Annotated in this window: 47 protein-coding genes, 4 tRNA genes and 5 pseudogenes; 23 read left to right on the forward strand and 33 right to left on the reverse strand. The window is 68.1% G+C overall.

Annotated features, from left to right (window positions below):
• Nucleotides 1–822: 822 nt before the first annotated feature.
• The 5 genes from A3CU_RS47665 to A3CU_RS0131435 are packed head-to-tail and all read left to right on the forward strand — an operon-like array spanning nt 823 to nt 4,724.
• Entirely contained in the window at nt 823–1,482 is a 660-nt protein-coding gene (locus tag A3CU_RS47665; RefSeq protein WP_052372507.1) for a TetR/AcrR family transcriptional regulator, read from the forward strand.
• Nucleotides 1,479–2,849 carry a phenylacetate--CoA ligase family protein gene (locus tag A3CU_RS0131420; RefSeq protein ID WP_027945600.1) on the forward strand — a complete coding sequence of 457 codons (1,371 nt, stop codon included), beginning with the start codon at nt 1,479–1,481 and terminating at the stop codon, nt 2,847–2,849. Before A3CU_RS47665 ends, A3CU_RS0131420 begins: the two co-directional genes overlap by 4 nt.
• A gap of 13 nt (nt 2,850–2,862) precedes the next feature.
• Entirely contained in the window at nt 2,863–3,672 is an 810-nt protein-coding gene (locus tag A3CU_RS47670) for an SDR family NAD(P)-dependent oxidoreductase (RefSeq protein WP_063628934.1), read from the forward strand.
• A 24-nt stretch (nt 3,673–3,696) separates the two neighbouring features.
• Nucleotides 3,697–4,287 carry a hypothetical protein gene (locus A3CU_RS0131430; RefSeq protein ID WP_027945601.1) on the forward strand — a complete coding sequence of 197 codons (591 nt, stop codon included), beginning with the start codon at nt 3,697–3,699 and terminating at the stop codon, nt 4,285–4,287.
• Nucleotides 4,284–4,724 carry a nuclear transport factor 2 family protein gene (locus A3CU_RS0131435; protein ID WP_027945602.1) on the forward strand — a complete coding sequence of 147 codons (441 nt, stop codon included), beginning with the start codon at nt 4,284–4,286 and terminating at the stop codon, nt 4,722–4,724. The genes A3CU_RS0131430 and A3CU_RS0131435 overlap by 4 nt, the downstream gene beginning before the upstream one ends.
• A gap of 188 nt (nt 4,725–4,912) precedes the next feature.
• Here A3CU_RS0131435 and A3CU_RS55255 read toward each other — a convergent pair whose 3' ends face one another.
• The 5 genes and pseudogenes from A3CU_RS55255 to A3CU_RS0131450 all read right to left on the reverse strand — a co-directional run bounded on the left by A3CU_RS55255 (nt 4,913) and on the right by A3CU_RS0131450 (nt 6,558).
• Nucleotides 4,913–5,047, reverse strand: a complete 135-nt coding sequence (locus tag A3CU_RS55255; RefSeq protein ID WP_281174166.1) for a hypothetical protein — start codon at nt 5,045–5,047, stop codon at nt 4,913–4,915.
• A gap of 212 nt (nt 5,048–5,259) precedes the next feature.
• Nucleotides 5,260–5,322, reverse strand: a pseudogene (locus tag A3CU_RS55825) (hypothetical protein); the annotation flags it as partial.
• A 58-nt stretch (nt 5,323–5,380) separates the two neighbouring features.
• A pseudogene (locus tag A3CU_RS55830) lies at nt 5,381–5,434 on the reverse strand (hypothetical protein); the annotation flags it as partial.
• Between the two features lie 47 nt (nt 5,435–5,481).
• Nucleotides 5,482–5,730: pseudogene (locus A3CU_RS55835) on the reverse strand (4-hydroxy-2-oxovalerate aldolase); the annotation flags it as partial.
• Between the two features lie 423 nt (nt 5,731–6,153).
• The gene (locus A3CU_RS0131450) at nt 6,154–6,558 is read right to left on the reverse strand and encodes a VOC family protein (RefSeq protein ID WP_027945604.1); all 405 of its coding nucleotides are present in this window, start codon (nt 6,556–6,558) and stop codon (nt 6,154–6,156) included.
• Nucleotides 6,559–6,671: 113 nt separating this feature from the next.
• Between A3CU_RS0131450 and A3CU_RS0131455 the strand changes: the two genes are divergently transcribed.
• Complete coding sequence (locus A3CU_RS0131455; RefSeq protein WP_027945605.1) at nt 6,672–7,649, forward strand: helix-turn-helix transcriptional regulator; 978 nt, start codon at nt 6,672–6,674, stop codon at nt 7,647–7,649.
• Between the two features lie 642 nt (nt 7,650–8,291).
• Here A3CU_RS0131455 and A3CU_RS0131460 read toward each other — a convergent pair.
• Genes A3CU_RS0131460 through A3CU_RS47680 form a run of 3 tightly spaced genes read right to left on the reverse strand, consistent with a single transcriptional unit; the run spans nt 8,292 to nt 11,119 of the window.
• On the reverse strand, nt 8,292–8,909 hold the full coding sequence (locus A3CU_RS0131460) for a hypothetical protein (RefSeq protein WP_027945606.1): 618 nt from the start codon (nt 8,907–8,909) through the stop codon (nt 8,292–8,294).
• A gap of 6 nt (nt 8,910–8,915) precedes the next feature.
• A complete protein-coding gene (locus A3CU_RS0131465; RefSeq protein WP_027945607.1) occupies nt 8,916–9,323 on the reverse strand; it encodes a hypothetical protein in 408 nt (135 codons plus the stop codon).
• Nucleotides 9,320–11,119 carry an AfsR/SARP family transcriptional regulator gene (locus A3CU_RS47680; RefSeq protein WP_052372501.1) on the reverse strand — a complete coding sequence of 600 codons (1,800 nt, stop codon included), beginning with the start codon at nt 11,117–11,119 and terminating at the stop codon, nt 9,320–9,322. The genes A3CU_RS0131465 and A3CU_RS47680 overlap by 4 nt, the downstream gene beginning before the upstream one ends.
• 173 nt (nt 11,120–11,292) lie before the next feature.
• On the opposite strand from A3CU_RS47680, the gene A3CU_RS0131475 reads away from it, so the two are divergent.
• The 3 genes and pseudogenes from A3CU_RS0131475 (at nt 11,293) to A3CU_RS0131485 (ending at nt 14,795) form a co-directional block, all read left to right on the forward strand.
• Nucleotides 11,293–11,778, forward strand: coding sequence for a hypothetical protein (locus tag A3CU_RS0131475; protein ID WP_027945608.1), 486 nt, complete (start codon nt 11,293–11,295; stop codon nt 11,776–11,778).
• Nucleotides 11,738–12,199 (forward strand): annotated as a pseudogene (locus A3CU_RS55840) (TetR-like C-terminal domain-containing protein); the annotation flags it as partial. The gene A3CU_RS0131475 and the pseudogene A3CU_RS55840, both read left to right, overlap by 41 nt.
• A gap of 982 nt (nt 12,200–13,181) precedes the next feature.
• Nucleotides 13,182–14,795: an L-lactate permease gene (locus A3CU_RS0131485; RefSeq protein ID WP_027945610.1), complete on the forward strand. Its 1,614-nt coding sequence runs from the start codon at nt 13,182–13,184 to the stop codon at nt 14,793–14,795.
• 331 nt (nt 14,796–15,126) lie between these two features.
• Here the strand turns inward: A3CU_RS0131485 and A3CU_RS0131490 are convergent, their stop codons facing one another.
• From A3CU_RS0131490 to A3CU_RS0131500, 3 genes are all read right to left on the reverse strand, one after another.
• Complete coding sequence (locus A3CU_RS0131490) at nt 15,127–15,423, reverse strand: GYD domain-containing protein (protein WP_027945611.1); 297 nt, start codon at nt 15,421–15,423, stop codon at nt 15,127–15,129.
• 353 nt (nt 15,424–15,776) lie between these two features.
• Nucleotides 15,777–16,193 (reverse strand): hypothetical protein, encoded by a 417-nt coding sequence (locus tag A3CU_RS0131495; protein ID WP_027945612.1) that lies wholly within the window; start codon nt 16,191–16,193, stop codon nt 15,777–15,779.
• A 363-nt stretch (nt 16,194–16,556) separates the two neighbouring features.
• Nucleotides 16,557–17,135, reverse strand: a complete 579-nt coding sequence (locus A3CU_RS0131500) for a TetR/AcrR family transcriptional regulator (protein WP_027945613.1) — start codon at nt 17,133–17,135, stop codon at nt 16,557–16,559.
• 85 nt (nt 17,136–17,220) lie between these two features.
• Here A3CU_RS0131500 and A3CU_RS0131505 point away from each other — a divergent pair, with 85 nt between their 5' ends.
• Together A3CU_RS0131505 and A3CU_RS0131510 are read left to right on the forward strand one after the other, a co-directional pair.
• Nucleotides 17,221–18,102 (forward strand): SDR family oxidoreductase, encoded by an 882-nt coding sequence (locus A3CU_RS0131505; protein WP_027945614.1) that lies wholly within the window; start codon nt 17,221–17,223, stop codon nt 18,100–18,102.
• 431 nt (nt 18,103–18,533) lie between these two features.
• Complete coding sequence (locus A3CU_RS0131510; protein ID WP_027945615.1) at nt 18,534–18,776, forward strand: hypothetical protein; 243 nt, start codon at nt 18,534–18,536, stop codon at nt 18,774–18,776.
• 1,049 nt (nt 18,777–19,825) lie between these two features.
• Here the strand turns inward: A3CU_RS0131510 and A3CU_RS47690 are convergent.
• Together A3CU_RS47690 and A3CU_RS47695 are read right to left on the reverse strand one after the other, a co-directional pair.
• Nucleotides 19,826–20,335: an SMI1/KNR4 family protein gene (locus tag A3CU_RS47690; RefSeq protein ID WP_052372502.1), complete on the reverse strand. Its 510-nt coding sequence runs from the start codon at nt 20,333–20,335 to the stop codon at nt 19,826–19,828.
• Between the two features lie 2 nt (nt 20,336–20,337).
• Nucleotides 20,338–20,595 carry a transposase gene (locus tag A3CU_RS47695; RefSeq protein WP_052372504.1) on the reverse strand — a complete coding sequence of 86 codons (258 nt, stop codon included), beginning with the start codon at nt 20,593–20,595 and terminating at the stop codon, nt 20,338–20,340.
• Between the two features lie 14 nt (nt 20,596–20,609).
• Here A3CU_RS47695 and A3CU_RS55845 point away from each other — a divergent pair, with 14 nt between their 5' ends.
• On the forward strand, nt 20,610–21,026 hold the full coding sequence (locus A3CU_RS55845; RefSeq protein WP_425388292.1) for a helix-turn-helix domain-containing protein: 417 nt from the start codon (nt 20,610–20,612) through the stop codon (nt 21,024–21,026).
• A 119-nt stretch (nt 21,027–21,145) separates the two neighbouring features.
• Here A3CU_RS55845 and A3CU_RS55960 read toward each other — a convergent pair whose 3' ends face one another.
• Complete coding sequence (locus tag A3CU_RS55960) at nt 21,146–21,637, reverse strand: hypothetical protein (RefSeq protein WP_245617442.1); 492 nt, start codon at nt 21,635–21,637, stop codon at nt 21,146–21,148.
• Between A3CU_RS55960 and A3CU_RS55850 the strand changes: the two genes are divergently transcribed.
• Complete coding sequence (locus A3CU_RS55850; RefSeq protein ID WP_483756962.1) at nt 21,542–22,417, forward strand: tyrosine-type recombinase/integrase; 876 nt, start codon at nt 21,542–21,544, stop codon at nt 22,415–22,417. The genes A3CU_RS55960 and A3CU_RS55850 overlap by 96 nt on opposite strands.
• On the opposite strand, the gene A3CU_RS0131540 is transcribed toward A3CU_RS55850, so the two are convergent.
• A tRNA-Val gene (locus A3CU_RS0131540) sits at nt 22,377–22,448 on the reverse strand. The genes A3CU_RS55850 and A3CU_RS0131540 overlap by 41 nt on opposite strands.
• A gap of 387 nt (nt 22,449–22,835) precedes the next feature.
• On the opposite strand from A3CU_RS0131540, the gene A3CU_RS0131545 reads away from it, so the two are divergent.
• The 4 genes from A3CU_RS0131545 to A3CU_RS0131560 all read left to right on the forward strand — a co-directional run bounded on the left by A3CU_RS0131545 (nt 22,836) and on the right by A3CU_RS0131560 (nt 23,617).
• Nucleotides 22,836–23,261, forward strand: a complete 426-nt coding sequence (locus A3CU_RS0131545) for an SsgA family sporulation/cell division regulator (RefSeq protein ID WP_027945617.1) — start codon at nt 22,836–22,838, stop codon at nt 23,259–23,261.
• Nucleotides 23,262–23,371: 110 nt separating this feature from the next.
• Nucleotides 23,372–23,444, forward strand: a tRNA-Gly gene (locus tag A3CU_RS0131550).
• A 26-nt stretch (nt 23,445–23,470) separates the two neighbouring features.
• A tRNA-Cys gene (locus A3CU_RS0131555) sits at nt 23,471–23,541 on the forward strand.
• A gap of 1 nt (nt 23,542) precedes the next feature.
• Nucleotides 23,543–23,617 (forward strand) — tRNA-Val (locus tag A3CU_RS0131560).
• Nucleotides 23,618–23,955: 338 nt separating this feature from the next.
• On the opposite strand, the gene A3CU_RS52945 is transcribed toward A3CU_RS0131560, so the two are convergent.
• The 15 genes and pseudogenes from A3CU_RS52945 to hppD all read right to left on the reverse strand — a co-directional run bounded on the left by A3CU_RS52945 (nt 23,956) and on the right by hppD (nt 45,816).
• Nucleotides 23,956–25,497: an amino acid adenylation domain-containing protein gene (locus tag A3CU_RS52945; protein WP_043843246.1), complete on the reverse strand. Its 1,542-nt coding sequence runs from the start codon at nt 25,495–25,497 to the stop codon at nt 23,956–23,958.
• Nucleotides 25,474–26,523, reverse strand: a pseudogene (locus tag A3CU_RS54090) (HAD-IIIC family phosphatase); the annotation flags it as partial. The gene A3CU_RS52945 and the pseudogene A3CU_RS54090, both read right to left, overlap by 24 nt.
• Before the next feature lie 5 nt (nt 26,524–26,528).
• Nucleotides 26,529–27,488, reverse strand: a complete 960-nt coding sequence (locus tag A3CU_RS0131575) for a 3-oxoacyl-[acyl-carrier-protein] synthase III C-terminal domain-containing protein (RefSeq protein ID WP_027945619.1) — start codon at nt 27,486–27,488, stop codon at nt 26,529–26,531.
• Nucleotides 27,489–27,549: 61 nt separating this feature from the next.
• On the reverse strand, nt 27,550–28,644 hold the full coding sequence (locus A3CU_RS0131580; RefSeq protein ID WP_027945620.1) for an acyl-CoA dehydrogenase family protein: 1,095 nt from the start codon (nt 28,642–28,644) through the stop codon (nt 27,550–27,552).
• A complete protein-coding gene (locus A3CU_RS0131585) occupies nt 28,637–28,891 on the reverse strand; it encodes a phosphopantetheine-binding protein (protein ID WP_027945621.1) in 255 nt (84 codons plus the stop codon). The genes A3CU_RS0131580 and A3CU_RS0131585 overlap by 8 nt, the downstream gene beginning before the upstream one ends.
• Nucleotides 28,888–29,739: a 3-hydroxyacyl-CoA dehydrogenase family protein gene (locus A3CU_RS0131590; protein ID WP_027945622.1), complete on the reverse strand. Its 852-nt coding sequence runs from the start codon at nt 29,737–29,739 to the stop codon at nt 28,888–28,890. Before A3CU_RS0131590 ends, A3CU_RS0131585 begins: the two co-directional genes overlap by 4 nt.
• The gene (locus tag A3CU_RS0131595) at nt 29,736–32,969 is read right to left on the reverse strand and encodes a thioester reductase domain-containing protein (protein WP_027945623.1); all 3,234 of its coding nucleotides are present in this window, start codon (nt 32,967–32,969) and stop codon (nt 29,736–29,738) included. The genes A3CU_RS0131590 and A3CU_RS0131595 overlap by 4 nt, the downstream gene beginning before the upstream one ends.
• Nucleotides 32,970–33,260: a phosphopantetheine-binding protein gene (locus A3CU_RS47705; protein WP_063628935.1), complete on the reverse strand. Its 291-nt coding sequence runs from the start codon at nt 33,258–33,260 to the stop codon at nt 32,970–32,972.
• A gap of 10 nt (nt 33,261–33,270) precedes the next feature.
• A complete protein-coding gene (locus A3CU_RS0131605; protein WP_027945624.1) occupies nt 33,271–37,707 on the reverse strand; it encodes a non-ribosomal peptide synthetase in 4,437 nt (1,478 codons plus the stop codon).
• Nucleotides 37,708–37,716: 9 nt separating this feature from the next.
• On the reverse strand, nt 37,717–38,973 hold the full coding sequence (locus A3CU_RS0131610) for a pyridoxal phosphate-dependent aminotransferase (RefSeq protein WP_027945625.1): 1,257 nt from the start codon (nt 38,971–38,973) through the stop codon (nt 37,717–37,719).
• A 14-nt stretch (nt 38,974–38,987) separates the two neighbouring features.
• Nucleotides 38,988–40,274 carry a KamA family radical SAM protein gene (locus A3CU_RS0131615; protein ID WP_027945626.1) on the reverse strand — a complete coding sequence of 429 codons (1,287 nt, stop codon included), beginning with the start codon at nt 40,272–40,274 and terminating at the stop codon, nt 38,988–38,990.
• Nucleotides 40,271–41,485, reverse strand: coding sequence for an MFS transporter (locus tag A3CU_RS0131620; protein WP_043843226.1), 1,215 nt, complete (start codon nt 41,483–41,485; stop codon nt 40,271–40,273). The genes A3CU_RS0131615 and A3CU_RS0131620 overlap by 4 nt, the downstream gene beginning before the upstream one ends.
• Nucleotides 41,475–43,202: a non-ribosomal peptide synthetase gene (locus A3CU_RS47710; protein ID WP_084144033.1), complete on the reverse strand. Its 1,728-nt coding sequence runs from the start codon at nt 43,200–43,202 to the stop codon at nt 41,475–41,477. Before A3CU_RS47710 ends, A3CU_RS0131620 begins: the two co-directional genes overlap by 11 nt.
• Nucleotides 43,203–43,368: 166 nt before the next feature.
• Nucleotides 43,369–44,634, reverse strand: coding sequence for an aminotransferase-like domain-containing protein (locus A3CU_RS0131635; protein WP_043843229.1), 1,266 nt, complete (start codon nt 44,632–44,634; stop codon nt 43,369–43,371).
• A gap of 108 nt (nt 44,635–44,742) precedes the next feature.
• Nucleotides 44,743–45,816: a 4-hydroxyphenylpyruvate dioxygenase gene (gene hppD / locus A3CU_RS0131645; protein ID WP_027945629.1), complete on the reverse strand. Its 1,074-nt coding sequence runs from the start codon at nt 45,814–45,816 to the stop codon at nt 44,743–44,745.
• A gap of 287 nt (nt 45,817–46,103) precedes the next feature.
• Here hppD and A3CU_RS50210 point away from each other — a divergent pair, with 287 nt between their 5' ends.
• Entirely contained in the window at nt 46,104–46,349 is a 246-nt protein-coding gene (locus A3CU_RS50210; RefSeq protein ID WP_027945630.1) for a hypothetical protein, read from the forward strand.
• A 268-nt stretch (nt 46,350–46,617) separates the two neighbouring features.
• On the opposite strand, the gene A3CU_RS0131660 is transcribed toward A3CU_RS50210, so the two are convergent.
• Nucleotides 46,618–47,352, reverse strand: a complete 735-nt coding sequence (locus tag A3CU_RS0131660) for a DUF2786 domain-containing protein (RefSeq protein ID WP_027945631.1) — start codon at nt 47,350–47,352, stop codon at nt 46,618–46,620.
• Nucleotides 47,353–47,605: 253 nt separating this feature from the next.
• Here A3CU_RS0131660 and A3CU_RS0131665 point away from each other — a divergent pair, with 253 nt between their 5' ends.
• Nucleotides 47,606–48,307: an ArsR/SmtB family transcription factor gene (locus A3CU_RS0131665; RefSeq protein ID WP_052372505.1), complete on the forward strand. Its 702-nt coding sequence runs from the start codon at nt 47,606–47,608 to the stop codon at nt 48,305–48,307.
• A 196-nt stretch (nt 48,308–48,503) separates the two neighbouring features.
• Nucleotides 48,504–49,772: an MFS transporter gene (locus A3CU_RS0131670; RefSeq protein WP_027945633.1), complete on the forward strand. Its 1,269-nt coding sequence runs from the start codon at nt 48,504–48,506 to the stop codon at nt 49,770–49,772.
• A 9-nt stretch (nt 49,773–49,781) separates the two neighbouring features.
• On the opposite strand, the gene A3CU_RS0131675 is transcribed toward A3CU_RS0131670, so the two are convergent.
• Together A3CU_RS0131675 and A3CU_RS0131680 are read right to left on the reverse strand one after the other, a co-directional pair.
• Complete coding sequence (locus A3CU_RS0131675; protein WP_027945634.1) at nt 49,782–50,249, reverse strand: DUF2871 domain-containing protein; 468 nt, start codon at nt 50,247–50,249, stop codon at nt 49,782–49,784.
• 70 nt (nt 50,250–50,319) lie between these two features.
• Complete coding sequence (locus A3CU_RS0131680; RefSeq protein ID WP_027945635.1) at nt 50,320–50,535, reverse strand: WHG domain-containing protein; 216 nt, start codon at nt 50,533–50,535, stop codon at nt 50,320–50,322.
• Between the two features lie 296 nt (nt 50,536–50,831).
• Between A3CU_RS0131680 and A3CU_RS0131685 the strand changes: the two genes are divergently transcribed.
• The 3 genes from A3CU_RS0131685 to A3CU_RS0131690 form a co-directional block, all read left to right on the forward strand.
• Nucleotides 50,832–51,449, forward strand: coding sequence for a hemerythrin domain-containing protein (locus A3CU_RS0131685; protein WP_245617443.1), 618 nt, complete (start codon nt 50,832–50,834; stop codon nt 51,447–51,449).
• 91 nt (nt 51,450–51,540) lie between these two features.
• Nucleotides 51,541–51,861 (forward strand): DUF6907 domain-containing protein, encoded by a 321-nt coding sequence (locus A3CU_RS55855; protein WP_425388293.1) that lies wholly within the window; start codon nt 51,541–51,543, stop codon nt 51,859–51,861.
• A 146-nt stretch (nt 51,862–52,007) separates the two neighbouring features.
• Nucleotides 52,008–52,939, forward strand: a 932-nt coding sequence (locus tag A3CU_RS0131690; protein WP_027945637.1) for a DUF222 domain-containing protein, incomplete at its 3' end; no start/stop codon positions are given.

Raw genomic sequence — 52,939 nt, forward strand, 5'->3', positions numbered from 1 at the left:
ACATCGACGTCCTGACGGAACCAGCGCAACCCCAGCACTGCCTGGCGAAAGCAGGTCAACGCCCTGCTGTTCTTGCGGGTACCACGCTGACGGCGTTCAGCGTGGAGAAGTCGGCTGATGTACTGGGCGAGTTCACGCGGCACGTCGAGCATGGCACGATAGGCAATCACGGGGAGCCCCTGTCCTTGGACTTGATCTTCGCAAATCCAGTCCTATCAGGAGCTCCCCGCCCACACCTCACCGGTACCACCAGCCAACCGGTGCATCACCCCATACCATCACCGCCCAGCCCCCCACCACCAAGCTGATCTTGCTGAGATCACCTCAGTGGCTTGAGACGGCACTGGAAGGAGTCGAAGCAATGCAGATCAGCCCGAGCACCACCGGCCCCGGCCTTGATGAACTGCGGAACCTCGCCGTCAAACAAGGCGTACGTCCGAGCCGCCACCTCTCCGTTCCACGAAACCGACCTCGCCGCAGTCGCCGCGCAGCCCTCCGCAGCAGCATCCCGACGGAGTCGGTGTACAACTGACCGGTCCGCAGTCCCTGGACCAATACGAGAAGGTGCGGCTCATCGGCGCCGCCATCGACCGGACGCTGTCTTTCCAGGAACTTCCACCCGAGCAAGTACGGCACGGCCTGCTCGCGCAAGGACTACCCGAAGAGGCCCTCGCCACCCGACGCCCAGTTCGTGTTCACCGGGACAGGCGGCGGGCTGCACCGGCGGTCCAACTTCCGCCGCCAAGTGTGGTTGCCCACTCTGGCCGGGGTTCATGAAAATTCCAGTTGATGGAAGTTTCCATCAACTGTACGTTTGACCTCGTGCAGGAGTCACGACGCGAGCGGAAGAAGCAGCTGACCAGACAGCGGATCGTCATGACCGCTGTCAGGTTGTTCGAGGAGCAGGGGTACGAGCAGACCACGGTGGCGCAGATCGCGGCCGCGGCGGATGTCGATCCCAAGACGTTCTTCAACTACTTCCGCAGCAAGGACGAAGTGCTGTTCAACGACGTCGAACCCGACTTCGACGTGCTGCTCGGGGTGATCGCGGAACGCCGGCCGGAGGAGGGCCCGGGCGAGGTACTGGTGCGGGCGATCCAGACGTATGCCGCGCACCGCCGGCCGAAGGTTCCGGCCAGAGAGCCCGCAGAGCTGTCGGCGGCGACCCGGTTGGCGCTGACCACGCCGGCGCTCCAGGCCAAGGGCCTGTACCTGCTGCTGGATCTGCAGCAGCGGATCGCCGGTGAGCTGCTGAAGGCGTTCCCCGGCCGGCTTGACCCGATCACCGCGGCGGCGATGACCGGCGCCGTGATCGGCGCCATCCAGCAGGCAGGCATGGCGAGCGTCCAGCTGGACCGGTCACAGGAAGAGCTGTGGGAAGCCGCTCAGCACGGCGTCGACGTCGCCCTGCACGGCCTGCTTTCGGTGCGGCCGTCCGCCGGAAGCCCGAATCCCACCGGAGAAAGGACCAGCTCATCATGACCGACAGCGTCCGGCGCCTCGCACGCGTCGCACGACGAGACATGCGACAGGGCGCCGAGGCGATCGCGCGAAGGCAGCGCGCCCGCCTGGCCGAGATGGTGGCTTACGCCCGCGCGCACTCGCCGTACTACCGCGAGCTGTATCGCGACCTGCCAGACAAGGTCGACGATCCGGCACTGCTCCCGGTCACCGACAAGAAGACGCTGATGGGCCACTTCGACGATTGGGTCACCGACCGCCAGGTGACCCGGGAGCGGGTCGAGGCGTTCGTGGCCGATCCCGACCTCATCGGCGCTCCGTTCCTGGACCGGTACCTGGTGGCTACCACCTCCGGCACCAGCGGTGTCCGCGGCCTCTTCGTCCTGGACGAGCAGAACCTGGCCGTGCCCAATGCCCTGGGGTCACGCGCCCGTGGCCTGCTGGGGATCCGTGACCTCGGCCGGATGGTCGCTCACGGGGCTCGCGTAGCCGTCGTCAGCGCACCCGCCGGCCACTTCTACACCGTCGCCTCGACGGAGCGGTTCCGCCGGGAGAGCCCGCGGCTGAGCCGGATCATGCGGGTCTTCCCGACAGACCGGCCGCTGCCGGCGCTGGTCGACGAGCTCAACCGGTACAACCCCGCCAGCCTCGCCGGCTTCCTGAGCATGCTCACGCAACTGGCCGGGGAGCAGGAAGCCGGCCGCCTGCGCATCCGCCCGGCGATCCTCATTCCCGGCGGTGAGACGTTGACCGACGACGTCCGGCAACGGCTCGAGACCGCGTTCCACGCGAAGGTCAATGCCGCCTACGCCGCCACCGAGTGCGGCTTCCTGAGCGTGGGCTGCGCGCACGGCTGGTACCACGTCAACAGCGACTGGGCGGTGGCCGAGCCGGTCGACGCCGACTACCGGCCGGTCCCGCCGGGGCAGCCGTCGCACACCGTCCTGATCAGCAATCTCGCCAACCGGGTCCAACCATTCCTGCGCTACGACCTCGGCGACAGCGTCCTGGTCCGCCCCGACCCTTGCCCGTGCGGCAACCCGCTGCCGGCCCTCCGAGTGGCGGGCCGCGCCGCCGACATGCTCACCTTCCCCACCGATCGCGGCGAGCACGTCAGCATCTCCCCCATGCTCTTCGGCACGCTGCTGGACCGTACTCCCGGCATCGACCGGTTCCAGCTCGTCCAGACGTCGCCCTCCGCACTGCGCGTACGCCTACAGACCAGGCAGGGCACCGACACCGACCTCGTATGGCTGAACGTGCGCGACGAGATCACTCGTCTGCTCACCGAGCACAAGGCCGACCACGTCACGCTCGAACGTGCCGACGAGCCACCACAACAGTCGCCCGGTGGCAAGTTCCGCCGGATTATCCCACTCAGCGCGTAATAAGGAGTCGCCAATGACTACAGCACCTCAAGGATTTGCCTCGCTCAGCGGGAAAGTGGCGATCGTGACCGGGGCCGGCTCCGGCATCGGGGCGGCGTCCGCGGCGACGATGGCCGCCCAGGGAGCACGGGTGTGTTGCGCCGACATCAACCCCGAAACCGCCGAGCGGACCGCCAAGGACATCGTCGCCGCCGGCGGCGAGGCGTTCGCGCTGCGGGTCGACGTCGCCGCACCCGAGGACAACGACTCGATGGTCAGCACGACGGTCGCCCGCTACGGCGCCGTGCACATCGCGCATCTCAACGCCGCGGCCATGGACCCGGATTCCGCGCAGCCCGCCACGGTTCTCGATTTCTCGCTGAAGGCATGGGACAGCACGATGGCGGTGAATCTGCGCGGTGTCATGCTCGGCATGCGGGCGGCGGGCCGGGCTATGCGTGACGCGGGCGGCGGGTCCATTGTGGTCACTTCGTCGGCCGCTGGGCTCATCGGCGTCCGGATGGCGTCGGCGTACTCGGCGTCGAAACACGGAGTCCTCGGCCTGGTCAAAACGGCCGCGCTGGAGTTGGGGCCGGTCGGTATCCGGGTCAACGCCATCTGCCCCGGGTACATCGCAAGCAACGACTTCATGCGCAAGATGGGCGAGGAACGCAACGTGGGCAGCCGCTTTCCGCTCGGCCGGGTGGGACGCGCCGAGGACGTCGCGAATCTGGCCGCGTTCCTGGCCAGTGACAGCGCGTCGTTCATCTCTGGCAGCGTCCACATCATCGACGGCGGCTGGCTGGCGGGTCCCGCGGGCCAGAAAACCGCCGCCGCTTCCTGAACCGAATTCCGAAGAAAGGCAACAATGGATCAGCAGATCGACCCCTGCCCGGCCATCGGCGTCCAGCAGCTGCTGGCGTTACCGCAGCACGAGATTTTCGAGCTGTGGAAGAGCCTGCCCGCTCCCGGGATGGGGGAACTCGACGGGGAGTACGCGTCCTACCTGCCCATTCTCCACATCTCCAAGGACGAGATCAGGAACGCCGCGACCCAGTTCTATCGGGACGATTCGGCGCGTGGCTACTGGTTGGGCAAGGCGTACAAGGCAAACGGCGATTCCAGCGGCGAGGGCTACAACATCTTCCGCAAGCTTGGAGAAGACGGGGACGGCTACCGGTACACCCGGAAGGGCCGGTTCGCCACCGATATCGGCGAGTCGTTCGTAGACGACAGGCCGTCGTTGATGATGCGGTACTCGGCGTTCAACAAACAGGTGGCCGGTATCACCGACCTCGTGGACGAGGTGCGCCGCTATGCGAAGGGGCTCTATCTCGCCACGGCGACCGCGCCCTCGCCGGACAACGGCACGCGCGCGATGCCGGACAGCTGCTTCCTGCTCGTTGGCCCCGTCAACCCGTGGATCGGTCCCGATGACACGGAAGCCGGACAGCCGTGACGGATCTCGATGTGGACGATCGCTTCGCGATCCAGCAGACGACCGGCCGCTACGCCCACGCCTACGACACCGGGGACGTCGAGGGCTTCGTCGGAGTGTTCACAGAGGACGGGATCTTCGAGGTCGTTCTCGTCGACCAGCATGATCAACTGGCGTTGTTCCGAGGCGCGGCCGAGCTTCGCGACTTCGCCGAGTCGGGAATGCCGAGGGTCAATCCCGTCCTGCACCACGTGTGCGGGTTCGTGTTCGACGAGACCGACGCGGACGCACCCCGCACCCGCGCCACGGTGGTCGTCACCAAGCAGTACCCGGACGGCCCCACCGTCGTGACCCACGGCACCTACTTCGACCGCTGGCGCAAGACGGAAGCCGGATGGCGCATCGCGCATCGGCGCTATGTCGCCCTCGGATACCGAACCTCTCCTGAGACACAGTAGGCATCGCCACAGTAAGCATCACAGAGAACAACCCGGGAACCACAGCGCAGCAAGACATCGTCCCGCCCAAACAAAACGTCCGGCCCCGCTGCCCCGACAGTCCGGGCTGCTGCCGAACCGCGGACGTGAATGTGGTTGCGTCCCAGCGGTGATTCCGTTGGGGCGCAACCGCTTCGGCCATTCGAGAATCAAGCCGGCATCGAGGACGCGTGCATCAACTCGGGCAGCGGCCAGTGGGTGGCGCCGACCTTGTCTCGAATTCCCAGATCAGTCCACGGCTCCTTGATCCAATGTCCATCGAGATAGCCGGGGCGGATGACCACCGGGTCAGAGTTGCTGCGATCGGCGAACCTGCGGCAGAAGCACTTCGGTGTGAACCATGCACCGCCACCCGTTCTACTCGCGGAAACACAAGTCCCGCAGGTAGAACGGGTCCGTTCAGAGACATTGAGGCCGGTTGAGGCATGTTCAGCCCGGGATCGTGCTCCTCATCTGCTCCCCACCGTGCTCCCCGCGCTGTGGTCGCGGCCTTCCGGAGTTCGGCGGCCACTTCGATGATCATGTCCTCCTGGCCGCCGATGACGCCGCGCCTGCCCAGCGGTGTCGATCAGTGTGAACAGGTCGACGCCGGTCTCGTATCCGGCCCGTTCCAGCGCCGCTGCCAGCACCTCGGTCTGCGCGTTGCCCGCCCTGGCGCCGAGTCCGCGCAACGAGCCATCGATGTAGTGCGCTCCGTTCTCGCCTCCGCGAGCGCGTTGCCGATCCCGACCCCCAGGTTGTTGTGGGCGTGGAAACCGAGGTCGGCGCTGACCGCCTCCCGCAGCGCAGCGACACGCTCGGCCGCGCCACAGGGCACCAGGAAAACGGCGGAGTCCACGACATAGACCACCTGCGCACCATAGGAATCGAGTTTCCGCGCCTGCTCGGCCAACTCCGCGGGGGCCAGTTTGTGGCTCATCGTCAGGAAGCTCATGACCCGCATGCCATGATCGCGAGCCCAGGCGATCGACTGCTCGGCACAGTCGGGGGACGCTCAGGCCTCGCGATCGGCACCAGTGGAAGACGGGCCGAGATTCGTCGGCTACGGCGTGTCGATCAGCGAGATCGCTCGCCGACTCGCCGATCACTCGGAACACTGTCGCGGCGGCGGTGAAGTCGGACCGACCACCTGAATACCAGCGTAAGCCGGCCGGGTCGGTAGTCGACACGTACGACTCCGCCATCCGGGCGTTGCTGGTGGATCGGCCACGAATGTCCGCGACGACATGGACGTCCTTCGCCAATGAGTCCTGTGGGGTCTCACCGCGCGTGACATGTCGATCTTGTGCGACCTGCGGTGTCTCCGTTGTCTCACGTCGATGTCATCAAGATCGGTCTCAGACATGGGGCATTTCCTCAGCGTCGATCGTCCGGCAGCCGGTAGTACCGGTCAGCGGGCGAGCCTCGCGCGGGCCTCGTCGGTAAGCGGTGCGAAGAAGTTGACCAGGTTGCCGTCGGGGTCGCGGAACAGCAGGGAGCGGTTTCCCCACGGCATCGTGGTCGGTTTCTGCAGGATCTCGGGGGTGGCAGCCAGGCTCGCCAGCCGTTCGTACTCCCGGTCGACGTCTTCGACGAGGAACTCGAGGATCGCGGTCCGGTTCGACTCAGGTACGGCCGCCCCGGCGCTGAACAGCGCCATCGTCTCGGCACTGCCGATAGCCAACGTGCATGACGGGCTCACGAGCTCAGCGAACTGCTCGGCGGGCCGCCGCGCATCGAGGCCGGTCACCTGCTCGTAGAACTCGACAAGGCGGGCGACGTCGTTGGTGATGACCCGGACAGAGACAAGCTGCACGGTGGATCCTTTCTGTACTGGAGGGGCGGTTTCTGCCCCGCCCTCCGGGGGACACCGGACACGCTAGAGGCAATAGTGGACAGGATCCGCCCGGTATTGGGAGGATCCTGTGCGTGACCCGGCCGATCGCCCGTGTACTGGCCTTGCTGGAAATCCTCCAGAGCGGAGGCACCCGGACCGTCGCCGAGTTGGCCGGTCGGCTCGACGTGGACGAGCGCACGGTCCGCCGCTACGTCGACCACCTCCTCGATCTGGACATCCCGGTCCGCTCGGTGCGCGGACGGCACGGCGGGTACCGCCTGTCCCCGGGCTACCGGATGCCCCCGCTGATGCTCAGCGGCGAGGAAGCACTCGCTGTCGTGCTCGGTCTGGTCGCGGGCCGGCGCGCCGGGTTGATCAGCACCTCGGTCGCGGCTGCCGAGAGCGCGGTCGCGAAGGTTCGGCGAGTGCTGCCCGAAGCTCTTGGCCGTCGGCTCGACGCGCTGCTGGAGGTCGCCGACTTCACCGCACCCGCACGATCGGCACTCACGGCGGAGGCCGAGGTCCTGCTCACCGTCGCGGAGGCGGCGCGGGATCGTCGCCCGGTCGATCTTGGTTACACCGCCGGCCACGGCGGGGCCAGCGAACGCGTCGTCTATCCGTACGGGGTCGTGGCGCACTCCGGGCGGTGGTACCTGACCGGCTTCGACTCCGTCAGCGGGCAGGTGCGCACGTTCCGCGTCGACCGGATCACGACCGTCGAGATGCGCGTCGGAACGTTCGACGTACCAATCGGATTCGACCCCGCCCAGCGGGTGCTGACCGCGATCGCCGAGGCGCCGTACCGGCACGAAGTGTCCGTGCGGATTCGATCGACGCCCGAACAGATCCGGTCCGTCTTCCCGCCGTCCGTCGCCACACTGGAGGAGATCGACCCCGGCACTTCCTGGCTACGGGCCCGGATACGGGCACAACGGCTCGAATGGATACCACCCCTGCTCGCCGCGCTCGATCAGCCGTTCGTCGTCGAACAACCCGACGCCCTCCGCGGCCTGGTGCGAGCACTGGCCAGCCGGCTCGCCGACCACGCCGACGCGCGACAGGGACACTGATTACCCAGCGGCGCAGCAGCGCCAGCGCCTCGGTGTTGCCCGGTTCCAGCTGCAACACCCGCGAACAGTGCTCAAGCGCCCATAACTCCCCATCATTCCGCCTGATCAAGCCGTTCGATCATCGACGGCCACCGGACGGAAACCAAGCGAATTACCCGATCCGTGACCAGAAACAAAACGAAACCTGGCAGAGGAAACACGGTTACCGCGTCAGACCCGCAACAAACGTCCCGGCGATCCCGTCAACTCCAGCTCAGCACCACGTCCACGATGACATCGAGCACGCGCGGGCCGACAATCTTGTCCCGGGGGACCACCCCTTCCGCCGCTATCGCTGAAATCCTGGGTCATCAGCACGACGGCCACACCCACGAGGAAGTGTTCGACCTTCCGCCACCACCGCGATCACGCTTATGCCACCGCACCACCCATCGTGCACGCCCGGCTCAGCTCCGGGAATCCGCCTGGAATCAGGCGAACTGACCCCGGCGTCACACCTGAGGTGCAAGCACACGGCGTCGATGGCAAACCCGGCGTTCTACGAACGCCAGCGACTCTCAATGTCCACTTGGGACACACCAAGGTTGCTGCGCAGCTGCGACGAAACTCTCGACGGCGGACTCATCCTGCCCCCTGGATCGGTCACTGTGCCAGGGCGAGGATTCCGTCGGTATCGCAGGCGAGGAAGCCGTCGAAGGGAACCAGTGACCGCAGTTCGGGGTGTCGACGTGCGATCTCGGGCTGCAGCACCAGCAGTTCCGGTACCACGGTCATCGCTGTGGGCCCGCCGGTCACGATGTCGTCCAGGTCAATCGCCTTCGACTCCCCCCATCGGTCGACGATCAGGCCGACCGCGGCCGGCCCGGTCGCCCGGAACTCAGCCAGTATCCGGCGGATCACCGTATTCTGCCCGATCCGGTAGACCGGACCACCGAAACCATCGAGGCCGTAGTCCTCAACGACCACGTCGGCGCCGACCCGGCCCAGCGTGCATATGACGCTGGCCTCCTCCTCGGTGTCAGTCAGCCAGTACTGGAAGGTGAACCGCTTCTCCCCCAACCCGGCCATAGCAGCGAGCAACGCCTCTCGGGTCATCTCGATCTGCTCTCCGGCGGTCTCCCACTCCCCGCTGAGCGCCGTGATCCGGCCGGTACGGGGATAGCCCAGCACCATCCCCGTCGCCGCCAACGAATCCACCCGCCGCAACACCTGCTCCGGCGTCCAATCCCGCCGATACAACCGCACAAACCCGTATGTCATCCCTACCTACTTCGGAAAAAGAAACACATTGCCATCGCCCAGCCACTTCCTGGCGAGGTCGTTGCCGAGTTGTTCGACGCCCTTGGCGTACAGTTCGGTCACCCGGCGTTCGGCGGCGTCGTGCCGGGTGTCCGCCGCGGCCAGTTCGGTTGCCCGTTGCCGGCGAAAAGCCAGCTGAAGCGGGAAGGCCGCACCGGCTCCCCCGGTCGCGGTCAGCCCCGTCCGAAGCGCCTCCGTGCGCGCCTGTACCCGCTCGTTTCCGGTCACGTCACCACTCGGCCAAGCCCACGCCCCGATGCCGAATCCGGCGGCCAGTGCCACCATGACGCAACCCGCAACCAGCCACCACGACAGCCTTTTCACGCTGAAGACCATCCCCTCGCTCCGACCGAACGGCTGCGGGTCTTTCGTCACGTGCCCCATTCCTCGTCGGCGAGTTGGGTGACGTAGGTGGCCACAAGCTCGTGCAGGGTATAGCGGCGGTAAGCGGGCTGGTCGGTGAGGCTGGCGGCGTGCAGCTCGTCGAGCAGGCGCTGGGCATGATCCGGAGTGGTGTCGGCCAGCGCGGCGAGCGCATGCGGGTCGATGTCCGCGCCGGGATGCAGGCCGAGCAGCCGGAACGCGTGCTGCTGCGGCGCGGTGAGGTGGCGGTAGGACACGGCTAGGGCCGCGAGGACGCTCCGGTCGCCGTCGGAGAACCAGCTCAGTCGCCGGTGCGCACCGAGCTCGTCGGCCAGTTCGGCAAGCAGCTTCGCCGGATTGGTGGCGTGGCCGAGCCGGAGCCGGGCCGCGGTGATGCGGATCGCCAACGGCAGGTGCCCGCACAGCGCGACGATTCGTTCCACGCTGTCCCGGTCCGCCGCCGTGGCGCGGTCTCCGGCGAGGGCACGGAACAGCGCGGCCGCCTCGGCCCTGGGAAGCACGCGCAGAGCCAGATGGGTCGCGTCGTCGAGACCGGCCAGGTGCCGGCGGCTGGTGATCAGGACCAGGCACCCGGGCGCCGACGGGATCAGCGGCCGCACCTGCGCCTCGTCGGCGGCGTTGTCCAGCACGATCAACACCCGCCGGCCGGCGAGCACGGTCCGGTACAACGTGGCCCTGGCATCGAGGCCGGGCGGGATCTGTGGCCCGGGCACGCCCAGCCCGCGCAGCAGGTGATCCAGCGCGCCGGTGGGTGGGACGGGGTCGGCGTCGGGGGTGAATCCGCGCAGGTCGGCGAACAACACGCCGTCGGCGAAGCGAGGGGCGAGCCGGTGTGCGGCGTGGACGGCCAGTGCGGTCTTGCCGATCCCGGCCATTCCCCGCACCACCGAGACCACCACCGTGCCCGGCGCCGGCTCACCATCCCCGGCGGGCCACAGCGCCAGCATCCGGGCGAGGTCGTGGGCACGGCCGGTGAAGTGGATGGTGTCGGCCGGCAGCTGGAACGGCACCACTCCGGGCACCCCCACCGCCACGCACGCCGGCGGGTGAAACCGCGGGCCGCCGGACACGACACGCCGCGCGTGCGCCAGCGCGGGGTGCGCCCCGTCGCGGCCGGCGGCGTGCTCGGCCTCGGCCAGCGCACGCCGCGCCTGGTCGAGCCGTCCGGTGGCGTGCAACGCCCGGATCAGGGCCGCGGCGAGGCGGGGACGCTCGGGGTGTGTCACGGCCAGGGTGCGCAACCGGTCGAGCACCAGTTCGGGATGCCCGCGGCCCAGTTCGAGGTCGGCGAGATCTTCCTCGGCGTCCAGCCGGCGGACGTCCAGGGCGTCGGCGATGCGGCGGATGCCGCGCTGGTTGAGGTTGTCAAGAGCACTGGTCCCCCGCCACAACTGAAGCGCCGCGCGCAGCCGGCGCGCGGCCTGGTCTGGATCGGTATCGCGCAAGGCCTGTGCACTGCGCAACAGCTCCTCGAAACGCACGGCGTCGACCTGCGCGGCCGACACCGGCAGGCGGTAGCCCGGGCGGTGCCCGACGATTCTCAACCCGGCCGGCGCGAGCGCCCGCCGCAACCGCGACACGAAGTGATACAGGTTGTCCACGGTCACCGCGTCCCGGTTCCCCCACACCATGGCGATCAGACGGCCGGGTAGCACCTTGGTGTCGGGGGCGTAGGACAGGGCGGCGAGGATCGCTTGCGCGACCGGGCCGCCCACCGGCACCGGCCGTCCCTGGTGAACGAGCTCGAACGGCCCCAGCAGACGAAGGTAGGGCTCCAGCACGATCACGGCCGACTCCTCACTGAGTACGGGCCCGCCTGCCGGGCCGCCGGCAGGCCGGGTGCGCCCGCCGTCCACGACTCAATCCCCAGGTCACCTTCCAGATCCGTCCGTCACCCTAGCGCGAGGGCTTGCGCGCGGCGCGAGCGTCGGGGAAGTACCAAGCAAGGAGAGGAACCCTGATGAGACATTACGGCATAGCACGCTGGGCACTGACCGTCGCGACGGTCGCCGTCGCCTTCGCCGGTTCGCTGCTGCCCACGGGCACGGCCGCCGCGTCGATCAACGACAACAATCTCGCGCTCACCACCGACTACGAGGCCCAATGCGGGTACGAGCCCGCTGGTGAACTGCTGTTCGTCGACTACGGCGAGGGTTCGCCCAGCGACCCCGCCAAGAACGACGACTACCTCGAGGTGCGGGACTTCTGCCTCGACGGCGACGGGGTCAAGGGATGGGTCTGGCTCAACGGCGTCTGCCTGGAGCAGTGCCAGGGAAAGTACAACGGCAACGGCGGCGGGACCTCGGTGATCTGGGACCCCTTCAAGCAGTTCCCGGGCAACGTGAACGCGGGCGACAAGATCGGTCTGAAGATCTGCCGGGTCAACGGGCCCAACGGCACGCCGTATGACTGCGGCACCAAGAACTTCACCAGCCAGGACGGCTGATCCGCACCGCGTCGGACGTGAGCGGCGCCCGCGCTCACGTCCGACGGCGGGCGCCGCTCGCCGAGTATCGGTGTTCGTCTACCTGGAGGCGTCCCGGCGGTTCGGGCAGCAGCTGGCCACTGTCGAGCGCACCGACGACCCGGTTGACGACCTGTACCGGCTGGGGCTGGCCTACCGGGAGTTCGCCGTGGGCGACCCACACCTGTACGCCGTACTGTTCTCGGGGCCGATTCCCGGGTGCGAGCCCGACGACGCGGCCAGACAGGAGTCCCTGGACAACTTCACACCGCTGGCCAACCCGGTGCACGCGGCGATCGCCGCCGGCAAAATCGTGGACGAGCCGGCGACCGTCGCAATGGGACTGTGGGCGATCGTGCACGGTCTGGTGTCCCTGGAACTGGGCGGCAACCTGCCGGAAGGACTGGATCCGGCCGCGCAGCAGCGGCTCAGGATTCCGCTTCTCGTGCCTCCGGCTACGCAGCCGCAGCACAAGCCTCAGGCCCGAACAGACGCAGTCGCGGCCGGAAAAGCCGGACCTACAGCCATGTCGCCCCCGAAGTCGAGCACCAACTCCTCACCGCCCTCGAAGACCGCTGGCACGCCGTGCCCGACCCCGCCGCCCCGAACGACCAACCGCTGGCACCGGTTGTCCCCTCTTCGCCGGTACTCGGGACACCACCACCCGGCATTGGAAACCCCAACGCCCGCAACGAAAAATATACCCACAACCCAACGGGACGCGGCACAATCGTGCTCCAGAAACGCTCCACCTGCGGCAACCGAACCGGGGCGTCAGCGATCACACGAGATCGACTCAAGAAACGAGAAAACCCCTCCGGCCAGGACAAACGGCTCGATCGAAGGGGATCACTACGGAGTGGAGCTAAGGGAACTCGAACCCCCGGCCCCTCACTGCCAGCCTCGCTGGCCTGCAAAAACCGAGAAGCCGCAGGAAAAACGGGCGCGATTCGCTGCCGCTGGATGTCGTTGCGCAAGCAGGTGTGCTCCAGAATTGCTCCAGCGAAAACAGTGTGAAGGACAATCATCCGAGCACCCACGCAGTTGGGCACCACGATGGACTCCCCGCGTGGGCCTTGCTGCCAACGGCGCAGCGAGGCGCCGGCCGCATCGCCTTCGTCTTCGGCGAGCTCGACCGGTGATGGTGCAAGACGCGGTGACCGTCGGTGTGCGCCCATCGGCACCGGTCTCGAGCAGCGCGTATTTCACGAGGCTCAAAAGCGAGATGGTTGCGCGGTCCGGCCCCACCGCACGCAGTGACGCCTGCAGGCGGGAGGCACCGGCACGAGCTTGTGAAGTCCTGCCGCTCAGATGGGTGATGCGGTGGTGTGAAGCGTGGCGTTTGCGGGTAATTTCCAGCGGCTTTTGCTGTGAGGCGATTTGTGATGTTCACCCAGATCCTCGATCCGGTACACAGCGTCCTGGGCAGCACCCTGCTGGCTCTGGTGCCCGTCGCGGTCCTCCTGTTGCTCCTGGCCGTCGTGCGGCTGTCCGCGTGGCAGGCGGTGATCGGCGGTGCGATCGTGACCCTGCTCGGGGCCATCTTTATCTGGCACACACCGACGGGAACCGCGTTCACCGCCTACGGGTTGGGCGCCGCGACCGGATTCTGGTCCATCGACTGGATCGTGTTCTGGGGGGTGATCATCTATCACACGCTCGTGGTCACGGGATCCTTCGACGGGTTCAAACGATGGCTGGTAAGCCATGCGACCGCCGACATCCGAGTGCAGACGATCCTCATCGCCTGGGCCTTCGGCGCACTGCTGGAAGGCCTCGTCGGATTCGGCTACCCGTGGGCGGTTGTCGCACCACTGCTGATCGGATTCGGCATGATGGACCTGGAAGCGGTGAGAGTCGCCGCGCTCGCCAACAACGCCCCCGTTTCCTACGGCGCCCTCGGCGCGCCCGTGATCGGGCTGGCCGCAGTGACCAGCCTGCCGCTGCTCGACCTGTCCGCCTCCATCGGCAAGATCGTCGCAGTGCTCGCGCTCGCCCCGCCATGGCTGCTGATCTACCTGGTCAGCGGCCGACGCGGCTTCCGCGCCGGCTGGCCGCTGGCGCTCGCGGGCTCGTTCGGCTACATCGCCGGCCAGTACCCGACATCGCAATGGCTGGGCCCATACCTGCCCGACGTCATCGGCTCCCTGGTGTGTTTCGGAGTGCTACTTGTCCTGCTGCGCTTCTGGCGGCCCGCGGTACAACTCGGCTTCGGAGGCCACGAACTCGCCCCGCACGAGGTCGAAGCGTGGCGAACCGGTCCCAGCGCATCGTCCTCGTCGGGTGCGGGTCGCGGGCTGCTGCCGTTCGTGATCCTGGTCGCGGTCGTCGTCGCGTGGACAGGCCCGTGGTCACCGCTGCCGAACTACACACCGTTCGAACCGAAAGTCTCCGCGATCTCCTCGGTGACCGGCAAACCGGTGAGCATCACGTGGTCCTTCTCGCCGTTCATCGCCGGCACCGCGATCCTGGTCAGCTGGCTGCTGATCAACCTCTACCTGCGGCCCCGCCGCGACCAGTTGCGCGAGGTGTTCCGCCGCGCGTTCGGCCAGATGTGGGGCGCCCTGCTGGTCGGGCCGCTGATCTTCGGGCTGGCCCAGGTCTTCAACTTCTCCGGCATGGCCAACTCGATGGCCACCGGCTTCGCCAAGGTCGGTACAGCATTCGTGGTGCTCTCCCCCGTCCTCGGCTGGATCGCCGTGGCACTGTCTGGAAGCAACACATCTGCCAACGCGGTGTTCGGCCAGTTCCAGGCAACCGTCGGCAAGCTGCTCGGCGCACCACCGCTGCTGTTCCCGTCACTGAACTCGGTCGGCTCCGAGGTCGGAAAACCGGTCGCTGCCCAGACGGCGAGCGTCGGCGTCGCCACAACCACCCTCGTCCGTCAGGAAGGACACGTGATCCGCCACAACCTCGGCTGGACACTAATAATCCTGGCGTACCTGATCGGCGTAGGCGCACTGTTCTACTTCCTACTGCCCAGCTCCATGCGACTCTAGTCACCGCGCGTCGAGATTTCGTCCTCAATGGACCGTTGAGCAGCCGACCCACTGCTTGCGGCGTCGGGAATTGGGTGATTGGAGCACCGGTCGGCGCCGCTGCATCCTTGGATCGTGCGCAGGGTCGGCGTACATGGGCGGGCAACCGTGATCGATGGTCTCGGGGCGCAATTCGTGGTGCCAGGGTTCGTTGCTGTAGATCTGGCACAACCCGTAATCGGCGCCGTGCTCTGATCGGCCCCATGGCGAACTGGTCGTCACCCATGCCGCGAGCCACTGTGCTGAAGCGACCGAACGCAGCGCCATAGTGGTGAGTCAGGGACGCTTGTTCTCACGCGGAGGTCTTCGCAATGATGCGTTCAACCTCATCTCGGCCGAAGGCCCGCAGGGTCGTGCTACGGACGTTGCCCAGCCCGCCGAGTTGCAGGAGGGCAGCGGTGGCAGTTTCGTCGTCGGGTGCCTCGACGACGCCCACGAGGTCGTACGGACCGATAGTCCAGTAAATGTTCACAAGCTTCGCTCCGAGCTTCTGTAACGCAGCGGCGAAGGCATCAGCACGCTCCGCAGTTTCCTTGCAGGCGCGGATCCCCTGGTCAGTCCAGCTCAATAGCGTGATGTAGGTCGGCACGCGCGCTCACCTCCATGAAATAGGTAGGTCCTAAATAAATAGCCTAATTGCCCACATGGAGGGCCGCATGTCAAGTGAGCAATCCACAAGACACGCAACGCATTCAGCGATGCCAGCACGCAACGTCCTCCCAGTCGCTGGACGCTTCACCACTGGCCAGTGGCCGCAGTTCGCGACACGGGCGGAGGGCGACGCTTGGCGGGACCAACCGTAACGACGCCACAGGCTTCGCTTCCGCTACGACCGCTCAGTTGCTTCCCCAACAGGGCTTCCGACACTGGGCTCCGACCCCACAGGTTTCCTCACGAAGCCGCCAGCCTGCAACCGGGCCTCTGAGCGCACCACCTGCAGTACTACCGGCGAACGAAAACGCCCCAGGCTTCTATCGCAAAGACGGTTTCACCGTCCTCTTCCTCGAGATCGACGACCATGACGCCGGTCCAGTTCCTAGTGGCTGCGACGAAACCGTTGCCGTCCACACGTGCCAGTGGAATCAGGTTGGCTGCGACGAACGACCATTCACACGTCATGAGGCCAGCCGTTTTGTACTCCTGGAAAAGCACGAACACCGGCTTCGTGACGGGAGCGAGCCAGGAGGGCCGGACACCAGGCAGCAGCGTATCGCGCACCGCTCCCGACTCGGGCGCGACCGCGACGAGAGTCTCGTAACGCTCGGCTCCGAACTCCTCCTTCCACCGACTGACGACGACCTCGCTTTCAGCAGCGGGCAGCCAGGTCACCGTGTCGGCATCGATCTGTTCCCGCTCCATCGCCCGAAGCAGGGCCGATCTGGTGCGGGATCCCTCTTTGGATAGCGCACCGGCCTCATTCGGCGAACCACTCGTCACGAAATATTTTTACCAGTCGCAGTTGTCAGCACCGACCTATGGGGGAATAGTCCACTTTCACCTTCTGGGTGACCACTCGCCAACGGCCGTTCTTGTCCAACCGGAGTGGGTCTTTCGCCAGGCCCGCCTCCCAGTGCGGCTGCCCCGATGCGAACGGTCGAAAATATTGTCCGTGACCAACATGTACTTTCCGTCGATCTCGTACACGTACTGCAGGCCCGACTCGGTGCTGATCACGTCCATCGGCACGGCGTCTTGTCGCTTCAAGCGGGTGAGGTTGTCCGGTCAACCCAGCGATGCGCTCGCGGCGCGCAGCTCGTCGAGGGCCTTCAGGAGGTAGGCGGCGAACCCGTCCTCGGCGGCACGGTCGCCGTCGGACCATTCGGCGTATCCGCGTTTGAAGGCGAGGACGCCGAGCTCACTGGCGAGGGCGGCGGTCGGATCGGGCACGCCGCGGGCGACCAGGGCAGCGGTCATGGCGGCCGCGAGGCTGACGCTCTTGAGGGCGTCGCGCTCCTGAAGTTCGGCGCTGGCGGCGACGGCCGCCTTCAGACGCGGGGCGATCTCCCGGCTCATCGGGCCCATCGCGGTCGATGCGCGTACGAGACCGGCGGCGACCGCCTCGAGTGGGCTGGCGTCGGCGGGCGCCTCGGCGATGCCCTCGGTCAGCAGCCGGCTCAGCGTCTCCTGCCCGGCGACCAGCAGCTCGCGTTTGTCGGGGAAGTGTCGGAAGAAGGTGCTCTTGGTGACCCCAGCGCGCGCGGCGATCTGCGCGACGGTCGTGGCGTCGTAGCCCTGCTCGGTGAACAGGTCGACGGCCGCCATGACGAGGCGTTCGCGCGCACCCGGCTCCCATCGACCCATAGGGCCATCATATGCGATGGGACTCTTGTCCCATCACTCTGATATGTTGATGGGACAAGAGTCCCATCACTCGCGGGAGCGTTCCATGCACGTGTTCATCACCGGCGGCACCGGTCTGATCGGGTCCGCCGTCGTCGCCGAACTCCTCGGCAACGGCCATACCGTCCTCGCACTCGCCCGCTCGGACGCCTCCGCGCAGGCCGCCTCGGTGGCCGGCGCCGAGCCGATCCGGGGAGGTCTGGCCGATCTGGACGTCCTGCGCGCCGGCGCCGCTCAGGCCGACGGTGTGATCCACCTGGCCTTCGCCAACGATTTCAGCAGCCCCGAAGCCTTGGCGAACGCGGTCGCCGAGGAAAGCGCCGCCCTCGCCACCCTCGGCGAGGCACTCGTCGGCAGCGGCCGTCCCTTCGTCACCTGCTCAGGCACGCCCGCCGTGCCGGGCCGCGCCTCCACCGAGGCCGACTCGATTCCGACCGAGGGACCGGTCGGTGGCCGCGGTCGTGCGGTCATGGGAGTCCTGGGCTTGGCTTCGCGCGGGGTTCGGAGTTCAGCCGTCCGCCTGCCGCGGACCGTCCACAATGAGGGCACCGGCGGGTTCGCCGGCGTGTTGACCGGGATCGCGCGTCAGAGCGGAGTGTCCGGATATCCGGGCGACGGAACCCAGCGCTGGCCGGCTGTGCACGCGCTCGACGCCGCAGTCCTGTTCCGGCTCGCCCTGGAGCAGGCGGAAGCCGGCACCTCCTGGCATGCCGTGGGCGACGAGGGCGACCAGGTGCGTGATATCGCCGCGGTCATCGGCCGGCGGCTGGGTCTACCTGTTGAGTCCGTGCCGGTGGAGACCTACGGTCCCCTCGGCGTCATCTTCGCGGCCGACCAGCCCTCGTCCAGCACCCACACTCGGCAGGCACTCGGCTGGGAGCCGAAACACCCGAGCCTGCTGGACGATCTGGAGAACATCCAGCCCTGACCGGCAGCCAGGAACATGGGGTGGGCCCGCTGCCGCCGGATCGCCAGCCGCGTGGCGATGGTCCGGCACCGTCGACATCCCCGCGCCGAAGCGGAACCGTCTACGGGGCCGAGTCCCTGACTCTGCAACACCAGGTCAGGCACATCGGCGAGACCATCAATCGCCCCATCCCGATCGAACACATCTCCGACGAGCTGGCTCGCGCGGAAGTCGGCACGACAAGGCCTCCGGTCGTGGCCGAGGCGATCGTCCCGCCAGTGCATCCAGTCCAAACTGCTCGTCCACCACATCCTTACTATAAAAGCCAGATCGATAACGTTAGGTGACAAGGGATTTCAAGCAGTGCGCAGCTGCTCGGTGATGGGCGGTGCAGCCGAGCGACGCAACCGGCGGCACCGATCGGTCAGGTCAGCGCTATTGCGCGAGCATGCGTGCAGTCGGGCAGCCTCGCGCTGTGCCAACTGGTAGAGCGGCTCGCTCTGGTCCGCCCAGACCAGCAGTTCGGCGACTTGAACAGCTGCGCGCGCGGCCTGGTGCCGAAGGGTGTGGTCTTGGCCCTGACCGGTCACCTGTGGCTCGGCCAGTACCGGTCAGACTGGGTGGGCAGGTGGACCACGGATGCCACGGTCGTGACCTTCAATCTGCCCTTCCAAACCCAGAGTCTGCTCCCATAAGGCTAAGAGTTCACCCGGTCCAGAGACTCGTGACAAGGCTGTTCGCAGCTGTTGACCTGCGGTTTGAGCTGTTGAGCTCACTTGGAAGAGCCCATAGGTGTGAACCAAGGACGACATATTGCGCCGACCTGCGGAAATGCGATTTCCGCAGGTCGGCGCGGGTCCATTCAGAGTCGTTGAGTGCAGTTGAGGACTTTTGTGCGCATGTGTTTGCTCCCAATTTGCTCCCCACACTGCTCCCCTGCCGCGTATGTCGACGACACGCGAAAACTGAGCAGGTATCGACGGCTGACTATTAAGCAGGTGGCCCGAGTATTGGGTGGCGATGTCCGTGGAAGAACAGGCCGAGATCCGTCGGCTACGGCGTGTCGATCACCGAATCGCTCGCCGACTCGCCGATCGCTCGGAACACTGTCGCGGCGGCAGTGAAGTCGAACCAACCACCGGAGTACCAGCGCAAACCGGCCCGCGACGGGCTGTCACTGCTTCTCCAAGGTCGCCTCCCCTTTGCCCCGGAGGACAACTTCCCCTTTCAACGGACTCGTGGGGAAATCACCCCGCAATATCCGGGTGAGGAACTCCACCATCCCGCAGCCGTAGCGGCTGAACCCGTCGCCGCGGTCGTACACGAGTACCGGCCAACCGGCCGGGTCCTCCGCCGTAGCGTCCCAATAGAACAGGTCGGCGTCGCTGGAGCCCCCAAGTGATCAGGTAGGGCGACGTCCCTTCCAACTCGGGGGACTTGAATGTGGTGTCCTCCCGCGCGTCCTCCGCATTACCCGTTTCCAGGACCATGCCGTTCCAGCCGGCGTCCTCGAACGGCACCTTCGGCTGCGGCCCGAGGACCCCCAGGAAGTCCTGGATGGTCCCGGCACCGTACACCTCGATGAACCGCCGATAGTCATGTGGGAACCACCGGCCCCACGACCGGCCAATTGGATCCCAATCGACCGGCGTCCCGCGTTCCTGCGGCGGCGACATCAACCCCGTCAGGATATCCACGTCGGTTGTCGAGCTCAGCCTTTTCTCCCAGGTCGCCCCCCTGTGTCCTAGAGGAAGACATCCCCTTTCAACGGATCCTCGGGGAAATCGCCCCGCAGTGTCCGGGTGAGGAACTCGACCATCCCACAGTCATAGCGACTGAACATGCTGTCGCCGCGGTCGAACACGAGCACCGGCCAACTGGACGGGTCCTCCCCGGTAGCGTCCCAGCAGAAGATATTGGCGTTGCTGGAGACGCCCCAGGCGATCAGATAGGGAGAAGCCCCTTCCAACTCGGGAGACTTGCGCGTGCCCTCCCACGTGCCCTCCGCGGTGCCCGTCTCCTGAACCATGCCGTCCCAGCCCGCGTCCTCGAACGGCACCTTCGGCTGCGGTCCAACAACCACCAGGAAATCCTCGATGGCCCCAGCACCGTACACCTCGATAAACCGCCGATAATCAAGCGGAAACGGCCGGCCCCACGACCGGGCAATCGAGTCCCAATCAACCGGCGTCCCACCGTAACGCGGCGGCGGCATCAACCCCATCAAGACATCGACGTCAGCTGCCGAACTCATCCTTACTCCTTCGTCCCAGCACGGGCAATCTGGCCGGGCCCGGTGCGCTCCAATTCCTTCAACCGGGCACGTTCCGGAACTGACAGTTCCGGCTCATTGGACGGATGATTCTCGCGGTATTTCTTCACCCAATTATTCAGAGTCTGCTCCACTACGCCCAACTCGCGGGCNACCTCAGCGATCGTGCGAGACCGCTCGACCACCTCCTTTGCCGCCGCTTCCCGAAACTCGGGCGAATACCGCGAATTCTTCCGTGCCACAACAACTCCTGTCAGTGAACCCCAATCCTACGTTGGGGCCGCTGTCCGAGAACCTTCCGGCACCTCAGTCTTCTGCTTTGCCACCGCCGCATCCGGACCACGATTCGGGCGGGACGGGTTCGGCTGGCGGAAACAGCGCGGATACGCCCCAAGGGGCGGGCGATCCGGCACAACTGCTGTTCACCCCGGCGCAAGCCGCGGCGATGCTGCAGGTCCGCGAGTCCTGGCTACGGCGACGCGCCGCACGCCGCCAAGTGCCGTGCACCTTCCTCGGAAAACACCTCCGCTTCTCCCCCGCAGACCTCAAACAGATCACAGCCGACGCCGCACGCCCCGCAACCACCACGCGGCCCACCGGCCCCAGGCCAGGCACACGCCCAGGGCGGGCCCGCAGCCAGAGCCGGACACCTCCTCGCCGGCCCGATCTCTGAAACATCGATTCTTTCCGCAGGTGACCACATTTATAGGTTGCATTTTTGCCGCAACGGAGCGTGGATCTGGCTGTGCCCCGATTCCGGGCACAGCCACATCTCTCTTATGAAAGGGCGCATCAATGGCCTGGGTCGAAAAACGCGGAGACGGTTTCCGCGTCCGCTACCGTCTCCCCGACGGAACGCTCCACACCGAGAACGGATTCACCACCCAGAACGACGCCGAAAACAGGGCCGCCGACATCGAGTCCGACCAGCGACGAAACCAGTTCGTCGACCCACGCCTGGCGCAAACCACCATCGACGAATGGATCCGCGCCTGGTCCGACGCCCATCACGTCAGCAACATCACCTGGGCAACCTACGACTCCCACATCCGCAACCACATCCTGCCCCACTGGAGCGGCACCGCCATCGGCGACATCCAACGGATAATGGTGAAAGGCTGGGCCAACAGAACACTCCGCACCAAACTCGCCGACAAAAGCGTCAAAGACATTATCGTGCTGTTCTCCATGATTCTCAGCGAAGCCGTCGACGAAGGACTCATCGGCTCCAACCCCTGCCGGAAACTCCGCCTCGGCCTCGCCGATCGCCCCGAACGCCCGCACGCCACCCCGGACGAGATCGACGCCATCGCCGCACGAGTAGCACCCGACGACGGGCTAATGATCATCACTGCCGCCTACACCGGCATGAGGTGGGGCGAACTCGCCGGACTCCAATGGAGCAGGACCTACCTCGACGACAACCCCCGCATCGAGATCGACCCCGACGTCGGCGCCCTGCACGAGGTTCGCGGACGACTCGAACTCGGCCCACCCAAAACCCCGGCCAGCGCCCGACCCGTCTACCTACCCCCGTTCCTCACACAACTGCTCACCGAACACCACGACCGCAACCCCCACACGCGATTCGTATTCACCGGACCCGAGGAAGGCATGCACCGCCGCTCCAACTTCCGCCGACGCGTCTGGCTCCCCGCCCTCACCGGCAACACCGAACTCGGATGGGGACCCATCCAACCCACCATGCACTTCCATGACCTACGCCACACGCACAAGACCTGGCTCATCGAAGACAGCGTGCCCCGCGTCGTCCAACTCCAAAGGCTGGGCCACAAACCCCAGGACACCTCAGACCTCTACTCCCACGTCACCCCGCAGATGATCGAGACCCTGCGCGCAGCCCTACAAGCCCGATGGGACACCTACGGCACCTGGACCTGGGCCGACCACTTAGGTAACGCAAAGGTGATCAGAACCCGTGCTCCCAAACTGCTCCCACAACACACAAACGGCCCATCGACGAAGATCATCGACAGGCCGCTTGAACTGCGAAAACGTACCGTGGGCGATACTGGGATCGAACCAGTGACCTCTTCGGTGTGAACGAAGCGCTCTCCCGCTGAGCTAATCGCCCCCGTTCGGTACGAGTAGGAACTCTAGCGGACGGGTTTCCGGCTCTGACAAACGGGTGGTCTTTTCGGGGCACGCTGCGCACACGGGTCAGCACGCAGCGAACAAACGCGTGCTAGCCAGGGTTGTTTTTCCCGATTAAGCGAGACACGTCACCTGCCGCGTCCGCGGACGGTGCTGTCGCGGAGAGGTTGAAGCGGCCACTATGTAGGAGGCCGACCAGCGGGTAGGAACGTCAGGCCATACGGACACCGGCGACTATGGTGTCCGTGGTGGCCCGGTAAGCCCATCCGGGTGATCCCAGGTGGTCACGGGACCGAAACGGCAGACCGATCCGTCACACCGGGAAACTCGGCCGAGCGGGCCGTGGAGGGAGACGAAGGGTAAGACGATGCGTAACGATCACGTGACGCTCCGCTCGACAGCGGTGTTCGACCTGCTGGCACCCCGCACGCCGGCCGTGCCCGTCAAGGTCGAGCTGCGCTATGACACTCGCGACCCGTACGCCGTGGTGGCCGCGTTCCGGACCGGACGGGCCGGCTGGGTCGAGTGGGTGTACGCACGAGACCTGCTCGCCGACGGCCTGCTGGCCGAGGCCGGCGACGGTGACGTGCGCATCCGCCCGTCCGTCGAGGACCCCGAGTCGGTGCTCATCGAGCTGAACTCCCCCTCCGGCCACGCCATGTTCGAGGCATCCGCACAGGAACTCGCCGACTTCCTCGACCGCACCTACGACGTCGTACTGCCCGGCAACGAGCACCTGTGGGTCGACGTGGACGACGCGCTGACCCACCTGATCCCGAACGACCTGGGCTGATGACGGCGAGCGATCGAAAAGGGCACCCCCCTGTGATCGCGACCCGGCCCATCGGATATGGTTTTGCCACACTACGACGGAGGGCCGAGCCGGCCGGAAGTCGATGGTAGGCGGACGTAGCGCAGCTGGTAGCGCATCACCTTGCCAAGGTGAGGGTCGCGGGTTCGAATCCCGTCGTCCGCTCGGAAGGCCCGGCAGGGCCTGAACGCGGTGGAGTGGCCGAGAGGCGAGGCAACGGCCTGCAAAGCCGTGTACACGGGTTCGAATCCCGTCTCCACCTCGCGCGATTAGCTCAGCGGGAGAGCGCTACCTTGACACGGTAGAGGTCACTGGTTCAATCCCAGTATCGCGCACCACCTGTTTTACTAGGTCAGCGGCACTATAGCTGATCATGCGGAAGACGGTTCAACGCTCAACACGCGATAAACAGGCGATGGCTCGTGTGGGCGCCTGGTCAGGAAGCTCGTTGAGCGTGGCCCGCGAGTACGGGAACCATTCGGCAAGCCGAGCCTCTTCCAGGAACACTGTCGGATCGTTTCCGGTGGCCGCGCGCAGCCGCGGAGAACTCAAGCCGAACCCGCCAGTCAGGCCGCGACATCGCACCAAATCACAGAACGACTCCCCACGAACAAGCCGTTCCCGTTGATTCTGACCTGGTAGTGGACCGACTCGCACAAGGTTGGAGGTCGGTCTGTCACCGGGAACCCGGCGTGACCTCGGCCGCCGCCAGTGCGCGTAGTGCCAGCCGGTCGGTCTTCCCGTTGACGTTCAACGGCCACGCGTCGAGATGGTGGAAGCGGCGGGGCACCATGTACAACGGTATCCGTCTGCGTAGCCACAGCATGAAATCGTTCGGTGACAAGCGTTCCCCGGTGTGGAAACCCACGAGCTCCGTCTCGTCGCCCCGGGTCACCGTGACCGCGACCGCCTCGTCAACGGCGGGATGGCGCGACATGGCCGCCTCGACCTCGCCGAGCTCGATCCGGTAGCCGCGGACCTTCACCTGGTTGTCCAGCCGCCCCAGGTGCAGCAGGTAACCCGACTCGCGCCGCACCCGGTCGCCGGTGCGGTAGAAGTGGGCATCGGTCAGTTCGCCGTCGTAGGAGACGAAACGGTCCGTGTTGTCCGCCGGGTCGAGGTAGCCGTCGAAGCGCTGGGGTCCGCGCACGCACAGTTCACCCTCGTCGGCTGGACGGCCGTCCTCGCCGAGGACGACGTACTCGAGCGTGTCGTGAATCGTGCCGATCGGGACCGTGTCGTTGGACGTCCTGGGCCAGTCGTCGGGGCTCGCCGGCAGCCGGTAGGCGCTACACGTGACGGTGAGCTCCGTCGGGCCGTAGATGTTGTCGATGACCGTGTCGGGGGCGACCGCCCGCCACGCCTCGCAGTGCCGCAGGGTCAATGGCTCACCGACGAAGATGCAGTAGCGGAGCGCGGTGACCGCCCCGTCCGGAACATTGCCGAGCGCGGCACTGATCGAGAGCACGGACGGCACCGAGAACCAGTGTGTGAGCCGGCGGTTCACGATGTGGTCGATCGGGGTGAGCAGCTCGCCGCGGGCCGGCACGACCAGCGTCGCCCCGCCTCCCCAGGTGACGAACATGTCGAAGACCGTGCCGTCGAAGGTCAGCTCGTAGGTGTTCGACATCCGGCAACCGGGGCCGACCTCGTAGCGGTCGATCATCATGTCCACATAGGACGACACGTTCCGGTGCCGTGCCGGCACTCCCTTGGGGCGCCCCGTAGAGCCGGACGTGAAGACGATATAGGCGACGTCCCCGGCAGCCGGGCGGTAGGGCGGCAGCTCACCACCGGACGGCGAGATGTCGTCGGCGAGCGTGACCACGGTGGACTCGGCGCCGGACGGCAGTCGAGCCGCGCCCGACTCGTCGGTGAGCAGCACCTCCGGCTCGGTCATCGCGTGGATCGTGGCGATGCGCTCGACCGGGAACCCCGGGTTGAGCGGGATCACCGTGGCGCCAAGCCGTTGCCCGGCGAGATAACCGGCGTACGCGATCACGCTGTGCGCGGCGAGCAGACCCATGCGGGCCGGCACGCCACCGTGTTCGTCGATGATCCGGGCGGCGATCACGAGCGCCAGGTCGTGCAGTTCCCGGTACGTCAGAGTTCGGTCGGCCACCTCCAGGGCGGGCTCGCCGGGAAAACGCTCGACGGAGGNGGCGAACCACTCCCACAACGTCCGGTCGGTACGCAGCACCGGCGCCTCGACCCGCATGGTGCACGGCGGATCCTGGTGGGTCGGGACGAGGTGGAGTCGGCCGACGTCGTCCGCCCCGGTGGGCACGCCGGTGCGGCACCGGCACGGGTCGTCGCCGAAGCCGGCGAACCGGTAGGCGATCTCCATCATCCGGTTCCGGTCGGTCCTGCGGAAGTCCGCGACAAGGTGCACGCCTGCCTGGGCGGCCTGGTCCGTGAGCCAGCGCAGTAGTACCGAACCGGCGCCGAAGGACACGACCCGGCAGGAGGTCGCGAGCAGTTTCAGGTGCCACACCGAGGTGTGCTTCTCCAGCAGCAACACGCCGACCGTGCCGTGCGGGCCGAACCGGTCGGTCATCGACACGACGAGAACCTCGTGACGCGGGTCCCCGGCCAGGGCCCGCAGGTCCGCGGCGGAGTAGTGCACCCCGGTCGCGTTCATCTGGCTGGTGCGCAGGGTCAGTTCCTCGAGCCGGGCGATGTCGTCTCCCGCCGCCCTGCTGATGCGTAGTTCCAGGTTCAGGGTGCGGAGAAACTCCTCGTCCGGGCCGGTGAAGTCGGCGCGCTCCGCTTCCCGCCGGGCACCGGCCTGGTACATCTTCCTGCGGTTACGGGCATCGCTGGTGACGACGGCCGGCGTGAACTCCGGAAGCGCGGTCAGCAAGGCGGCTTGCTCGGCCGCGTAGCAGCGGACATCGGGCAGGTGGTGGGCGACCTCCGCGCGTTCGACGAGCTGGTCGTCGATGAACGCGATCGTGTGGTGCGCGAACTTCAGTTCCTCGGCGATCTCGCGGACGGCGTCGGACTTGCGGCCCCAGCCGATCTTCGGCGCCACGAAGTACTCCGCGATGCCGAGTTTCTCCAGCCGCGCCCACGCGTGGTCGTGGTCGTTGCGGCTGGCCACCGACTGCAGGACACCGCGATCGTCGAGTTCGACGATCACCGCTCGGATCGCCTCGGGCAGCGTGACCTCGTCGTCCTCGAGCAGAACTCCCCGCCACAGCGTCTGGTCGAGATCCCAGACGAGACATTTCACCTTCTCCATCGGCCTTACACCTCCCACAGCGTCGCGGCCCAGGCGGCGACCGGACTGTTGTTCAGCACGAGCACCAGGTCACCGGTGGCCAGCTCACCGCTGGCCAGCAGCCGGTCCAGGTTCAGCACGACGTCCATCGCACCGAGATGTCCATAATCGGCAAGGCTTTCCCCGCACACCGGGTGGATCGGCAGCCCCAGCAGGCCCGCGTAGAACTCGTACGCACTCGCCGTGACGTTCTGCATCACGGTGGCCGCGATATCCTTTTTGGACACATTGGCGTCGGCAAGCACACCGTCGACCAGCTCACCGAAGCGCAACCGGCTGTTCATGGCCAGTTCGAAGCGGTACCGGTCGGGCGAGGCGCACTCCTCGCGCCACTCGTACCACGGGACCTGCTTGTAGTCCACGGAGAACAGGTCGTGGAACGTGCCGTCGGTGACCATCCGGTGGGCACGCAGGATCGGCCGGGCATCGCGGGTGATCGTCATCGCGCAGGCGCCGTCGCCGATGACCGTCACGGGAAACCGCACCCGGTCGGCTCCGGTCGGCCGGCTGGCATGCGCGATGAGCACACCGCGGCGGGACGGGTCGGCCACGAGCAGATCCCGTGCCAGCGCCCAGGCGGCACTCGAGCCCGTGCAACCGAGCCCGTCGACGGTGAACGCGAAGGTGTTGGGCAGCTTGGCGTCCACCTGCACGCGGCAGGCATCCGAGCCGAGCAGCACGTCCGGTGCACGGGGTGCCACGAGGATCAGCACGTCCGGTTCGGTGGGGTGGGTGGCGAGCAGTTCCCGGCACGCCTGCGCGGCGAGCTCGCCGCAGTCGAGTTCGCCGAACACCCCGACCGTCCGCACACCACTGCCGGCGGCGAACGCGGCCGCTTCCCGGTCGAGTTCGGAGAACTCGGGCAGATCGCCGACGGCGGTCATGGTTTCCGGGAGCACACAATGGATTCCCCCGACCCCGATCATGACATCTCCTCACCCGCTCGGCGGCGTCGGAAATCTCGCCGGTTCGCTCCGCAAGATCCGCTCATGACCAGTTCGCCAATGCCTGTTCGGCGAGGGCGAGCTGGCAGATCTCGCTGCTGCCCTCGATGATCTCCATGAGCTTGGCATCCCGGTACGCGCGCGCGACCACGCCGCCGTCGCGGGCGCCTGCCGAGCCGAGCACCTGCACCGCGGCCGCGGCGCTGGATGCGGCGTTCCCCGCGGCGAGGTGCTTGGCCAGTATCGCGGCGCTGACCAGCTCCGGGGTGTTCGCGTCCCAGCACCGGCTCGCGTGCTCGCACACCCGGGTGGCCGCCTGCTCCGCGACCAGTAGCTCGGCAAGATGTCGCGCCACGAGCTGATGATCTGCCAGACGCCGGCCGAACTGCTCGCGTGTGCTCGCATGCCGGGCGGTCGCGGCCAGGCAGGCACGCAGGATCCCGACACAGCCCCACGCGACGGAAAGCCGGCCATGGGAGAGCACCGAGGTGACCACAAAGGACAGTGGCAGCCCGGCGCCGAGCAGGCTGTCCGCCGGCAGGCGCACGGACTCCAGCCACACGTCGGCGTGTCCGGCGGCCCGGCAGCCGAGCGGGTCGGGCACCCGCTCCACCCGTACTCCCGGCGCGTTCGCCGGAACCAGGACCGCGGCGGCGCCACCGGCATACCGGCCGAACACGACCAGCAGGTCGGCGTAGGCCGCGCCGGTCACCCACACCTTGTGGCCGTCGACGACGACAGTGTCGCGGTCGGTCTCGATCCGCGTGGTCATCGCGGCCAGGTCGCTGCCGGCGGCGGGTTCGCTGAACGCCACGCCGGCGGTCTCGCCCGAGGTGAGCCGGGACAGGTAGGCCGCGCGCTGTTCCTCGTTCCCGAACCGCTGCACGGTCCAGGCCGCCATGCCCTGCGAGGTCATCAGGCTACGCAGCGATCCGCACAGGCTGCCGACGTGAGCGGTGAACTCGCCGGCCGCGGCGGCGGTGAACGCCAGGCCGCCGTAGTCGGTCGGGACCTGCGGGCAGAGCAAACCCTTTCCCGCCAGCTCCGCGACGACCTCACGCGGCAGCAGGCCGGTGCGGTCCCACTCCCCCGCCTGGTCGGAGACCAGGCCGGTGACCAGTTCGTGCCACTCACTCATCGCGCAGCCTGAGCACGAGGTCGGTCATCACGTCCACCGTGCGGAAGTTCGCGAGCTTCAGGTCCTCGCCGCCGATGCTGATCGCGAACGTGCTCTCCACATACACGACCAGCTCCATCGCGAACATCGAGGAGACCAACCCCGAGGCGAACAGGTCCTCCTCGGGCGTCCAGCTCCGCTTGGTCCGCCGCTCGAGAAAGCCGAGCAGGTTCTCGCGCACCGACTCGCCGGTGAGGGAAATCGTCACCGCAACCCTCCGTGTTCGAAGAATCCCCGGCCGCTCTTGCGGCCGTGCTCGCCGTCGCGCACCTTCGTCTCCAGCAGGGCGCACGGGCGGTAGCCGTCGTCGCCGGTGCGTTCGTGGAGGACACGGAGCGAGTCGACGACGTTGTCCAGCCCGATGAGGTCGGCGGTGGCCAGCGGTCCGGTCCGGTGCCCGAGGCAGCCGGTGAACAGGGCGTCGACCGCTTCGGGTGTGGCCAGGCCGTCCTCGACGATCCGCGCCGCCTCGTTGATCATCCGTTGCAGCACGCGGTTGATCACGAAGCCGGGGCCGTCGCCGACGACCACCGGTGCACGCCCGAGTGCGGTCAGCAGCCCGGCCGTCGCCGCCATGGCCTCGTCGGACGAGCGCGGGCCGCGGATGACCTCGACGGCCTTGATGAGATACGGCGGGTTCATGAAGTGGATGCCGACCAGGTCGGCCGGCTCGGCCACGGCACCGGCCAACTCGTCGATGGGGATGGCCGAGGTGTTCGACGCGATCAGCGTGCCCCGGCCGACCACTGTGGACACGTCGGCGAGCACCTTGGCCTTCAGCTCGGCCAGTTCGGTGACCGACTCGACGACTGCGGTCGCATTCCGGATGTCCGCGATGGACTCGGTGGTGGTCAGCTCGCCTTCGGTCACCGTTCTCGGCAGGTGTCCCATCAGTTTCGCCATCCGCAGCTGCTGGGCGACGTTCGCCCGGGCCGCGCCGCGCCGGCCCGGGTCGACCTCGACCAGGGTCACCGGAACCCCGTGCCCCACGGCCAACGTGGCGATGGCCGTGCCCATGACACCCGCGCCCAGCACCGCGAGTCGATGTTCCGTCACCTGACCTCCAACGCGTCGACACTGATCTCCGGCAGCAGTTCGGCGAACTTGGGCTCCGCCCCGGCCAGATGCGACAGGCACTTGCGCAGCAGTGCGCCGGTCGGGGCCGGGTCGAGTTCGTGACTGGTCAGCCACGGACGCCACGCGTCAGCCTGCATGTCGTGCTCACCCCTGCGGAACTCGTCCAGCTCGTACAGCGCCGTGCTCGACAGGACCTCGCTGCCGGTCTCGAGGGCCCGCGCCGCGACGGCGTGCTGCCAGTCCCGCACGGGACTGCCGGTGGTCGGCATTCCGGCGTCGGCGAGCAGGCCGAACAGCGACCGCAGACTCAGTGCCCGCTCGGCCATGAGGTGGTAGGCACGGCCGACCGCGCCGGGCGCGGTGCACAGTTCGGCGATCGCGCGGGCGACGATGTCCACCGGGGCCACGGGAAGCGCGCGGTCGTCCAGTGGATGGGCGCCGACCGCGAGGCCGCCGGCGAGCAGGTGCCAGAGCACGTCCTTCGGGTTGCACGCGCCCGTGACGGTCGAGCCCAGCACGAAACCGGGCCGGAACACCCGCACCCGCATGCCGTCGCGCTCGGCCCGTTCCAGGATGCGCTCCGCGGCCCACTTGCTGACTCCGTAGCCGCCCTGCCGGGGATCGAGTGGCTGGTCCCTGGTCTCCAGGACCGGCTGCCCGCCGCCGATCGCCTCGCCGGTGGCCGCGACACTGGAGACGAACGCGAAGTCACCGATTCCGTTGCCCCGCATCCACTTCAACAGGTCGATGACCGGGAGCACGTTGTCGTGCCGGAGAACCCGGTACGGCTCGGTGAACACCACCCTGGCCGCACAGTGCAGCACCTGCCCGATCCGGCCGGCGAGACCGTCGCAGGCCGTGCCGATATCGTGCAGGTCGCCGGGCACCGGATGGACCTGCTCAGGGTCGGGTGCCGGCAGTTCGTAGCGTGCGGCGGCCGCACGGAGTCGGTGCCATGCCTCACCCTCGTTCTCCGCCCGGATCAGGCAGTGGACCTCGCGGCCGGTCTTCACCAGCTCTGCCAGCAGGAACGCGCCGAGGAACCCGGTTGCACCGGTCAGCAGCACACCGCGACCGGTACTCCCGTGCGGGGCGAGCTCGCCGAGTGGCAGCTGGAGATCGGCGTCGACGAGGGCGCCGTCGCCGTCCGCGGCCTGGTCGGCGTCGGGCACATTCCGGCGGACGAGGTCGGCGACGCGGCGGACCGTGGCCCTGCTCCCGCCGGCCCGGTGCAGGTTGATCTGAACGCCGTACCGTTGCTGGACTTCGAGTGACATCCGCACCGACAGCAGTGACGTCCCACCGAGCGTGCCGAACTCGTCGTCGACGCCGATCGCGTTCGTGCCGAACAGAGCACGCCAGATGGCCAGCAGGCCACTCTCCACGTCGTCCGATGTGGACGCTTCCGATGTGGACACTTCGGCGTGGGTCACGGCCGCCGGCTCTGGTGCACCGACCGGAGGAAGGTCGTCCAGCGCCCAATAACGCCGCCGCCGGAACGGGTAGGTCGGCAGCGTGAGCCGCCGGCCGTACCCGCCGGACAGGGCGGCCCAGTCGACCTCCGCACCACGCAGCCACGCCTCGCACGCGGCGGCCTCGACCTCGTCGTGCCCGTCCGGGACGAACCGGTCACCGGTCGGGTTCACCACCCGCATGGTGCGTACGGCAGGCGGGCGGGGCAACCGCAGCGCCCGCGTGATCGTCTCCGCCGACCCGGTCACCACCCGTCGCTCGGCGAACGCACGCCGGCCGACTCGGAGGGTGTGGGCCACGTCGGCGACGGGCAGCTCACCGGAGTCGATCTCGTCGGCCAACGCCCGGCACAGCGCGTCCAGCTCGGCCCGGGTGCGGGCGGAGACCACCAGCCGCACCCGCTCGCCCGCGACGGCCGGAGGCCGGGTCGGCGCGGGTGGCGGGGCGAGCACCGCGGTAGCGATGCTGCCGCCCAGGCCCATCGAGTTCACCAGCACGTGCCGGTTCTCGTCCGGACAGACGCCCTGCTCGGTGGACACGAAGAACGGGCTCTCCGCGAGGATTCCGGGATCGCGTGGCCGCTCGAACGCCGGATGCGGCGGCAGCGCGCCGGTACGCACCACGTGCACCGCGTTGATGAACCCGGCGATCCCCGCTGCCGGTCCGCAGTGGCCGATGTTCGCCTTCACCGAGCCGAGTCCACAGTAGCCGGTGCCGGTCGCGCCGAGCCCGCGGCACGCGTCGATCAGGCCACGCAGCTCGATCTGGTCGCCGAGCGCCGTGCCCGAACCGTGCGCCTCGACGTACCGCAGGTCGCCAGGACTCACGTCGGCCACCCGCAGCGCCGAGGACACCACGCCGGTGAGCCCGCCGGGGCTGGGCGCGGTGAAGCCGGAGCGCTCCGCACCGTCGTTGCCGATCGCGCTGCCCAGCACCACCGCGAGCACGGGATCGCCGTCGCTGAGTGCGTCCGTGAGGCGGCGCAACGCGACAACCCCGACACCGGAGCTGAACGACGTGCCGGTGGACGCGGCGTCGAACGGGCGACAGAAGCCGTCCCGCGAGGAGATACCGCCGGGCTGGTGACGCCAGCCGGCGAGGGGTTCGTTCACCGCCGCCGCACCGGCCAACGCGATGTCGCACTCGCCGGACAGCAGGCTCAGCACCGCCTGGTGCACCGCGGTCAACCCGGAGGAGCAGGCCGTCTGCACGGTCACCGACGGGCCGCGCAGGTCCAGCTTGTAGGCCACGCGTGCGCTGAGAAAGTCAGGCAGGCCACCGAGAACGATGTCGGGGTCGTCGCCGACGGCGGCCACTCCCCTGGCCCGCGCCCGCGCCACCTGGATCGCGAGGACGTAGGTGCTGGGCCCGGCACCGGCGAAGAGCCCGGTGATCGGGCCACCCGTGCCGGGCGGATGACCGGCCGCCTCCAGTGCTTCCCAGCAGGCTTCGAGGAACAGGCGCTGCGCCGGGTCGATCAGCTCGGCCTCGCGTGGCGAGTAGCCGAAGAACTCGCCGGCGAACTCGGCGGTCCCGTCCAGGGTCGCCGCCACCCGCACGAAGTCGGGGGCACGCAACGTCTCCTCCGGCACGCCGGCGGCACGCAGCTGCTCCTCGGGCAGCTCACGCATCGACACGAGGCCTTCGCCGATGTTGCGCCAGTACTGCCCGGGCCCTGGCGCGTCCGGGAACCGGCAGCCGACCCCGACGACGGCGATGTCCGTGGCGCGTGCCATCTAGTTGCCTCGCCGCGCACGATCGAGCAGGGCGCTGCGGTCGTTGCCATCCGGTGCCGGTGTTGGCGCGCCCACCCTCCCCGCGAGCAGGTCGGCCTGCGCGCGAACCGTGGTGTGCCGGAAGAGGTCTGGTGGCTCCAGCCCGCGGCCGGTCAGCGCGTTCAGCTTCTCCAGCAGGATGATGAGCAGGATCGAGTCTCCGCCGGCTTCGAAGAAGTTGACGTCGACGCCGACCTCCCGCACGTCGAGCACCTCGGTCCAGACCTGACGCACCCGGTCCAGCATGTCCATTCCAGTCTCCTCACAGTACGGCCGTGTCGGGGTTCGCGGCCAGGTCCTCGGCCGCGGCCACGACACCGCCCAGCAGGTCCGCCACAGTGGCGGCGTCGAGCAACCCGGCGGCGTAGGTGGCGGCGAGTTCGAGATCGTCGTCAAGATCGGTCACGGTCAGCTCCAGCTCGTACTTGACCGGGAACCGCGTTAGCGGCAGCAGCCGCGAGGTGATGCCCTCACCGAGATCCGGCGCCGTGGCGCGACCCGCGAAGTCCCCGAGGTACACCGGGGTCAGCGGCGGGCGGCTCAGGTCCCGGTCGGGGTGCAGTGCCTCGGCCAGCTTCTCGAACGGCACGTCGGCGTTGCGGTAGCAGGCTTTCGCCTCCTCACGCACCCGGACGAGGGCGTCCCGCCACGTCGGGTTGTCCCGCAGGTCGGTGCGCAGCACGAGCGTGTTGACGAACATGCCCACCGCGTGCGCGCTGCCCGCACGGTCCCGGCCGGACCACGGGAAGGCGAACAGGAAGTCGCGTTGGGTCACCCGGCGAGCCAGGGCCGCGGCGACCAGCGTCGCCGCCGTCACGAACGCCGAGCAGCCCAACTCGGCGGTCACCGCACGCAGGCGCGCGGTCAATCCGGCACCGAGTGTGATCACGTGTGCCGCGCCGGTGTAGGCCTGGACCGCGGGCCGGGCCCGGCGTCCTGGCAGCTCCACATCGGTCGGTGCGCCACGCAGCCGCTCGATCATCTCCCCGGCATCGGTTTCGTTCGTCCCGACCAGCTCCGCGGGGTGCACCGCGTCGGGCAGGTCGTCCACCGTCGACGAGTACGCGACGGTCAGCTCGCGGAACACCACGTCACGGGACCAGCCGTCGAACACCAGGTGGTGGGACACCAGGACGAGCAGGACACGGCCGGAGTCGGCGATGATCTCTGCCCGGGTGGGCAGTTCGGCGTCCAGGTCGAAGGGCGTCCAGCATCGTTCGTCCAGATAGGACGCCAGCTCGTCGGCGCTCAGCCCCTTCGCCGTGGCGTCCAACAGCCCTACCGGTGGCGGCGGGCCGTCAGTGCGGTAGAAGACCCGCCGCTGTTCATGGTCCAGCTCGAACCGGGAGCGCAACGCAGGGTGGCGAGCCAACACCTGTGCGGTGGCGAGCCGCAGCCGCTCGGCATCCACTCCTCCGGTGAACTCGATGACCGTGGGCACGAGGTAGGACGTGCGCAGGGCACGCGTTCGGTCCAGGAACCACAGCCGCTGCTGGACGGAGGTCGCGGGACAACGCCCGAGCTCCTCGACCCGTGTGTCCGGTATGGACGGTGCGCCCGCAAGCAGCCGGCCCAGCCCGGCGAGGGTCGGGTCCGCGAGGAACTCCCGCAGTCGCAGTGACACGCCCCACCGGCGTTCTGCTTCGGCGATCAACCGCACGGCGAGCAGGGAGTGCCCGCCGACGGCGAAGAAGTTCGAGTCAGCACGTAGGTCCTCGGGCGCGACACCGGAGAGCACACCGGCCACCAGGTCCGCCGCCCGGCGGGTGTCCTCGTCCAGACCTGGCGCGCCGGCGTCGTCGTCCGCGTGTGGCAACGGGATGGCCGGCAGCTCAAGGAGCGCGCGGATGTCGACCTTGTCATGTGCGTTACGTGGCACGGACTCCACCACGTACACCTCGGCCGGCAGCACCGGCGGCGGCAGCCAGCCGAGCAGCGGCTTCAGCAGTTCCTCCCTCGTCGGCATCCGGTCCACATCGGACAGGACGACGTGGGCGATCAGCCGGGTCGGGGTTCCCCGCGGGTGCACCACCGCGGCACGGACCGAGGGTTGTTCCTCCAGCAGGGTGCGGACGTCGTTGGGATCGATGCGGTTGCCCATGATCTTGACGTATCCGTCGAACCGGCCGAGGAAGTCCAGTTGCCCGTCCTCGCGGATCCGGACCCGGTCGCCGGTGCGGTACATCTTGTCGCCCGGCCGGTCCGGCAGGATGTCCGGTACGAACACGCGGTCGGTGTGTTCGGAGTCGGCGAGATAGCCGAGCCCGACGCCGTCGCCGGCCAGGTACAGCTCGCCCGGCGCACCGGAGGGCAGTTCCTCGCCGTGGCGGCCCAGCACGTACGCCCGCATGTTCGGGATGGGGGGACCGATCGGCGGGCGCTCCTCCTCGGGGTCGATCCACGCACCCGTGCTGAGGCAGGAGATCTCGGTGGGACCGTAGATGTTGTGCACCGGCGCGCCCCAGCGCCGCTTGCATTCCACGACGAGTCGTTGGGTCAGCGCCTCGCCGCCGACGGAGATGGCACGGACCCCGGTGGGGTCCTGCGACGGGTCCACATCGAGCATCGCCCGCAGCAGCGCGGGGGTCGTCGAGGTCACGTTCGGTGCGCCGGGACCGCGGAGCAGACGGAGCAGCGCGCGCGGGTCCCGCCGGGCCACGTCGTCGGCGAGGACCAGCTCGGCGCCGGCGGCGAGGGTGCGGAAGATGTCGAACGACGCGGCGTCGAACTGTGTCGTCCACGAGCACAGGACCCGGTCCGAAGGCGTGAGATCGACCTCGCCGGCCCACCACAGCACGGTGTTGAGCAGACCGCGGTGCTTGAGCACGGCGCCCTTCGGCCGGCCGGTGGTGCCGGAGGTGTACAGCACGGTGACGGGTGCGTCGGCGTCGACGGGCACGGGCTCGGCCGGCACCCGGACGTCCCGCAGCTCGTCGATCCGCAGCACCTCGTACCTGCCGCCGAAGCCGGCGAGTATCTCGGCGCCGACGCCGTCGGCGAGGACAGTGGTGGCGCCGACCTCGTCGAGGATGTACTCCATGCGGTGTGGCGGGGTGTCCAGGCTGAGCGGGACGTATGCGGCGCCGGCCCGCAGGACGCCGATCCACCCGGCGAGGAAGGCGCCGCCCCGGGCGGCGAGTACCGGGATGAAAGTGGCGTCGAGTTCCCGCGCCCTGGCGGCGATCGCCCATGACCAGCCGTCGAGCTCCGCCCAGGATGTCCGGTCGGCACCGCAGGACACCGCGCAGGCGCCCGGCTCGGCCTGCGCGATCCGTTCGGCCAGCACGTCGAGAATCGTGGTGGCGGCATGGGGTTTTCGAGGCCCGACGAGCACGTTGTTCGGTGGCGCACCGCCGGTCCGCCGGGTAAGTGGGAGCGCTGCCACCGGCAGGTCCGGCTCGGCGACCGCCGCGGCAAGCACGGTGGCGACGCCGTCCCCGATCTGGCGCGCGATCTCGGCCGAGTAGCGGTCCACGTCGTACTCGACGACGCCGCGCAGGCCGGCCGAGCCCTGCTCGAACAGCATCAGCAGGTCCGACTTGGCGGTCGCGGTCGGCAGGACCTCCGGCATCGTCCACCGAGGAGTGTCCGGGTAGTCAGGCTCCGGCATGTTCTGCAGTGCGAAGGTCACGTTCGCCAGCGCACCAGCGCCACGCTCGCGGGCGGCCGCGGTCAGCCGGTCGAACGGTATCCGCTGGTGGGTCAGGGCACTGAAGGCCTCGGCACGCACACCCGTGCACAGCTCACGGAAGCTGCCCAACGGGTTTACCGAGCAGCGCAACGGAACCGTGTTGACGAAGAAGCCGACCAGCTCGTCGACGGAGGACGCGGAGCGGTTGGCCATGATCGTGCCGAGCGAGAAGTCCTCGCGCTCGGACCAGCGCTGCATGACCACCTGGAACGCCGCCAGCAGGACCACGAACGGGGTGGCCCGAAGCGCTGTGGCGAGGGCGCCGATCCGTCGCAGGAGCTCGTCAGGGACTTCGAAGACGTAGCGGTCACCCCGCCGCTCCCCCTCGATACGAGTGGGGCCGCGCCGCCCGAAGAGCACGAGTTCCGGTGGTGTGACGAGCAGTTCCCCGACTCGGGTGGCCAGCCGGGTGGCCATCTCGGGGCTGTCGAAGGACTCCCGGTCCCGGACGGCGAAGTCCGAGTACTGGAGCGGAAGTTCGGCGAAGCCGGGTTCGCGGCCGGCCAGGGCCGCCCGGTAGGCACGGTCGAGGTCGGACAGCAGCGGCCCGGAGGACCAGCCGTCCATGGCGATGTGGTGGACGCACAACAGCATCGCGTCCCCACCCGGCACGCCCCGCCACACCACACACCGCAGAGCCGGTTCGGTGCTGAGGTCGAACGGCAGACGGCCGCGCCGCACCGCGTCCGCGCGCACCCGCTCCCCTGTGTCGCCGGCGTCGTCGAGCCACACTTCTGTCACGGGTACGAGGCCGGGTTCGTTGACGACCTGCACCGGTGCGCCGTCCTCGAGGCGGTAGGTGGTGCGCAGCACCTCGTGCCGTCGCACGACGGCGGTCAGCGCGGCGGCGAGTGCCTCGGTGTCCACCGGTTCGGTCCACCGCAGGAACAAGGGCACGTTGTAGGTCGCCGATCCAGGTGACGCCGCGTCGATGAACCACAGCCGTTCCTGCGCGAACGACAGTGGGGCGACACGGGCTTCCCGTGGGACCAGAGCAGGCTTGGTCACGACTTCCCCTCAGGAGCAGAGTTTGGTGAAGGAGGTTTCGATCGCGTCGAGCGCCGCTGCGATGTGTGGCAGGCGGAGCGGGTCGTCGGTTTCCTGAGCCGCGGCCTGCTGCTCCTCGGTGTCGCCGTAGAGCATGCTCGTCGCGGCACGGAACCGTGGTGCGTGGGGGTCGTCGCCGAAGTGGGCGCCGGCGAGCACGGCGACACCGAACTCGTCGAGCAACCGCGCCTGCAGAGTGATCGCGTCGGTGATCGATTTCCTCCGCAACGACTCACCCACCGGCGAGAGGTCCGGATATACGTAGAATCCCGCGTTCGGACGCCGGCACGCGGCACCCGCACCGCGCATGATCTCGTACACCGCACCAGCCACCGCGCCGTGCAGCCGTGCGTCGGTGGCCAGTCGTGCCCGGATCTCGGGAGGCTCGTCGAACGCGTAGGCGGCGACCTCCTGCATCGGGCCGGCCAGCGTGGACCAGACTTCGCTGGCGTAGGAGGCAACCCCTTCCCTGATCCGGGTTCCCCACGCCCCCATCGGGAACCGGGCCGTGCCGATGCGCCAGCCGCCAAGCGCGAGGCTCTTGCTCAGCCCGGTGACGACCACGGTGCGGTCGGGCACGACCTCGGCCGGGCTGAGGAACGGCGTGTCCGGGTCATGCACGAGGTCGCGGTAGATCTCGTCGGAGACGACGAGCAGGTCCTCTTCCTCCGCGACAGCACAGACCTCCCGGACCAGCGTGGGCGGCGCCACCGTACCGGTCGGGTTGTCCGGCGAGTTCAATATGACGATTTTCGGGTCGCGGCCGTGCTTTCGCGCCGCACGGACCGTCTCCCGCAGCGCGTCCGGCGCGGGCACGCCGCCGCAGTCGTCGGGAATCGGTACACCGAAGACGTGCTTGCCGGCCCATTCAGCCTGCGGCCCGTAGGTGACCCAGCAGGGCCGAGGCAACACCACGTCGCCCGGCACGACCATCTGCAGTGCCATCAGCAACGGTTTGCTGCCCGGGGCCATGATCACCTGCTCGGGGTGGGTCGGCATGCGGCGGCGGGTGAAGTAGCCGGACACCGCCTGCCGCACCGCGAGATCCCCGACCACCGGCCCGTAGGCGTTCCTCGACGCACCGAGCCGCAACCGTTGCGCCAGCGGCGCGAACACCGGCAACCGGGACTCACCGAATCCCAGGTGGACAATCGACTCACCGCGCACGCGGCGCAGTGCCACGAGCTGGTCGAGTGCGAGGTTCGGCGAGACCTGTTGACCGGGCACGCCAACTCCTTTCGTCATCCCTGGATGGCCGCCGCGATGTCCGCCGGGGTCGACGGGTCGAGAGCGAGTTCGTCGAGCCATGCGGCACCGGCCGGGTACCGGGCCAGAAAGGGCCGGCCGACCAGCGCCGGGTCTCGTGCCTGGAGAAAGCGCAGTTGGAGAAACTCGCCCGCCGCACCGTCCACGACGACCTTGCCCGGCTTCGCCGACATGACCGGACCACGCACGGTGCGTGCCAGCCCGGGCAGGTCCCGGTACGCGGCCTGGAAGATCTCGACAGCTCTGGCCAGCGGCACCTTGAAGTAGTCGTGCGGTCCGGTGTCCCGCTCGACGAACAGGTAGTAAGGCACCGCGCCGAGGCCGAGTTCCGCGCGCCACAACCGGGTCCAGATTTCCGCCTGATCGTTGACCCGCGCGATCAGCGGCGCCTGGCAGTACACCACGGCGCCGGTCGCACGGATGCGTGCCACCGCGTGCTGCGCCACCTCCGGGTCCAGCTCGCGCGGATGGCTGAAGTGCGCCATCACGGCAACGGTCCGGCCGGTGGTGACGATCTGCTCGAAGAGCCGCAGCAGGTCGTCGGCGTCCCGGTCGGCGGTGAACCGGTACGGCCAGTAGGCGACGGACTTGGTGCCGAGCCTGATCGTCCGCACCGACTCGACGGCCAGGATCGGCTCGAGGTGGGCACGCAACCGGTCGGTGGACATCACCAGCGGATCGCCTCCGGTCACCAGCACGTCGCTGACCTCGGGATGCCGGCCGAGATAGCCGACCAGCCGGCACGGGTCCGGTGCGGCGAACTGGAGATCAGGGTCACCGACGAACTGCGCCCAACGGAAGCAGTAGGTGCAGTAGGCGTGGCAGGTTTGGCCGTGCCCGGGGAAGTACAGCACCGTCTCCCGGTACTTGTGTTGCATGCCGGGAAGTTCGGCGCCGTCCAACGTCGGCACGTTCAGCTCTCGCTGCCCGGACGGGTGCGGGTTGAGCCGGGCACGGATGTCCCGCACTGCCGAAGACAGCTCCGCACCCGTCAACCCGGCCAACCGCTTTGTGTCCTTTATGGACAGCATGGTGGGTTGCGGGAACACCATCTGGTAGATGGGGTCGTCCGGCACCTGCCGCCAGTCGATGAGGTTTGTCAGCACGTACTCGTTGACCCGGAACGGAAACACCTGGGACAGCAGCCGCGCCGTCTCCCGTACCGGCGCGGGTATCCCGAACCGGGCCGAGATCTCGTTGAGCTGACGTGGCCCGTAGGCGCGATACCGCGCCGCCGTGGCCACCGCGAGTGGTTGGGTCATGTGCTCGGCTCCGTGGCCACCCGACGGGACGCCCACCTAGCCACGGTCGGGGCGGTGAGGCCGGCACCCAGCATCACGACCGCGAGGACCACCCACCCCGGCCAGCCGGTGCCCATGACGACCGCGGTGCCCAGCACCGGGCCGATCACACCGCCGAGTTGGATGGACATGTTGAGCACACCCTGGTACTGCCCGTGTGCATGCTCCGGCGCCAGGTCGAACGCGAGCGCCCACGAGCCCGCGCCGTGCAGCAGTTCCCCGAAGACATGCATCGCGGCGCCGACAAGCAGGATCACGGCGGCCAGCCACGACGGCTGACCGGCGGCCAGCGCGTACACGGCACAACCGACCGCGAGCAGCACTCCGCTGGTGCGCAACGCCCGCACGCCACCGGCCACGTTGTCGGTGCCGCGGCTCGCCCGTACCTGGAACAGCACCACGAGCGCGGTGTTGAGCAGCAGGATGCCCGCGTACACCGACACCGGGGCGTTCGTTCGCTCGGCGATCCACAGTGGCAGCACCACGGTCAGGACGCTGTCGTGCATGACCAGCAACACGTTCAGCGCGATGAACAGCGTGAAAGGCCGGTCCCGCAACACCTCCCACCGCGACCCGTCCGCCGGGCGCGGTACCGGCTCCGGCCGGGGCAGGCGCAGGTAGACGAGGCCGGAGCCGGCGAACAACACACCGCAGCCGATGAGCATGCCGACGTACACCGACCGGGTGTCGACCTGCAGTGCCACCCCGCCGGCAAGCGCGCCGAGGGACAGGCCCACGTTGGTGACCGAGTGCAGCAGCGCGCGTGTCTTCACCCGCCTGTCCGGCTCGACGATGCCGGCGACGAGCGCACCACGAGCCGACTCCGCCGAGGAGTGGCAGCTGATCACGATGCTGACCGCGATCATGAACGGCACGAACCCGCCGACGAACCCGTAACAGGCCACCGCGAGGCCCTGGATGGTTACGAGCACGATCGCCGAGTCCCGCGCGCCGAACCGGTCCGCGAGGTTCCCGGCGAACGGGCTCGCCACCGCACCGCACAGGGCCGCGATGGTCATGCCGAGCCCGACCCGCTCCGGCGGAATGTCCGCGACCCGGGTGAAGTAGAGGACGGCGACGGCCACCATCGTGCCGAACCCGGTCGTTCTGGCCAGTCCACTCACCGCCAGGATCCGCACCGGCCCCGGCGGGGGAACGAGGTCACGCAACATCGACGTGCTCCTTCGCTTGCCGCAACTGGTCGACCAAGCCCACGAACGTGTCCGCGAGCAGTACGTCGGCCGGCTCCACCTCGACGGCCAGCCGCTCGGAGAGCCGCACCGCCACCTGCACGGCGAGCAGCGAGTTCCCACCCAGGTCAAGGAAGTTGTCGCCGGCCCCCACCGAAGGGACAGCCAGCACCTCCCGCCACACCGCACCCACCTCCCCGGCGAGCCCCTCCGCCGGATCGTCACCGGTGGCGACGTCCTCGGCGAGGCGCACCAGCCGCGTCCGGTCGACCTTTCCGGTGGGCTGCAACGGCAGCTCCGCCAGCGGAACCCAGCGCGCCGGCACCATGTACGCCGGCAGCCGCTCCGCCAGCCGGGCCGCGAGCACGCCGGTGTCGGCACTCGCCGGAACCACGAACCCGGCCAGGACCGCGGCCGGCCCGTCCCCGACCTTCTCCACCACCGCGGTGTCCACCAGGCCGGTCGCCCTGATTGCCAGCTCCACCTCGTCCAGCTCGACCCGGAACCCGCGCACCTTCACCTGCCGGTCCCGCCGCCCGATCACCTCGAGCGCACCGCCGGCACCCGCCCGGACGAGATCGCCGGTCCGGTACACCACACCCCGGCCACCGGCCGGGTCCGGCACGAACCGCTCCGCGGTCAGCTCCGGCATGCCGAGATAGCCGAGTGCGACCCCGGGGCCGCCGATGAGCAGCTCGCCCACCTCGCCCGGCGGCACCGCACGTAACGTCTCGTCCACAATGGACAACGTGGTGTCCTGGATCGGGAAGCCGATCGGCACCCGTGCGCCCTCCGGCACGCGGCCGGGGGTGCATTCGAACCAGCTCGCGAGCATGGTCGTCTCGGTCGGGCCGTAGAGGTTCACCATCCGGCCGGGCGGCGCCTGCGCAAGCACCCGCCGCACCATCGCCGGGTCGGCCTGCTCGCCACCGAACAGCAATGTCCTCAGTGGACCGAACACGGCCGGCCGTTCCTTGGCCACCAGGTTGAACACCGACGTCGTCAGGTGCAGCGCGTGCAGCCGTTGTGCTGAGACCAGCGCCACCCAGGCGTCGAGCCCCAGGTCGGCGACGTCTGGAAACATGACGACCGTCGCACCCCGCGCGAGGCCGCCCCACACCTCGAACGTGATCGCGTCGAACGCCGGGTTCGCCGTGCACGCCAGCCGGTCTCCGGGGTTGAGTGTGCAGAACACCGGCTCCCGCACGAGCCGGACGACCCCGCGGTGCGGGATCAGCACGCCCTTCGGCCGCCCGGTCGACCCGGACGTGTAGACCACGTAACACGGATCGTCCATGCTGACCGCGACATCGGCCGACGCGTCACCGGTCGTGGGCACCCGCATCCCGCGCACCGATTCGGGCACCGCGCGCCGCGGACCGGTGAGTACACAGTGGACGTCCGTGAGCAGCTCCGCGACGCGGCTTTCCGGTGCCTCCGCGTCGAGCGACAGGTAGACCGCGCCGGCGCGGACCACGCCGAGCATGGCAACCACCAGCTCCACCGACCGGTCCAGCGCGATCCCGACGACCTCGCCCGGCCGCACTCCGGCGGCCATCAGCTCCGCCGCCAGCCGGCCGGAGCGCGCCCACAGCTCCCGGTAGGTCACCGATTCCCCGGTAGCGGCAACGGAAACCGCTTGGGCGTCCGGTGTCTTCGCACACCACTGGGACACCAGCGCGGCAACCCCGTAGGTCATGGCGTGTCCTCCGCGAGTCTGCGCGCGACCGCGATCGTGTCGACAGGGCGCTCCTGACAAACCTGGGTCACGTCGTCTTCACTGGCGCCCTGCCGCCCCGATAGCGGGACCTGGCGGAGGCGCGCTCTGTGGTCGGCCTGCGAGCCGCGGGTTGACACAGAGGGTGTCATGAGATCTCCTCGAAGAACTTGGCAAGCCGGTCGAGTCCCACCTCGATCGCCTCGTGCGTCAGCACACTGCAGGACAACCGCAGTTCGTGGAATCCACCCGTGCCGCCGTAGAAGTGGTGCATCGGCGTCCACAGCACGCCGTGCACGCGTGCTGAGTGGGCGAGCATCCCGTCGTCGGCACGGAACGGGACCGTCAGCGTGACGAAGAAGCCACCGGTCGGTGTGTTCCAGCTGACGTCGCCGCTGAACCGACGCGCCAGTCCGTCGAGAACCTGACGCAGGTTCGCCCGGTACACCGCGATCTCTCGTTCGTTCGCGGCCACCAGGCTGCCGCCGCCCGCGAGCAGCCGGCCACCGATGACCGCCTGCGCCACCGGTGGCGTGTTCACCGTCAGCATGCTCTTGATCTTCGACAGCTCGTCGGCGAAGATGCCGCCGCCAGTCACCTTCTGGTCGGCGATCGCGAAGCCGACACGCGCGCCGGGCAGGCCGGTCTTGGCGAACGAGCCGAGGTAGACCACCCGGGCATGCCGGTCGAGTGACTTCAGCGTCGGCAGCCGATCGTCGGCGAGCAGGCCGTACGCGTTGTCCTCCAGCAGCAACACGTCTTCGCGGTCGGCGATGTCGAGCAGCCGGTGACGGTCAGCGACCGTCATGCTCACGCCGGTGGGGTTGGCGAAGTCGGGCGTGACGTAGATCGCGCGCGGTCGTCGCCCGGCCGCACGCAACGCGTACAGTCCGGCGACGAGATCATCGAGGTCGAGGCCGGCACCCGTGGTACGCACCGGGTGCACGGGCAGGTCCGCCAGCCGAGCCGCGCCGGTCAGGCCGACGTAGGTCGGGACCGGCGCGAGCACGACGTCGTCCGCCGTGGCCCGCAACGCTCGCAGCACCAGGAACAGCGCCTCCTGGCACCCCACCGTCACCACTATCGACTCGGGGTCGGCGATGATTTGCTCGTCGGTGGCCAGCTGCCGCGCGACAAGATCGTTGATGATCCCCTTGGTGCGGCCGTACTGGAACAGGGTGCGGGTCACCTCGCGCTCGTCGTAGCCGAGGTCGTGTTCGAGGTGTGCGCGAAACAGCCGCAGATAGTGGTGCAGGTGCTCGGGATCGTAGAAACCCTCGTACGGGCGGCCCGCGGCGAAGGAGATCGCGTCCGGGTACTCGCTCGCGATCTGGTTCAGGAAGTTCATCGAGGACAGCGCCCGGTCGCCGAGCGAACCGTGCAGCGTCGCGATGTCCAAGTCGACGTCAGTCATCCGTGCTCCCCGTTGCCGGCGACCGTGCTGATGACGAACGGACCCGCCGCCCGCCGTGCGGTCTCTGCCGCCGCGAGCTCGCCGTCCGGGTGGTGAGACGTCACCCCGCTACTCCGCCACCTTGGCGTCCTGCAACTCCACGGCTTCGTAGAGCGCTCTGATGTTCCCGCTGCCGAACGTGGTGGCCCCGCAGCGCTCGATGATCTCGAAGAAGAACGTGCGGCGCGGATGGGTCGACCGCGCGAAGATCTGGAACAACTGACCGTCGTGATCCTCGTCCACCAGAATACTCAGCCGCCGTAGTTCGGCGACCGAATGTTTGGACAACTCAATTCTTCTGGCGACCAGGTCGTAATAGGAATCCGGAGTGGCCAGCAGCTCGATGCCGCGGTCACGCAGCGCGTCGACCGAGGCGACAATGTTTTCCGAGGTGAAGGCGATATGTTGTACCCCGGGACCGCCGTGGCTTTTCAGGAAATCGTCGATCTGACCGGGGCTTGCACTCGGGTCCGGCTCCAGGATAGTGAGTGTGACCGTGCCGCCGGCACTCTGCACCACCTTGGAGTCCATGGCCTGCGCGCCGACCGTGATGCGCTCGGTGAAGATCATCTCGAAGCCGAGCGCCCGCTCGTAGTAGGCCACCGTGTCGTCGAGCCGACCTGCCTCGACACACACCGCGAAGTGGTCCATCTCGTGCAGCCCGACCCCGGGCGGACCGGGGCGGTCGAGCATCGCGAACCCCGGCAGCACGCGCGGGTCCACTTCGGCCGGTCGCTGGACCAGCGTGTGCACCACGTCTCCGAAACCGCCGATCGTCGCGGTCACCATGCCGTCCACGGCCACCGGTTCGGCCACCGGGCGCGCCCCGCGCCGCACGGCCTCCGCGAACGTGGCCGCCACGTCGTCGACCCGCATCGCGATGTCACAGACACCGTCGCCATGCGCCCGCACATAGGCACGGCCCGGGTGGTCGTCGGTCTGCGCCGCGCGGAGCACCAGCCGGATCCGGTCCGTACCGAGTGCGACGGAGTAGGAGTCGGACACCCGCCCGTCCGGGAATCCGGAGGCGGCGTAGGTGCCGAACCCGTAGGCGTCCGACAGTGCGGCCGCCGTACCGGTCACGTCGTCCACATAGAGTCCAACGTGGTCCAATGTGAGATCCCGGAAATCATAGCCCGGCATTAATCTCCTCCTTGCCATGGCCAAAAACCGGCACCGATACACCTTTGGAAATCACCGGGTGTGACCTGGTTAAACTTCCGCCGGCTCACGTCACTGGCAACCATAGAGAAAGATCGACACGTTTCACAGCTCCATTTGGCGTATATCAATGCTGACGCGGATGGTCGAACGGACTCGCGCGAGCCGCCCAACCCTCCCTCTGCGTCAAGATCAATTGAGGCGAAGATGGATCTTGAAATTTACGACGCCATCACCGAGTTGGCCCCGCTGGCCGGGGTCCGCAAGACTTGCGCGGCGACCGGGCGGCCGCAGGCCTCCTACTACCGCCGTCACCGCCAGCCCCCGGCCCCGCCGCGGCCGGCGGCTTCATCCGCTACGTGGTCGGCTGGCACCATCCCATCCATGTCCACTATGGACGATCCCAGAACGTCCGCGCGGCCCGAGCCGAGGTGCTCACCGAGGGCTACACCCGCAACCCGGAGCGGTTCGTGCGCAAACACCCCGAACCACCGGCGCCACCAACCGTCGCCTGAATCAACAAGCCCGACGAACCGAAACCGCCGGCCAACAACGAATCCCTGACCAACCTGCCTCAAAATCCTGACACGCACCGCAATTCCACCTCAACGGCTGAGGTACTGGCCGGCCACCACGCGCACCGCCGCAGTTCGCGCGCCGCGGGCCTGGCCGAAGAAGACCGCCGGCACCAGCATGTCGTCGATGTTGGTCACCGCGAACATGCCTGGTCAATGACCGGCGCGGCCCAGGATTGGCGTGGCGTGCGGCGAAAGCCGTACCCGATCATCGCACCGGCAATGCCGCCCGGCTCCTTCCCAGCGCCGCCGGATCCAACCTCGCTCTGGTCCCCGCCCGGTGGCCGTCCTGGTACCCCGACCCCGAAAGCCGCCGTGGCCCCGCAATCCGCGCGTCCCCGTACTCGCGGTCGAACGCCTGCTGCACCAACGCCGTCCGGTCGCGGATCACCAGTTCCGCGGACGGCGTGGCGGCGGAAGTCGGGCGGTAGTCGTGGACGGCGTTGGCCTCGGCTCGAACCAGCCGTTCGTGCACCGCACGTGCGAAACCGTGCAGCCACGTGCGGCGGTAGGCGGCCAGCGATTCCCGGAACATTCGCTCCTCCGGGCGGACTCGCACCAGTTGCGTGTTCGCCTGCAGCAGCAGGCTGGTGAACAGCAACTCCACGCGCGTCAGGTCAGACCGGAAGCCGAGTACGGTCACCGCCTCGACGCTTTGCCCGACGCAGTGCAGCAGGGTGCGGCAGCGCAGCGGGTACGCGATGTTCGCGAGCAGGCTCGCCTTGTCGCGGCTGTACGGGTTGTCGATCGGCAGCTTGAGCACGGTCAGCTCGTCGGCGGCCTGGCCGGACGCGGCCAGCATCGCGTTGTCGATCCCGTACCGGGCGATCAGCTCCGCGGCCTTCGTGTTGTACAGCTCGGCTTCTTCCGGCGTGACCGCGGAGTCCTCGGCCTTGGCCAGCAGCTTGCGCACGCGCTCGAGCAGCATGTCGTGATTGGGCATGATCCCCTCTCCTGTCGGTGCGGCCCGGGCCGGGCCGCGTGGGGTTCACGGTAGGCGCAGGGTACGACCATATTCGATCAGACGTGCGAATCCAGGTGGACGCCAGGCGGCTCGCCGACGAGCGGAATCAGGTGGTCGGCGGCGAAACCCACGACGTCCTCCCGGCACGGGACCCGGGTTTCGGAGGGCCGGCGACCTGCCGGACGGCCTCGAACTCTGATATACCCTATTCCATGGATTTTTGGAGGAGCTGATGGCGAAGCGGGACACGATCGACTCGCCGAGCCAGGCCAGGGCGCAGGCGAAGGCCCGGCTGTACGAGGCGTTCGCGGCCAGCGGGAAGGCACTGGCCAACGGCAAACGGCTGGAGCTGCTGGATCTGCTCACGCAGGGCGAGCGGACGGTCGAGGCACTCGCCGTGGCGGCCGGGCTGAACCTGACAACCGCATCGGCACACCTGCAGACGCTCAAGCACGCCGGGTTCGTCGAGACGCGCCGGGACGGGGTGCGGGTGCACTACCGGCTGGCCGGCGAGGACATCGCGCAACTGTTCGCGTTGCTGTGCAAGGTTGCCGGCGCCCACCAGGCCGCGGTCCCCGCCGCCCGCGATGCCTATCTCGGCGCCGGTGGTGATTCCGGCATCACGCGCGAGCAGTTGCGGAAGCAGGCCGCGGCCGGGCACGTGGTGGTGCTGGACGTGCGGCCGGTGCACGAGTACGAGGCAGGGCACATCCCCGGCGCGGTGAGCATCCCGGTGGAGGAACTGGCCGAGCGGATCAACGAACTGCCCGACGGCGCGGAGATCGTGGTGTACTGCCGCGGCGAACACTGCGCGCTGGCTTATGACGCGGTGCGGCTGTTGACCGACCGCGGGCGCCGCGCGGTCCGCCTCAACGACGGCATGCTCGAGTGGCGGCTGGCCGAGATGCCGGTCGACACCGGCGACCTGGCATGAGACACCTTGGCCCGCATGCGGCGGATTCTTTGACGCACCAACACGTTTCAGCTGCCGAACAGAACCTCTCCCCGGCGCTCGACGCCACCTGATCCTGCCCCGGAACCCACCCGGGCGGTGGGTCCTGACCGCGCCCTGATCCCCCGCGGGGCGCGGCCAGGCTGGGGGTGTCCACCTCTCATCGATGGGAAAACTCGTGAACAGCACTACACCACCCTCCACAGGGGACTCTCCGGCGGCCGACATCGCCGTGGTTCAGCGACGCATCCTGACCGTGCTGGTGATCTCCCAGATCTTCAGCGGCGCCGGACTGGCCGCGGGGATCACCGTGGGTGCGCTCCTGGCCCAGGACATGCTCGGCTCGACCGGACTGTCCGGGCTCCCGAGCGGCCTGTTCACCGCCGGGTCCGCACTCGCCGCGATCGCCGTCGGCCGACTGTCCGGGGCCCGCGGCCGGCGCGTCGGGCTCGCCGCCGGCTACCTCACCGGCGCCCTCGGCAGTGCAGGAGTCGTCCTCGCCGCCGTCACCACGCAACCGGTGTTGCTGTTCGTCTCGCTCGTTATCTACGGGGCAGGTACCGCCACCAACCTGCAAGCCCGCTATGCGGGGGCCGACCTCGCCAAACCGGCCCGCCGTGCCCGTGCGGTGTCCACCGTGCTGGTGGCCACCACCCTCGGCGGTGTCCTCGGCCCCAACCTCGCCGCCCCCACCGGCGCCGTTGCCGAACACCTGGGTATCCCCCACCTGGCCGGCCCGTTCCTGCTTTCCGGCACCGCATACGCACTCGCCGCGCTCGTGCTTTCCGTTTGGCTGCGCCCCGATCCACTGCTGGTCGCCACCCGCCGGCACGCCACCGACACCGCCACACCCGACACGGCGGTGCGCCCCCGCGACTACCGCGGTGGGGTACTGGCGGGCAGCCTCGTGATGGTCCTCACCCAGCTCGTCATGGTCGCGATCATGACCATGACCCCCGTCCACATGCACGACCACGGCCACAGCACCGCCGCGGCCGGGATGGTGATCGCCATCCACGTCGCCGCGATGTACCTGCCCTCCCCCATCACCGGGCTACTCACCGACCGCTACGGCCCCAGCCGGATCTCCGCCGCATCCGGCATCACCCTGCTTGCCGCTGGCGTTCTCGCCGCCCTCGCGCCCGCCGACTCCGTGGCCCCGCTCGCGGTTGCCCTCGCGCTGCTCGGGCTGGGGTGGAACCTCGGGCTCGTCGCCGGTACCGCGATCATCACCAACACCGTTCCGCTGACGGTCCGCGCGAAAACCCAAGGCGCCGTCGACGTTTCCGTCGCCATCTCCGGAGCCACCGGTGGCATGACCTCCGGCCTCATCGTCGCCGAAGCGGGCTACTCGGCGCTTGCGATCATCGGCGCCCTGCTCGCCCTGAGCATCCTGCCCGTCATGACCGTCCTCCGGCGACGCCACGCCGCCGCCGGACAAGCGTGATGTAGTGCGTCAGGACGCTGTGGACTGTGCTGGGTCGGCCGAGCGAACCGGAGCCGAGTCACTGTCCGGCTTGGACTTGCCGGGTAGCCGCTTGCTGATGTTGGTGAACAGGAGGATCAGCCCCGCGGTCAGCAGGATGTGACCCAGGCCGGCGATTCCCGCGATGGCCTCGCTGCTCTCGCGCCCCAGCACCGTCAGGGTGCCGTGGAGGATCAGCATGCCGACGGTGATCGCCAGACCGACGTTGTAGACCCAGAAGAACCAGCCGAAGAGCCGGTGGGAGGTCAGGTCGAACAGTTTTTCCAGGGCCAGCACGACGAGGAAGAACAGCATCCCGAGCGTGAGCAGGTGCGTGTGGACGACGCTGAGCTGCGTGTCGCCGGTGAAGTCGTTCATCTTGGTGATTTCGCGGTAGTACAAGCCACCGGCCACGCCAAGGATCATGTAGATGTGCCCGGTGATCAGGATCTTCCTCATGGTGCCGACCTTAGCTGTACTTGCCTGAGAGATTGCGGACACTATGGACGGCGGTGCGAGCCCGTTGCCCTCATCGGGTGAAGTGCGCGAGGAGCAACTCGAGCCGGTGCTGGCGGTGTGAGCTGGGTATGCGGCCGCCGCGGGCGAGCATGGTCAGGCCGTGTAGCGCGGCCCAGAACGTCTCCGTCAGCAGGCCCACGTCGTCGTTACCGGCGTGCGGCCGGATCGCCTCGGCCAACTCGTCGAACGCCGCGTGCAGCGGGGCCGGGGTCTCGGGGCTGCGCACTCACCAGGGCGCTGTCCTGCCCGATGCCCCGGGTGAGTACTCGACGGGTGGCCTCGGCGACGTCCGCGCAGTCCAGATCCCGGCCAATCGCCGGCCCGCAAAGAAACTTGGCTCTGGAGAGCGCATCAGTGAGCCGCGTCGGTGATGACCGGTCGCATGTTGACGGTCGCCGTCAGGGCGTGATAGATCATGGAAAGTGTCGCGTGTCGCCGCCTGGTGGACGGCGGTCGGCATGGAGACACCGTGACGAGGAGGCCGCCATGTGTCCACGCCGTAGGTCTCGCTAACTGCGTTGGGTGCCGCGCACCCGGCCAGCAGTATTTCCCCGAGCTGCCAAGCAGTTTATACGGCTGGTTGTCCGCCGCCTCCTCTTCGAAAGTCGATTCATGTCCAACACGCCTGAACCCTATGGTCGCTCGTTCGATCAACCGCTGGCCGACCGGGCGCGGGCCCTCGGTCGCGAACTGGTGCGAGTGCACCAGTGGCTGCGCAGCGAACTGGCCCGCATCCGCGACGAGATCGCCACCGACAACCACGTCGACGCCGACCAGCTCATGCCGCTGCAAGCCCACTGCGTGGCCTTCTGCGAGGCCCTGACTCGTCACCACACCAGTGAAGACACGGTTACTTTCCCGGCACTGGCCGCGCAACTTCCCGAACTGACTCCCGTTTTGGAGCAACTGAGCCACGATCATCAGCTGGTTGAGGGCATCCTCCGCCGGTTGCGCGAGCTCCTGACCACCGTGACCGCGAGCACGATCGAAGCAGTACGAGGAGAAATCGATGGACTGAGCGCGATCATGGAATCTCATTTTCGGTGGGAGGAAAGAAAACTAACGGACGTCCTGGACGCGCTCGTCACCGAGCAAGCGGTCGACGACCTGTTCGGTCTGACACCGCCGACCGACGGCTGACACGTCTCGCCGAGTAACGCCGCGACATGACCGCGATTCGAGTCGGCGCCCTGACCCAAACGTATAGACATTGTCTATGCCCTTCTGACAGATCCGCCCCTGCCCACCCTGGTGCGCCGTCAAACACACCGACACCGACTTCGCCGAAGACCGGATACACCGGCCAGACCAGGAGTTCGCGGCCGTCCCGCTGACGACCAACGACCCGATCCACTGCCAACGCCCGGATGGCTCGTGGTGCTTCGAACCTCCCCTGCTCCGCGTCGACCTCGTACAACACACCAGAGAAACCACGCCACGCATCCTGCTCAGCGAAACCAACTCGGCCGGATACACCATTACCGCCACCGAAGCCCTCACGATCGGCCAAGCCCTGGTCAAAGCCGGACAGCTCGCCAACAAAACAACCTGACCGAACCCAGGAATCACATGTAGAAGCGCCCCGGCTCACGGGGCAGCGCTTCTGGCCTTACTTGTGGTCGCCTGTGCTGACGCTACCTAATTGCGCTCACTCGAACGAGTGTCGAACCTACGTCTGAAACGAGATATCATGGTTGCATGTCCGAGCAGACTCCCGCTTCCCAACTGTGGCAGGTTCCCGATGGGGACCTGGCCGCGATTATGGTTGCGTGGGAGGAAAAGCTTCGGATGGACTACGCGCAGATGCTGGCGATCGTCGGCGAGGCCGAGCAACGCGGACTGGGGAAGTCGCTGGGGTTCAAGGACACCTCCGCGTTCCTGACCGACGCGTTGCGGATTTCCGCACGAGAAGCCAAACAACGCATCGAACACGCTGCGGCCACCATGCCCTCCTCGTCGCTGACCGGGGTGCCACAACCGCCGCCCCTGTCGGCTACCGGTGAAGCGCTGGCTGCCGGGGCCATCAACGCCGAGCACGTCCAGGCGATTACCGCGATCTTTCAAGCCTGCCCCGCGGAAATTCCCGTCGAGCAGCGCGAGGCGGATGAACAGATCCTGGTGAACCTCGCTCGGCAGGCCGGGCCGGAGGCGGTGCGCAAAGCCGGCCGTCGACTGCGCGCGATCTGGGAGCAGGACACCGCACCACCCGAGGACAAGGACCGCGAACAAGCCCATCCGCTTCGTCGGTTGGACATCACGCGCCGCAAGGACGGCAGCATCCGCTTCACCGGTGAACTCGACCCCGAAACCGCCGAAGAACTCGACGGGCTGCTCGGGCCACTGGCGAAACCCCACAAGAACCCCGAGACCGGCGAACACGATACCCGCACCCCCACCGAACCCGCCGGAGACGCCCTCGCCGAAATCATCACCCTGGCCGCCCGCTGCGACGAACTGGCCACCCAGGGCGGTGAGCGCGCGGTGATGATCGTGTCCGTCACCCTGGCCGAGTTGGAGAACCGTGCCCGGCACGCCTTCCTCGACATCCCCGGGATATCGAGTGTGGACGGGCTCCGGCGGCTGGCGTGTGAGTCGAAGGTGGTGCCCGCGATCTTCGGCAACAACGCCGC

The organism is Amycolatopsis taiwanensis DSM 45107 (genome assembly GCF_000519205.1).
GTDB classification, from domain to species: domain Bacteria; phylum Actinomycetota; class Actinomycetes; order Mycobacteriales; family Pseudonocardiaceae; genus Amycolatopsis_E; species Amycolatopsis_E taiwanensis.

Excerpts from the sequence above, each read along its gene's own strand:
- A3CU_RS0131420 (WP_027945600.1), top strand. The coding sequence starts at position 1,479 with ATGACCGACAGCGTCCGGCGCCTCGCACGCGTCGCACGACGAGACATG.
- A3CU_RS47670 (WP_063628934.1), top strand. The coding sequence starts at position 2,863 with ATGACTACAGCACCTCAAGGATTTGCCTCGCTCAGCGGGAAAGTGGCG.
- A3CU_RS0131430 (WP_027945601.1), top strand. The coding sequence starts at position 3,697 with ATGGATCAGCAGATCGACCCCTGCCCGGCCATCGGCGTCCAGCAGCTG.
- A3CU_RS0131460 (WP_027945606.1), bottom strand. The coding sequence starts at position 8,909 with ATGACATACGGGTTTGTGCGGTTGTATCGGCGGGATTGGACGCCGGAG.
- A3CU_RS0131475 (WP_027945608.1), top strand. The coding sequence starts at position 11,293 with ATGAGACATTACGGCATAGCACGCTGGGCACTGACCGTCGCGACGGTC.
- A3CU_RS0131485 (WP_027945610.1), top strand. The coding sequence starts at position 13,182 with ATGTTCACCCAGATCCTCGATCCGGTACACAGCGTCCTGGGCAGCACC.
- A3CU_RS0131495 (WP_027945612.1), bottom strand. The coding sequence starts at position 16,193 with ATGGAGCGGGAACAGATCGATGCCGACACGGTGACCTGGCTGCCCGCT.
- A3CU_RS0131500 (WP_027945613.1), bottom strand. The coding sequence starts at position 17,135 with ATGGGTCGATGGGAGCCGGGTGCGCGCGAACGCCTCGTCATGGCGGCC.
- A3CU_RS0131505 (WP_027945614.1), top strand. The coding sequence starts at position 17,221 with ATGCACGTGTTCATCACCGGCGGCACCGGTCTGATCGGGTCCGCCGTC.
- A3CU_RS47690 (WP_052372502.1), bottom strand. The coding sequence starts at position 20,335 with ATGAGTTCGGCAGCTGACGTCGATGTCTTGATGGGGTTGATGCCGCCG.
- A3CU_RS55850 (WP_483756962.1), top strand. The coding sequence starts at position 21,542 with ATGATTCTCAGCGAAGCCGTCGACGAAGGACTCATCGGCTCCAACCCC.
- A3CU_RS0131545 (WP_027945617.1), top strand. The coding sequence starts at position 22,836 with ATGCGTAACGATCACGTGACGCTCCGCTCGACAGCGGTGTTCGACCTG.
- A3CU_RS0131575 (WP_027945619.1), bottom strand. The coding sequence starts at position 27,488 with ATGATCGGGGTCGGGGGAATCCATTGTGTGCTCCCGGAAACCATGACC.
- A3CU_RS0131580 (WP_027945620.1), bottom strand. The coding sequence starts at position 28,644 with ATGAGTGAGTGGCACGAACTGGTCACCGGCCTGGTCTCCGACCAGGCG.
- A3CU_RS0131595 (WP_027945623.1), bottom strand. The coding sequence starts at position 32,969 with ATGGCACGCGCCACGGACATCGCCGTCGTCGGGGTCGGCTGCCGGTTC.
- A3CU_RS47705 (WP_063628935.1), bottom strand. The coding sequence starts at position 33,260 with ATGGACATGCTGGACCGGGTGCGTCAGGTCTGGACCGAGGTGCTCGAC.
- A3CU_RS0131615 (WP_027945626.1), bottom strand. The coding sequence starts at position 40,274 with ATGACCCAACCACTCGCGGTGGCCACGGCGGCGCGGTATCGCGCCTAC.
- A3CU_RS0131620 (WP_043843226.1), bottom strand. The coding sequence starts at position 41,485 with ATGTTGCGTGACCTCGTTCCCCCGCCGGGGCCGGTGCGGATCCTGGCG.
- A3CU_RS47710 (WP_084144033.1), bottom strand. The coding sequence starts at position 43,202 with ATGACCTACGGGGTTGCCGCGCTGGTGTCCCAGTGGTGTGCGAAGACA.
- A3CU_RS0131635 (WP_043843229.1), bottom strand. The coding sequence starts at position 44,634 with ATGACTGACGTCGACTTGGACATCGCGACGCTGCACGGTTCGCTCGGC.
- hppD (WP_027945629.1), bottom strand. The coding sequence starts at position 45,816 with ATGCCGGGCTATGATTTCCGGGATCTCACATTGGACCACGTTGGACTC.
- A3CU_RS0131660 (WP_027945631.1), bottom strand. The coding sequence starts at position 47,352 with ATGCCCAATCACGACATGCTGCTCGAGCGCGTGCGCAAGCTGCTGGCC.
- A3CU_RS0131665 (WP_052372505.1), top strand. The coding sequence starts at position 47,606 with ATGGCGAAGCGGGACACGATCGACTCGCCGAGCCAGGCCAGGGCGCAG.
- A3CU_RS0131675 (WP_027945634.1), bottom strand. The coding sequence starts at position 50,249 with ATGAGGAAGATCCTGATCACCGGGCACATCTACATGATCCTTGGCGTG.